Raw genomic sequence first — 56,111 nt, forward strand, 5'->3', positions numbered from 1 at the left:
TTGGCGTCGATGCGGAGCGGCCGGGCCGGGCCCGGGCCGGCGCCTGGCTAGGCTTGGCCGGCTTGGCGGCGGCGCGCCAGCGCGCCCACCAGGCCCAGGCCGGCCAGCAGCATGGCGTAGGTGTCGGCCTCCGGCACGGCGCTGACCGTGCCCTGCACGGCGAACGGCAGCTCCACGCTCAGGCCGGAGCCGGTGTCGACGAGCTGCGTGAACGGGTCGCCGTTGCCGGCCTGGGCGGCGTTGCCCTCGCGGCCGTCCGAGGTCGGCGGCTGCCATGGACCCGACACGCCCGAGCCGCTCAGGCTCCAGCGCAGCCAGTAGTGGCCGGCGTCGAGCGTGAAGTCGGCGACGTCGGCGTGGGCGTCGTAGATGCCGCGTTGCTTGTTGTTCAGCGTGGTCTCGGTGACGCGGTAGCCGACCCGTCCGCCGTTGCTCACCGCCGTCACGCCGGAGGCCACCACGCTGCCGCTGTTGACGTCGCCGGAGACGATGCTCCAGGTGGCGTTCTGGAAGGTGAAGCCGGTCGCGCCGGTTTGGTAGCCGTAGAAGTCGAGACTCGACACGTTCCATTTCACGCCGGCGGCGACGCTGAAGTCGTCGGCCACGGCGAGGCCGGCATTGGTGTTGTTGCCGAAGCCGAGGGTGTCGGCGTCCGGCGCCAGCACCGATTTTCCGTTGCCGTCGACGACGGGACCGTTGTTGTACAGTTCAGCTGCCTGGGACAGGCCGCTGGCGGTGAGGGCAGCAAGAAGGACGAGTCGTTTCATTGTTACTCCGGGTCGTGGTGGTTGGGGTGGAACTGTTTCGATACTATTTTAATAATAAAAAAATGTACACAATTTTTAACTAATTAACAATCTTGGTTGCGGCATAACGACACTTCGCGGCCATCTGCGGCCCGCCGCGGCGCGGCAGACGCTGGCCGGCCGGCGATCGGCGGTCTGCGGTGGCGCCATTTTTGCTATGCTAGAGCCTTTCCTCCACCCGGCGCAGCCGCCCGGGCCGGCGGACCCACTACGGAGCAGCACACATGGTTTCCCTACAAGAGCAGTTTTTAAAGGCCGGCCTGGTCGACAAGACCAAGGTCAAGCTGGCCAACCAGGACAAGAGCAAGCAGAAGAAGGTCGAGCGCCGCACCGGCACGCAGAGCGTCGACGAGGTGCGCCTGGCGGCGCAGGAGGTGCAGCGCAAGAACGCCGAGCGGGCGCGCGAGCTCAACGCCCAGCGCGACGCCGCCGCCACGCAAAAGGCCATCATTGCGCAGATCGCCCAGATGGTGCAGCAGAACCGCCAGGGCAAGGGCAACGGCGACATCGCCTACAACTTCACCCACGGCAGCAAGATCGAGCGGATCTACGTCTCGGCCGCCGTGCAAGCCCACCTGGTGGCCGGCCGGCTGGTGATCGTCTGCCTGGCCGGCGTGTTCGAGCTGGTGCCGCGCGTGATCGCCGACAAGATCGCCGAGCGCGACGCTGCGCTGGTGGTGCGCGTCAACAAGGCCAGCGCCGAGGTCGACGCCGACGACCCGTACGCCGCCTTCCAGATCCCCGACGATTTGATGTGGTGATGTGGTGATGTGGTGACGCGGTGGGGCCGCGCGCCGCCGCCGTCCCGCCGCGAGGCCGGCGGCAAGCTTAGTTGGCGCCGCAGGGCTGGATTACTCAAGCCCTTCGGCTGTCAGCGCCCGCTGGACGGCGGGCCGTTGGCGCACCCGCCGATACCAGGCTTGCAGATTGCCCAGCTCGTCGAAATGGATGTCGGCCTTGAAGGTCGACTTCAGCCAGGCGGCCTGGCCCCAGCCGGTCAGCGCGAACAGGTAGGCGTCGGCGACGCTGAAGCTGTCGCCGAGCAGGAATTGGCGGCCGGCCAGCTGCGCGTCGATCCAGGCGAAGCGTTGTTGCAGCTTCGGCTTGGCCGTCTCGACGTACTTGCCGGCCAGGCCGGCATAGAGCAGCGGAATGAAACCCTTATGTATCTCCGAGGTGAGAAAGCTGAGCCACTCCTGCAGGCGGTAGCTTTGCAGCGTGCCGTTGCGCGGCGCCAGGCCGAGTTCCGGCTTCAGGTCGGCCAGGTATTGCAGGATCGCCGGTCCCTCGTGGAAGCGGCTGCCGTCGTCCAGCTCGAGGACGGGGACGTAGCCGAGCGGATTGACGTCGAGGAAGTCGGCACCGTCTTCGGCGCGGTGCGTGCGGTGGTCGACCTTGAGCAGGGTGGCGTCGAGGCCGAGCTCCTTGAGCACGATATGCGGGGCGAGCGAGCAACTGCCCGGGATGTAATACAGTTTCATGCGGGATCTCCAATGGCTGAGGCGGATGCGCCACCGCCGTCGCGGAGGTGGCGACGGCTATTTTATATATCTGGGATAAAAATGTAAGAAGGCAGTAGTTTGTCATGTAGGTACAAAAAATATACCTGCATGCGCCATCTGCTATGCTGTGCGCACGATGAAAAACAATGTGACCGGATGTTCCGTGGAAGAAGCGATGCGCCTGCTGGGGGGGCGTTGGCGCCTGCTGTTGGTGTCCTACCTGGTCGACGGGCCGAAGCGCTTCAACGAGCTGCGCCGCGATGTGCCCGGCATCTCGCAGCGCATGCTGACGCTCGACCTGCGCGCGCTGGAGGACGCCGGCCTGGTCAAGCGCACCGTCTACCCGACCTCGCCCATCAAGGTGGAGTACCAACTCACCGAGGACGGCGCCCGCTTGCGCCCCGTCGTCGATGTGATGCAGGAGTTCGGCATGTGGCTCAAGCAGAGCGGCAAGGCCACCTGAGCAGACTCGTCGATCTCGTCGCTTGATGAGGCAGGGGCTTCACCCGCGCGAACGCGCATCTCCCCCTTTACCGCCTTGGACCGGCGGATAGACCGGAGCCGCAGCCGTGTCCGCCCGGCTCAGGCCCGTCTCGGGTACTGGCTTTGGCGCTCGCCCAGCGCGTCGCGCCGCGCCGCTCGTCGCCGCTGAACTCGCCCTGGTAGGACTGGTCTCGGCGTTGTCGGCTTGGCGGCGGCGGTCGCGATGATGGTTCGACCTGCGCGCGCCACCTGAGTTCCTCGCCGCGCGCGTTTGCGCGTCGCCGGCTTCCCGGTTCAGCATCGGCGCAAGCTGCGGGAGGCAAACGCTGTACGTCCGCAAGCCGACGGCACGAATGGTGACTCGCGACTGGATATGCGTCATACTTGGCGCAATATTGCATTAAGAGTAATGCGCGCTGAACGCTTGGGCCTGAATTCCATGACCGCAAAAGAAGCGGCATATCCCGTCTTTTGAGGATACGCCGTGGCGCCAGAAAAGGCGGCAAAGGGTCAAGCCACGGCGGCCCGGGATATCGATGCTGTTGCCGCATGCGTAGGCTGAGTCCAGTAATTTGTAGACCACACAGGAGCACCAGAATGCAAGTGGAAAGTCGCGTCACCATCGCTGTGCCGCCCGAGAAAATATTCGAGATTTACGCGGATGTCCGCAACTGGAAAACTTGGGACCCGGACACCAAGGAGTCGTCGATCGACGGACCTTTCCAGACTGGGAGCAAAGGCAAGATCACTCCGCCGAAAGGAATCACTGTCCCCATGAATTTCGTTTCGGTGGTTCCCAACAAGTCGTTCACTGTCGAGTCGCAGATTCCATTTTTCCGCATGGTGTTTGAGCACGAGCTTAACGCCACTGCTGCCGGAACCGAAGTCGTCCATAGAGTTACTTTTTCCGGCGCGCTGTCTTTTCTGCTGGGGCGTATCGTCGGCAATCCCTTGCGCACCGGGCTTCCCATCACCTTGGCATCGCTCAAACGGCTGGCGGAGAGTGGCCGGGTGGCCGCCTGAGCGGTCGCACGGGCCTACGTTCCTCGGCAAGCCACGATTCGCGCTTCACTCCAGAAACGACAACGCCAAGCGGCGAGGGTTGGCGTTGCACAAACGATGCTCTTTGCCGACGACAAGCGGAGTACCCCTGAAGGAATGACGATCAGCGCCAAGATAGGCGCACAGACAAGGACGACCGCGCTCGTTGGTGGTGGCGCCCTCGTCACCGGGCGACGCGTTAACTAGGATTGAGGCCGACGGTGTCCCAAGGCGTACAATGGCGGCACTATGAAAAAATGGATGCCGCTGCTCCTCGGGTGTGTCGTGTTTCTTCTGTGTCCGGTGTATGCCGGGGACTTGAACATCGTCTTCATACCGAAGTCGCGTGACCAGGATTTTTGGACCTTCATGCGGCAGGGCGTCGACCGCGCAGTGCGCGAAGTCGGGCAGATCCAGCTGACCTGGCGCGGACCGGCCCATAACGACGACGTCGATTCCCAGATCGAGATCCTGCGCATCTATTCCCGGCCCGGTGTCGACGCCATCATCATCGCCCCGACCGACCGCGGCCGCCTGGCCGGCCCCATCAAACACGCCACGGCGCTGGGCATCAAGGTGGTCGCGGTGGATTCAGCGTTGGACGGCAATGCACACGTCAACTTCATCACCACCAACAATTACGCCGCGGGCAGGCTGGCGGCGCAACACCTGTCCGGCCTGCTGGGCGGGCAGGGCACGGTGGCGCTGCTGCGCACCATTGCGGGCAGTGGATCGACGGACGACCGGGCCAACGGATTTATCGATTACCTGAAGAGGCATGCGCCACGCATCACCATCGTGGCCGACGAGTATGGCGGCGGCACGCGCGGCAAGGCGGCACGCAGCGCCGCGCTGTTGCTGGAAAAACACCCCAATGTCGACGGCATCTTCGCCGTCAATGAATCGACCTGCGACGGTGTGTTGCGGGCGCTGCGGCGAGCGGGGCTGGCCGGCACAAAGAAATTTGTCGGCTTCGACACCACCGATTTTCTGCTGGACGGCTTGAGAAAGCAGGAAATCAACGGCCTAGTGGTGCAGGATCCGCGCCAGATGGGCTATTTGTCCATGAAGGCGGCGGCGGCGGCCGCGCAGGGGACGCCCGTCAAGGAGTCGATCATCTTCACGGACGCGGTGGTGGTCACTCGGAACAACTATCAAAATCCGGAGATTTAAGCGTTGCTGGTCCCGTAGGGCGTATGGCGCGAGACTGGAAATAGACCGGAGGCGAGGACTTCCTATCTTGGAAACAACAACGCAGGTGACGGCGGTCCTTCGCCTGCTGTTCAAGACCAAGGGGAATGGAAATCTGACTGTTAGTGTGTCCTACCGTACCGATCACATTGCATTATCAGCGCATTTTGGAACCTCATTCACGTCATCCTGAGGCCCAAGTGGCGGTCGTCACAGACGGCACCTCAGCTAAAAGAAGGAAATATCATTATGTCGCAACGCGCAGAGTACATCAGCAAAATGGAAACTCAACTGGATAAGTTGAACGAGAAAATGAGCAGTCTGGAATCCGCAGCCCAGGAAGCGAAGGAGGAAGCGCGGCAAACCTACAAGGAGGAGATGGGCAAGTTGCGGGTGAAATCCAAAGGAGCGCTGGCCAAACTTGAGGAACTTAAAGCTTCCACCGAAGATTCATGGGAAACGATGGTCGGCGATATGGAGAAAATGCATGACGCATTTACCCATTCCTTCTTTTCATTCTTCCAGGTTCCGAGCAGCGGGAGCGGCGAAAAATCTGCCAAGGCTGGGCATTCCGATGCTCCCAAGAAGGCCTAAGATTGTCGCGAAAAATCGTGGCGTAATTAGCCCGCAGGTTGGTGATCGCATGGCACTTTGAAACAAAAACGCCAAGCTGTATGGCTTGGCGTTTTGTGTTGGCACTGTTCTTGGTGGCCCGGGGCGGAATCGAACCACCGACACAAGGATTTTCAATCCTCTGCTCTACCAACTGAGCTACCAGGCCAAGGCGCGCAATTATAGCAGAACATCGGGCCGCCGCCCGCCCGCCGCGCCAGCGGCGGCGCCGTTGTGGACGCGTAGCAACGTGGCGCCCCGGGCCGCTGCGCCGCCGCCCGGGGGCGCCGCAGCGGCAGCGAAAGGACTTGATGCCCACGCTTGTCGAGGTGTAATCTCAATTTTCAAGATACTCACCAATCCTCACCCCCATCCCCGCTGTCCTTGGACGCAGTGTCTTCCCCGTGAGCGCCGGACTCGTCCCGTCGCTCGGTGAACGCCAACGCGACTAGATGGGAGCTGAGATGACCATTGCCAAACGCTTATACATCCTGATCATCACCGTGGTGATCGGCCTGGCCGCGCTGGCCGGACTGGGCATGTACCAGATGACCGTGGTGTACGCCGGCGCCAACTACGCCAACGTCAACACCGTGCCCAGCCTGCTGTTGCTGGACGAGGCCTTCGCCGCCACCGCGCAGTTGCGCACGCAGGCCTGGCAATACATGGCGCTGAGCGATCCGGCCAAGCGGGCCGAGATGGCCAAGGCAATGGACGCGGCCCACGCCAAGACCATCGCGGCGTTCGACAAGTACCAGAAGGAGTATCTTTCCAATGCGGTCGACAAGGCCGACCTGGACGCCGACCGCAAGGCGCTGGCGGACTACGATGTCCTGCGCGGCAAGGTGGTGGCGCTGGCCGACGGGGGCAAGGGCGACGAGGCGCGCGACCTGCTGTTGTCGCAGCAGTCGGTGCTGGCCAAGCTGGGTGACGCCTTGGACGCGCACCGCCAGTTCAACGCCGACCTCGGCGCCCAAGGCGCCAGGGACGCCGAGGCGACGCTGGCGCGCGCCAAGCTGCTGTCGAGCGCCATCGCGCTGGCGATCATCGCCGCCGTCGCCGCCATGGGCCTGCTACTGGTCAAGCGCATCGTCGGCGCGCTGATGCAGGCGGTCGGCATCGCCGAGGCGGTGGCCGGCGGCGACCTGACCTGCCACATCGAGGCGCGCGGCAGCGACGAGACGGCCCAGTTGATGCGCGCCTTGAAGCGCATGACCGACAGCCTGGTGCAGATCGTCGGCCAGGTGCGCAGCGGCACCGACACCATCGCCACCGCCTCCGGCCAGATCGCCAGCGGCAACCTCGACCTGTCGTCGCGCACCGAGCAGCAGGCCAGCTCGCTCGAGGAGACCGCCTCGTCGATGGAGGAGCTGACCTCCACCGTCAAGCAGAACGCCGCCAACGCGCGCCAGGCCAGCCAGCTGGCCGTGTCGGCCTCCGACGTGGCGCTGCGCGGCGGCGCCGTGGTGAGCCAGGTGATCGACACGATGGGCTCGATCGACGCCTCGGCCAAGAAGATCGTCGACATCATCGGCGTCATCGACGGCATCGCCTTCCAGACCAACATCCTGGCCTTGAACGCGGCGGTGGAGGCGGCGCGCGCCGGCGAGCAGGGCAGAGGCTTCGCGGTGGTCGCCTCGGAGGTGCGCAACCTGGCGCAGCGCTCGGCGGCGGCGGCCAAGGAGATCAAGACCCTGATCAGCGACTCGGTCGAGCAGGTCGACGCCGGCAGCAAGCTGGTCAACCAGGCCGGCGCGACGATGGACGAGGTGGTCGCCAGCGTGCGCCGGGTGAGCGCCGTGATCGGCGAGATCAGCATGGCCAGCCAGGAGCAGACCTCGGGCATCGAGCAGATCAATCAGGCGGTGACGCAGATGGACACCGTGACCCAGCAGAACGCCGCGCTGGTGGAGGAGGCGGCGGCCGCCGCCGCCTCGCTGCAGGACCAGGCCGGCCTGCTGGCCCAGGTGGTGAGCACCTTCCGCCTGAACCTGGCGGCGGTGCGGCCGGCCTTGCCGGGCCAGCCGCGCGGCAGCGCCGCGCCGGCGCTGATCGGCCGCTGATCGGCCGCTGATCGGCCGCCGAGCGGCGGGCGGCCCGGCCGCGCCCGGCCCTGCGGCCGCGTCGGCCGCGCAGCATCCCAACCACGCCGCCCCCGGCCCGGGGCGGCGTTGTTGTTGGCCGGCGCAGAGTTTCCCTGCCCGGCGGCGCAATGCGCGCCAGCGAACATACCGTCCCTTGGGGCGCGTGGAATAGTGGCCGCACTGGCTTGCTGCTGAGTGGCGGGCCAGTGTCGTCGATCCGGTGGGTGAGTCCATCCGCCGGCAATCGACGCCACCAGCGCACATCAAGGAACCACGCCATGAACGTCCTCAAGGGATACCTACAACAACCCATCCTGTCGTTCGGCCTCGTGCTGGCCATGCTGGTCGCCGGCTGCGGCGGCTCGGACCAGGGACGTGAGCCGATCCTCGGCCTGCCCGCCGCCGAACTGGTGGCGCTGGCCGTCACGCCGGTCAGCGCATCGGTCGCGCAGGGCCTGAGCCAGCAGTTCGTCGCCACCGCCACCTACGCCGACCGTTCGACCCAGGATGTCAGCGCGACGGCGCAGTGGAGTTCGGCCGCGCCGGCCACCGCCAGCGTCAACGCCGCCAGCGGCCTGGCGCTAGGCCTGGCCGGCGGCAGCGCCGCGATCAGCGCCAACTTCGGCGGCAAGAGCGCGGCGGCGACGCTGACCGTGCTGCCGCCGGCCCTGCTGTCGCTGGCGCTGGCACCGGCCAACCCGGCCATCGCCATCGGCGCCGCGCAGCAGTTCACCGTGCTCGGCAAATACAGCGACGGCAGCAGCCGCGACCTCGGCGCCAACGCCAGCTTCGCCTCGGCCAGCCCGCTGGTCGCCAGCATCGGCGCGGCCAACGGCCTGGCCGTCGGCCTGACCGCCGGCGCTAGCGTCGTCAGCGTCAGCGCCGGCGGCCTTGCCGCCAGCACCACGCTGACCGTCAACTCGGCGGCGCTGCTGTCGATCGCCCTGACGCCGCAGAACCCCGTGCTGCAACTGGGCGCCACGCGCCAGCTCGCCGTCACCGCCAGCTACGCCGACGGCAGCTCGGCCGACGTCAGCAACGCCAGCGTCTTCAGTGCCGCCAACCCGGCCGTCGCCAGTAGCAGCGCCGGCGGCTTGGTGGCCGGCGTCGCCGTCGGCAGCGGCCAGGTCAGCGCCAGCTTCGGCGGCCAGAGCGCCAGCACCACCGTCACCGTCGCCAACGTCACGCTGAGCAGCATCGCCGTGACCCCGGCCACGGCCAGCGTGGTGGTCGGCGCCGGCCAGCAGTTCGTCGCCACCGCCACCTACTCGGACAACTCGACGGCGATCATCAGCAACACCGCCGTCTGGAGCTCGAACGCCCCGCTGGTCGGCAGCGTCAACGGCAGCGGCACGGCCAGCGGCGTCGCCGTCGGCAGCGCCACCATCAGCGCCAGCGCCGCCGGCAAGTCGGGCAGCGCGCTGCTGACCGTCGGCGCCACGCCGCCGCCGCCGGCGACCTCGCTGAACCTGGGCCGCGCCGCCAGCTTCGCCGTGTTGGCCGGCACTTCGATCACCAACAACTCGGGCGGCACCACGCTGGTCTCCGGCGACGTCGGCTCGCCGTCGCAAACGGTCGATCCGACCCAGGCCGCCGGCTACACCAACTACAAGTCCGGCGCTATCCTGAGCGGCGCGCTGGCCGACCTGCAGGTCGCCATCAGCGACGCCAACGGCCGCACTTGCGACGTCAGCTTCGCCGGCGGCATCGACCTGGGCGGCCTGACGCTGCCGCCGGGCGTCTACTGCTACGCCGGCGCGATCAACATCACCGGCACGCTGACGCTGAACGGCCCCGGCGTCTACATCTTCCGCAGCGCCTTGACGCTGGACGCCACCGCCAACGCCATCGTTGCGCTGAACAACGGCGCCACGGCGGCCGACGTGAACTGGCTGCCGGTCGGTCCGACCACGCTGGGCGCCAACGCCGTCTTCAAGGGCAACGTGCTGGGCCAGGCCGCCGCCATCACCGTCGGCGACAACACCACGCTGCTCAACGGCCGCGTGCTGAGCGCCGCCGCCGTCACGCTGCGCAACAACCAGATCGCCAAGTAACGCCCACCCAGACAGGACACCACATGAACTCCGTAAAAACCATCCTCACCCTGGGCGCCTTGGCGGCCGCCATGCTGGCCGCCGGCGCGGTCCGCGCCGAGGACACCTTCATCAACCCCGAGTGGGCCAACAGCGCCTGGTACATCGGCGCCGGCGTCGGCCAGTCGCGCGCCAGCATCGACCAGGAGCGCCTGGCGCGCAGCCTGGCCGCGCACGGCGCCACCGTCACCTCGTTCAGCACCGACGAGCGCGACACCGGCTACAAGCTGCTGCTCGGCCGCCAGTTGAACCGCTACCTGGCGGTGGAGGGCGGCTACTTCGACCACGGCAAGTTCAGCTTCCATTCGACCACCAGCGGCGGCGGCGTGCTCGACGGCGAGGCCAGCTTCCGTGGCATGAACCTCGACCTGCTCGGCCAGCTGCCGCTGTCCGAGCGCTGGTCGCTGCTGGGCCGGGCCGGCATGCAGTACGCCCGCAGCAGCACGCGCTTCGGCGGCAACCGCCTGCTGGCGGTGAGCGATCCCGAGTCGAGCGAGCGCAAGCTCGGCGCCAAGCTCGGCGTCGGCCTCGAGTACAGGTTCAGCGAGGCGCTGGCGCTGCGCGGCGAGGCCGAGCGCCACCGCGTCAACGACGCGGTCGGCAACCGCGGCGACGTCGACCTGTATTCGCTCAGCCTGGTCTACAAGCTGGGCCGGCCGAGCAGCGCGGCGCCGCGCGCCTATGTGGCGGAGGCGGCGCCGGCCGCTCCGGCGCCCGTGCCGGTGCCGCTGGTGGTGGCGCCGCAAGTGGCCGCCGCGCCGGCGCCGACCGCCGAGAAGGTCACCCTGGCCGCCGACGCGCTGTTCGACTTCGACCGCGCCGTCGTCAAACCGGACGGCAAGGCGGCGCTCGACGCGCTGCTGGCCAAGCAGCAGGGCGTCACCGTCGAGGTGATGGTCAGCGTCGGCCACACCGACTCGGTCGGCGCCGCCGAGTACAACCAGCGCCTGTCGCAGCGCCGCGCCGAGGCGGTCAAGGCCTACCTGGTGTCGACCGGGCTGGACCCGGCGCGCATCTACACCGAGGGCAAGGGCGAGACGCAGCCGGCGGCCGACAACCGCAGCGCCGCCGGCCGCGCGCAGAACCGCCGCGTCACCGTCGAAGTGGTCGGCACGCGCAGCGTCGCCAAGTAGTTCCCGCCGCCGCGTCGGTTCCGCCGCGGCGGCGGCCGGCTCAGGCGGCCTGAACCGCCGACGCCCGCGCCGGCCCGTCCGCCAGCCTGGCCAGCAGGTCCTCCAGCGGCATGGCGCGGCCGTACAAATATCCCTGTAAGCAAGCGCAGCCGTTGGCCGTCAAAAAATCGGCCTGCGCCTGCGTCTCCACGCCCTCGGCCACCACGCGCAGGCCGAGGTGGCGCGCCATCGCCAGGATCGCCTGGACGATGGCCTTGTCGCTGGCGTCGTCCGGCGTGTCGCGCACGAAGCTGCGGTCGATCTTCAGCTCGTACAGCGGCATCTTCTTCAGGTAGGCCAGGCTGGAATAGCCGGTGCCGAAATCGTCGATGGAAAAGCGCAGGCCCATCGCCGCCAGCTCGTGCATGCGGGCGATGGTCTCGTCGAGCTTCTCGATCAGCAGGCCCTCGGTCACCTCGAGGATCAGCAGCGCGGCCGGCGCGCCGCTGGCGGCCAGGGTGCGCCGCACCTGCGCCACGAAGTCGTCCTGGCGGAACTGGCTGGGGCTGACGTTGACCGACAGCGGCAGCGGCCGCCCGGCCGCCTGCAGCCGCAGCACGGCGGCGCAGGCCTGCTGCAGCGCCCACAGGCCGAGCTGGCGGATCAGGCCGCACTCCTCGGCCACCGGGATGAACACCGCCGGCGCCACCATGCTGCCGTCGGCGCGGCGCCAGCGCATCAACAGCTCGGCGCCGACCACCGCGCCGGCGCGCTCGACCTGCGGCTGCAGGTGCATGCTGAGCTCGCCGCCGGCCAGGGCGGCGGCCAGGTCGCGCTCCATGCCCAGCCTTTGCTCGACGTCGGCCTGCATGGCCTCCTCGAAGAAGGCGATGCCGTTGCGCCCGTCCGCCTTGGCGCGGTACATCGCCGTGTCGGCCTCGCGCAGCAGGTCCTGCGCCGTCTGGCCCCGTTGCGGCAGCAGCGTCACGCCGATGCTGGCGCTGGACTGGTAGGACTGGCCCTCGATCTCGACGCAGTCGGCGATGGCGCGGCGGATCTTTTCGGCCACCAGCAGCGCGGCGTGGCTGGCGCCGGCGACGTCCGGCGCCAGGTGGGCCAGCAGCACGACGAACTCGTCGCCGCCGATGCGCGCCACCGTGTCGGCCTTGCGCATCAGGCCGCCCAGGCGCGCGGCGGTGTTGCGCAGCAGGGCGTCGCCGGTGGCGTGGCCGCGCGCGTCGTTGATGTATTTGAAGTGGTCGAGGTCGATGAACATCACCGCGCTGACGCTGCCGCCGCGCTGCGAGCTGGCCAGCAGCTTGTCGAGCCGGTCCATCAGCAGGCGCCGGTTGGGCAGGCCGGTCAGCACGTCGTAGAAGGCGAGCCGGTGGATGTCGTCCTCGGAGCGCTTGCGCTCGGTGATGTCGCGCTCGACGGCGACCCAGTGGGTGTTGTTGCCGCCCTCGTCGGCGAAGGGCACCAGCTCGGTCTCGACCCAGTAGGCCTCGCCGGCCTTGGTGTAGTTGAGCAGCTCGGCGCGCACCGCCTCGTTGCGCGCCACCGCCGCGCCGATGCGCGCCAGCGTCTCGGCCTCGGTGCCGGGCCCGCGCAGCAGGCGCAGGCCGCGCCCCAGCACCTCGTCGCGGCGGTAACCGTTGCGCCGCTCGAAGGCCTGGTTGACGAAGATGATGCGCTGGCCGCTGTCGCTGTCGCTGTCGCTGTCGCTGTCGCTGCCGCTGCCGCTGCCGCTGCCGCCGGCGGCGTCGACCTCGGCGATCAGCACCATGTCGTTGAGGCGCGCCACGGCGGCCGAGGTCAGGCGCAATTCGGCGTTGAGGGTCTGCAGCCGCGCCTGGCCCAGCTCGAGCGACAGCGTGCTGGCGCGCAGCTGCTCGAGCGAGCGCGCCAGGTGCTGCAGCAGCACGGCGCAGGACAGCGTCAGCACGGCGCCGATGAAGAGGAAGTTGAGGGTGACGATGGCCGACTTGAGCAAGGCGTAGTCGGGCACGCCGTCGAAGTGCAGGCGGCCGTTGGCCTCGTAGCCGAGCAGCATCACCGCCAGCGCGGCGGCGGCCAGCGACCACAGCGCCGGACGCAGGCCCAGCAGCAGCGCCGCCAGCAGCGGGATGGCCATCAAGTAGATCTGGCTGACCGGGCCGATCTTGAGCAGCAGCACCACGCCGACCAGGTAGGCGACGGCGAGGAAGTTGAGCACCCGGCTGCGGTAGGACAGGCTGGTCCAGCGCCAGATGGTGGCGATCCAGCCCAGCGCGACGACGTCGCAGACGACGATCGCCCACATGCCCTCGTTGGCCGCCAGCAGGGCGCTGGGCACCGCCGTGGCCAGGCCCAGCACCAGGATGGCCAGCAGCAGGCGGGCGAAGATTTGTGCCCGCCAGTGGGCGATATCGTTCGGCGCAGCCACAGGGTCGACCTCCGTGAGCGGAATGCATGGTTGTACGAATGATATTGCCGGGCCGGGGGCGCCCGTCGCCGGGCTGGGCCGTTCGATTGGATGGTACCCGCAAACGCCGGCGCTGTCACCGGCCGGCGCCGCGCGGCGCGCCGTTGTGGCGCCGGCTGTGGTTTCGCCGTCGCCGGCGCCGTCGGCGGCCTACTGGAAGGCGGCCATCAGGTCGATGAAGTCGGTCAGGCTGCGGCCGAAGTGGCGCTTCCAGATCTGGTTGGGCGCCGAGTCGGGCCGGCGCCGGCCGTCGTCGAAGAACCGCTGGGCGGCCTTTTGCAGGTCCTTGTCGTCCTTGCGGAAGCCCCAGCCGATCAGGTCGGTGGGGCCGACCGGGAAGGCCACGCTGGCGTGCTTGAGCTGGTGGGCGCCGGCCCAGAGGGCGATGTCGGCGTCGATCAGGATGAAGTCGACGGCGCCGGCGTCGACGGCGGTGAACAGCGCCGGCGACAGCAGATACTCGATCCGCGCCGGGTTGGCGGCGAAGGCGCCGCGGTTCTGCTGCTCGACCCAGTTCAGCGCCGCCGTGTCGCGGTTGACGCCGGCCAGCTTGCCGGCCAGGTCGGCCACGCCCTTGACCTGCGCCGCCTTGCGGCGCGCCACGATGGCCATCAGCCGGCTGGGGAACAGGATGACGAAGTCGAGCTTCTTCAGGCGCCATTCGTTCTGCACCAGGTTGGCCGGGTAGAGGTCGCACTTGCCCGAGGCCAGCGCCTGCGGCGTGTAGCTGGCCTCGCGCACGGTGCGGCCGTCCTGGTTGAAGAACTGCTCGTCCCAGTAGAGCCGCTCGAACCTCGGCTTGACCTGGCGGCCGAGGGTGTTGGCGAAGGCGCCGGTCAGCTCGGCGACGGTGCCGCTGGCCTTGCAGTTGTGCCGGCAGCCGGCCGGCTCGAACACGGCCGAGGCGGGATGGTCCGAGGCGATGCAGACGCGCAGCTCGCCGCTGCGGCGGATCTCGGCCAGCGAGCGGGCCTGCGCCGTCGCCGCCAGCAGCAGCGCCAGCAGCAGCGCCAATCTCGGCGGCCATGCCCGGCCGGCGCCGGCGCCGGCCGGGCGGCGCGCGCTCACGCCGGCACCCGGCCGGCCGGCTGCGCCGGGCCGGCCGCGCCGGCCGGGGCTGCCGATGCGGCGGCCGCCACGGCCTTCTCGGCGGCCTTCTCGGCGCCGTCCGGGCCGCCCTCCAGCTCGACGCGGTCGCGTCCGCCCGCCTTGCTGCGGTACAGCGCGCGGTCGGCGCGGGCGATCATCTGCGCCAGCGTGTCGCCCGGCGCCACGCTGGTCACGCCGAAGCTGCAGGTCTTGCCGCCGCCGACGCGGAAGAGGTGGCCGGCGATCTGCTCGCGCAGCTTCCCGGCCAGCAGGGCGGCGCCGTCCAGTTCGGTGTCGCGGCACACCAGCAGGAACTCCTCGCCGCCCCAGCGGCCGACCACGTCGAGCGCCCGCGTGCCCGTGGCCAGCAGGTCGGCCATCTCGGCCAGCACGATGTCGCCGGCCTGGTGGCCGAAGGTGTCGTTGACGCGCTTGAAGTGGTCGACGTCGAGCAGCACCAGGGCGAACGGGGTGCCGCAGCGCTGGTAGCGCTTGATCTCGTCGTCGAGCACCTGGTCCAGCCGCAGGCGGTTGCACAGGCCGGTCAGGCGGTCGGTGATCGACAGGCGGTCGAGTTCGCGGTTCTTCTCCTGCAGCTGCTCGCCGAACGCCTGCTGCGCCAGCAACGCCTGCTGCAGCTGGCCGGTGCGCTCCTGCACCTTGCGCTCGAGCGACTGGTTCAGCTCCTGGGTCTGGGCGTCCTGGGTGGTGAGCAGCTGGTTCTGGTTCTCGATCAGGGCGATCTTGTCGTGGATCGCCGCCTGCAGGCGGGCGAAGCTGTGGGCCAGCCGGCCCAGCTCGTCGTGGCGGTCGAGGCCGTCGAGCTTGGGCATCCGGCCGCTCGGCGTGGCGGCGTCGACCTCGCCGGCGTGGTAGCGCGCCAGCTGCTCGGCCTTCAACGTCAGTGTCAGGATCGGCCCGGTCAGGCGGCCGGCGAAGTAGATCGCGCAGCAGACGCCGAACAGCAGGGCCAGCAGGCCGAGCGCGGCCGACAGCGCGACCAGCCGCAGCACGGAGGCGCGGATGTCGTCGCGCGAGGCGACGCCGACGATGGCGAAGGGCGTGCCGTCGAGGTGCTGGCGGCGGAACACGATCGAGCCGTAGCGCTCGGGGATGTCGCTCCAGCTGCGCCAGGCGGCGCTGGCCTGGCGGAAGTCGCCGCGCTCGCTGCCGCCCAGGTCGGGCTGGGCCGGCAGCACCACCTTGCCCGACAGGTCGCTGGCGGCGATCGAGATGAAGCCGCTGTGGCCGATGCGGATCTGGCCGAAGAGTTTTTGCTGGATCTGCGCGAAGTCGAGCAGCAGCACCACGCTGGCGCCGGGCAGCGGCCGGCCGTCCTTGAACACCGGGCGCTTGAGCAGCAGCACCTGCTGCGACGGGCCGGCGCGCAGGCGGCGCAGGTCGAGCACGCTGGCGCCGCGCGCCGGCAGGCGGGCGATCAGCGCCAGCCCGGCGGCCACGCCGTTGCCGTCGCGGCTGAACTCGAAGCGCTGGTCGTCGCTGTAGAGCACCTGCTGGTCCTGGATCAGGAACACCTGGCTCAGCCACGGCTCCTGGGCGCGGATCTTGCCGAAGAAGTTGTGCAGGTTGGGCACGAAGATGCCGGCCACCTCGGGGTCGCCGAACATGGCGTCGACCAGCGGATGGACGGCCCACTGGTCGAGCGCGCTCTCGCGCACCTCGATGAAGTTGCCCAGCAGGGCGGCGCTCTGGCCCAGGCTCTGCGCCAGTTGCGCGTCCGACTCCTGGCGCAGGCTGCTGGCGCCCAGCAGCGCCATCACGCACGTCAGCAGGCACACCACGGCGACGACGATGGCGCCGGTCATGGCGATCAGTCTGGCGCGGATGGAGTGCTTCAGGATGTGGCGGATGGCAACAATCATCGTGTGCGGAGTCGGTTGAAACGCCTGCGGGCTTGGGGCGGGCGGATGTTGTGTATTGGGTAATGATGGTACCGACATTGTCCGGCGCGGTCCAGCGCTGCGCCACCGCCCGGTCGGTCTGACGACCTTGGCAATTGATTTGCCAAAATTACAGGCTATTTTACCCCACGCAAGGATCGGTGCCGAGATGAAAGTAATGCATGCACTTCTGCGGCGCCCCGGGGGGAGACGGAAAAACGCGCCGGGCGGTGGGCCGGGCGCGTTGCGCCGGCATGGCCGGCGGGCTGGTTCGGGGGACGGGCGCGCCAGCGCGGCCGCGCGGCGCGTTGCCGGCCCGGGCCGCTGGCCCGGGCCGGCCGCTCAACCCAGCAGCTTGAGCAGGGCGGCGGCGGCCGCCTCCGACGAGGCCGGGTTCTGCCCGGTGACCAGCAGGCCGTCGGTCTGCACGTAGGACTGCCAGTCGGCCGCCTTCGAGTAGACCCCGCCCTTTTCCTTGAGCATGTCCTCGACCAGGAAGGGCACCACGGCGCTCAGGCCGACGGCGTCCTCCTCGCTGTTGGTGAAGCCGGTGACGCGCTTGCCGCGCACCAGCGGCGTGCCGTCGGCCGCCTTGGCGTGGCGCAGCACGCCGGGCGCGTGGCACACCGCCGCCACCGGCTTGCCGGCGGCCAGCATCGCCTCGATCAGGGCGATGCTGGCGCGGTCCTCGGCCAGGTCCCACAGCGGGCCGTGGCCGCCCGGGTAGAACACGGCGTCGAAGTCGGCCGCCGCGACGTCGGCCAGCTTGCCGGTGGAGGCCAGCGCGGCCTGCGCGGCCGGGTCGGCCTTGAAGCGGGCGGTGGCGGCGGTCTGCGACTCGGGCGCGTCGCTCTTCGGATCGAGCGGCGGCTGGCCGCCCAGCGGCGACACCAGCGTCAGCTTGGCGCCGGCGTCCTGCAGCGTGTAGTAGGGCGCGGCGAACTCCTCCAGCCAGAAGCCGGTTTTGTGGCCGGTGTCGCCCAGTTGGTCGTGCGAGGTGAGTACCATCAAGATGTTCATGTCGATTCCTGTCGTGTGCGTGCGGCGCGGGCGCCGCTGGAGTGGCGGCCGCCGTGGCGCCCGCCATTGAAGGTGCTGCGGCCTACAGCGCCGCCTCGAGGATGACGCGGCTGCGCGCCAGGTCGATGTCGCGGTGCTCGCCCAGGCTGGTCATGCCGTGCTCGGCCAGCTGGGCCAGCACCGCCTCGACCGCCTCCTGGCCCAGCTGGTAGCCGGACAGGCGGGTGGCGATGCCGACGCTCTCGAAGAAGCCGCGGGTGGCGGCGATGGCGGCGTCGACGCGCTCGTCCTCGCTGCCGCTGTCCTTGGCTATGCCCCAGACGCGCTCACCGTATTGCAACAGCTTGGCGCGTTTCGTGTCGCGCTGCACGTTGAGCAGCGCCGGCAGCACGATGGCCAGGGTGCGCGCGTGGTCGATGTCGTACAGCGCCGTCAGCTCGTGGCCGATCATGTGGGTGGCCCAGTCCTGCGGCACGCCGGCGCCGATCAGGCCGTTCAGGGCCAGCGTCGCCGTCCACATCAGGTTGGCGCGGGTGTCGTAGTCGTCCGGCGCGGCCAGCGCCTGCGGGGCGATCTCGACCAAGGTCTGCAGCAGGCCCTCGGCGAAGCGGTCCTGCGCCAGCGCCTGCACCGGATAGGTCAGGTACTGCTCGACGGTGTGGACGAAGGCGTCGACCAGGCCGTTGGCGATCTGCTTGGCCGGCAGGGTGAAGGTCTTGCTCGGGTCGAGCACGGAGAACTTGGGGAACAGCAGCGCGCTGCGGAAGGGCAGCTTGGCGTGCGTCGCCTTCAGCGTGACGACGGCGCCGTTGTTCATTTCCGAGCCGGTGGCCGGCAGCGTCAGCACGGCGCCGAAGGGCAGCGCCTGCTTGACCTTGGCGCCGCCGCTCTGGGCGATCTCCCACGGCTCGCCGTCGTACAGCGCGGCGGCGGCGACGAATTTGGTGCCGTCGATGACCGAGCCGCCGCCGACGGCCAGCAGGAAGTCGAGCTTCTCGGCGCGCACCTTGGCCACGGCGCCCATCAGCGTCTCGTAGCTGGGGTTCGGCTCGATGCCGCCGAACTCCTGCACCACACGGCCGCCCAGCGCGGCGCGCACCTCGGCCAGGGTGCCGGTCTTCTCGGCGCTGGCGCCGCCGAACAGGATCAGCACGCGGGCCGTTTCCGGCACCAGCTTGGCCAGCTTGGCCACGGTGTTGGCGCCGAAGACGATCTTGGTGGGGTTGTGGAATTCAAAATTCTGCATGTTGCGCTCCTAAATTAGACTGGTCGTCTAGTGTGCGGGTGGAAGAAACGCGCTGGCGACGGGCCGGCGCGGCAGTTCGGTGCTTCGGTTTGCTGCTGTCTTGCGTGTTTCGGTTGCCGCTGTTCGTTGCCGCTGTCAGTTGGCCGCCGTGGCCGGCAGCCGCAGGATCGCCAGCGTGGCCCGCAAGGCGCCGTCCAGCGCGCTCGGCTCGCGCCGCAGCTTGGTCAGCATGGCCGCGCCCAGCCAAAGTTGGTACAGGGTCAGCGCGGTGTGCGCCGGTTCGGCGATGTCGCGCAGCGAGCCGTCGGCCAGCGCCTGTTCGATGCACACGGCGAGCCGGGCGACGATCTGGTTGGTGCCGCGCAGCAGGGCCACGCGCATCGCCTCGGACATGTCGGCCACTTCGCTGCTCAGCTTGACCACCAGGCAGCGGCAGTCGTTGCAGCTTTCCTGCTCCGGCCCGGTCCAGCTGCGCCAGTAGGCCATCAAGCGCTCGGCCGAGTTCAGGCCGGGCTGGCCCAGCAGCACCTCCATGTGGGCCAGGTACTCGGCCATGTAGTTTTCCAGCAGCGCCTCGCCGAACAGCTCCTTCGACTTGAAGTAGTGGTAGAAGGAGCCCTTGGGCACGCCGGCCGTCGTCAGGATCTCGTTCAGGCCCACGCCGGCAAAGCCCTTGCCGGTGATGATGGACTTGCCCGTGTCGAGGATGTGCTGGCGGACGTCGTGGTGTTCAGTGTTCATGGATTGCATCATACAGCAAAAATAGACCAGTCGTCTAGTTGGCGATGCGATGGGATAACGGGACCGTAAGCAGGATCAAATTGTCCGGACTTAGGCCTTGGTAAGATGGGGATTGTGTATGTCGCTGGCCCAGAAAAAAGTAAAGGCGAGGAGACCTCGCCTTGTACCTTGCTTGTTGCTGACCCTGTGCAGCGCAGGGGGAGAGGTCTCACACGACATAAATTCCGTGGCATCGATGGTGTTCCGCCGCTAGCTATGGTCCCCCGGGACAGCTAGTTTTGCGCTCTTCATCGACAATGATAGCGTCTCTGATTGTGGTTGCCGAATTTGTTTGCATGCTTTTGACGAATCTGCTCGTATGGAAGTATGCCGGCCAGCGCCGCCGCCACGGCCAGTGTTGCGGCCGATATTCCATGCGACGTTGGGGGCCGGACAGTAAAACTGAGGATTGAGCCATGGCGCAAGGAATATTGACGGGGCACAGCATCAAGATGGCCCTATTGCCAGCCGATCACACTTACGTCACCAGTAGTGCGGGCCATGTTTGGCCTTGCTTTGGCCGCAGCGGCGGTGGCGCGCAGATTTGCAGCGGGGTTGGAAATGTAGATAGAGCGGATTGTTTATCCAACCCGGAGTGCCGCGCCGGGATCGTCTATGGCGTGACAGGAGTATGCCATCAGACCGCCAATAGGATACTTTACCCTTCTGGCCAAACGGTCTCTGCGGCGCGCGGGTATCGGTGGTCGATTTTCACCTACGGAACCTATGGGACGGATTCTGTAACCCTTGTAAATTACTCCCCGACGCACCATCCCTGGCCGGAGCTCGTCGCGTGCTTCGGGCACTCCCACCCATGAAGTTGGAGTATATTAAATGAGGACCTTGGAGATTTTCGATCTGCGGATTGCTGCCATACATGGGCTTGGCGGCGAAGGAGGCAATGCTATGGACGTGCGGCATGAAGAATTCATGGCGATGGCAGACGCCTATCTTGGACCGCGTTTTGACCGAGAAAAGTTGGCACAAGTGGAATCCTTGCAGCTCGCTTTGCGTGAGGCTCAGGCCAGCTTGTACCGGGAGTTGGATTCCCGCGAAATCGAACGCGATCGCTACGTGGACGAAGTAAACAAGGTCCACGTAGCGATCGCGCTGCAATGCGAGGCGATTCTCGGGCCGTCGGATTTCGTCAAGCTGTTCGGCATGACACCTTCGGAAATCGGCGGTCACCTCGACCGCGAACTATTCCTCGCCCAAGTCTAGGTTCACCGCGTCTTGAAAAACGCCGGCCCGCGCCGCCGTCACAGCGCCTTGCTGCACATGCGGAAGTCCGGGTCCTCCTCGTAGGACTCGATGTGGAAGCCCAGGCTGGCCATCAGCTTGAGCATGCCGCTGTTCTTGACCAGCACCAGGCCGTCGATCTGGCTCAGGCCCTTGTCGCGCGCCACGTCCATGATCGCCAGCATCAGCCGCGTGCCCAGGCCCTGGCCGCTGAAGCGGTCGTCCACCACCAGCGAGAACTCGCAGCTGCTGCGGTCCGGGTTGGCGATGTAGCGCGACACGCCGATGATGTGGGACGTCTCGACGAAGTCGCCGTCCGGCCCCGGCGCGCGCACCGTCTGCAGCGCCACCAGCGCCATCTCGCGGTCGTAGTCGATCAGCGTGTAGCGCGCCAGCATCGGCACCGACAGCTCGCGCAGCGAGGAGGCGAAGCGGTAGTAGCGCGACTTCTCCGACAGGCCGCGCACGAAGTCCTGCAGCATGCAGGCGTCGTCCGGCTGCACCGGGCGCAGCGTGTACTGGCCGCCGCCGCGCATCGGCCAGTCCTGCGTGTAGTTCGACGGGTAGGGCAGGATCGCCAGGTGGTCGTACACGTCGGCCGAGGGCGGCGCCGCGTCGATCACGATGCGGGCGTCGACCACCAGCGCGCCGTGCTCGTCGACGATCAAGGGGTTGATGTCCATCTCGCGCAGCTGCGGCAGGCCGCACACCATCTCCGACACGCGCAGCAGCATGTGCTCGACCGCCTCGCGGTGCGCCGGCGGCGCGCCGCGCCACTCGCCCAGCGTGTCGGCCGAGCGCACCCGGCCGATCAGGCGCTGCGCCAGGAACAGGTTGAGCGGCGGCAGCTCGATGGCGCGGTCGTTGATCAACTCGATCATGGTGCCGCCGGCGCCGAAGCTGATGGCCGGGCCGAACAGGTGGTCGGTGACGACGCCGATGTAGAGCTCGCGGCCGTTGCGCTTGCCGGCCATCCTCTGGATCGTCACGCCGTTGATGCGCGCCTCCGGCTCGAGCCGGCGCACGGTGGCCATCATGTCGGCGTAGACGTCGCGCACGGCGGCGGCGTTGAGCACGTTGAGCACCACGCCCTGCACGTCGGACTTGTGCGAGATGTCGGGCGAGTCGATCTTCAGCGCCACCGGGTAGCCCAGCTGGCTGGCGATCAGGATCGCCTCGTTGGCGCTGCGCGCCAGGATGGTCTGGGTGATCGGGATGTGGAAGGCCGCCAGCAGCGCCTTCGACTCCATCTCGGTGAGCACCTTGCGCCGCTCGGCCAGCACGCTCTCGATCAGCAGGCGGGCGCCGTCCAGGTCGGGCTGGGCCAGCTGCGACAGCGGCGGCGGGGTCTGGTGCAGCAGCTGCTGGTTCTGGTAGAACGAGGCGATGTTGCTGAAGCCGTCGACCGCCGCCTCCGGCGTGCGGAAGGTGGCCAGGCCGGCGCCGTTGATGATGCGGCGCGCCTCGCCGACCCTCTCGTCGCCCATCCAGCAGGTCAGCAGCGGCTTGCCCAGGCCGGCGTTGAGGGCGCTGACCGCCTCGGCCACGGCGGCCGGGTCGCCGCCCAGCTTGGGCGAGTAGATCACCAGGATGCCGTCGATCTGGGCGTCGCGGGCGCAGGCCTGGATGGCGGCGCAGAAGTGCTCCGGGCCGGCCTCCTCGGACAGGTCGAGCAGGTTGGCCAGGGTGGCCTGGGCCGGCAGCAGCGGCGCCAGCGCCTGCGCGCCGGCCTCGGACAGGTGGGCCAGTTGCAGGCCCAGCTCGCCGATCCAGTCGGCCGCCAGCACGCCGGGGCCGCCGCCGTTGGTGACGATGGCCAGCCGCGGGCCGACCGGGCGGTAGCGCGAGGCCAGGCATTTGGCGGCCGAGAACAGCTGCACGAAGGACTTCACGCGCACCGCGCCGGTGCGGCGCAGCGCGGCGTCGAACACCTCGTCGCTGGCGACGATGGCGCCGGAGTGGGTCAGCGCGGCCTGCGAGGAGGCCGCCGCGTTGCCGCCCTTGAGCACCACCACCGGCTTGGTGTTGGCGGCGCCGCGCAGCGCCGACATGAAGCGGCGCGCGTCGGTCAGCCCCTCCATGTAGATGACGATGCTCTGCGTGGCCGGGTCGGTGGCGAGGAAGTCCAGCGTCTGCGCCAGGTCGACCGCCGTGTTGGGACCGAGCGAGACGACGGTGGAGAAGCCCACCGCGTTCTTGCTGCCCCAGTCGAGGATGGCGCTGGTCAGGGCGCCCGACTGCGAGATCAGCGCCAGGCTGCCCGGTTGGGCCAGCGGGCCGGCCACGCTGGCGTTGATGTTCAGGCGCGGCCGCTGGTAGCCCAGGCAGTTCGGTCCGAGCAGGTGGATGTCGTGCTTGCGGGCGATGGCGTGCAGCTCCCTGGCCAGCGCCGCCGGCACGCCGGCCGAGATGACCAGCGCGGCGCGGCACTGGATGCGGCCGGCCACCTCCAGCGCGAAGGCCAGCTCCTCGTTGGGCAGGGCGATGATGGCCAGGTCGGCGCGCGACTGCGCCAGGTCGGCCAGGGTGCCGCTCATGCCGACGTCGAGGAAGGTCACCGGGCCGGCGAAGCCGCCCTGTTCCAGCTGGGCGCGGATGCTGCGGCCGTAGCCGGTCTGGCCGTCGGGCGCGTCGGCCTTGCCGGCGAAGACCACCATCGACTTGGGGGAGAACAGGGGGCTGAGGTAGTGGGTTTCCATCGTCGTATCGCTTAAAAAAATGTGGGCCGGGGAGGCGGCTGGATGCTAGTCGTCCAGTCCCAGCAAAACCTTGACGTGGGCGGCGGCGCTGCGCGCCAGCGAGGACAGCTCGTAGCCGCCCTCCAGGCAGGAGACGATGCGGCCCTGGCAGTGGCGCTGGGCGACGGCGACGATCTGCTTGGTGAGCCAGGCGTAGTCGGCCTCGACCAGGCCGAGGTTGCCCATGTCGTCGTCGCGGTGGCCGTCGAAGCCGGCCGAGACGACGATCAGCTGCGGCCGGAAGCGCTCCAGCGCCGGCAGCCACTGCGCGCTGACGGCGGCGCGCATCACGTCGCCGCCGGAGCGGGCCGGCAGCGCCACGTTGAGCATGTTCGGACCGCGCGGCTGGTTGCCGCAGAAGGGGTAGATCTTGTCCTCGAAGATGGAGCACATCAGCACGCGCTCGTCGCCGTGCAGGATGTCCTCGCTGCCGTTGCCGTGGTGGACGTCGAAGTCGACCAGCGCGACCCGCTCCAGGCCGTGCACGTTGAGGGCGTGGCGGATGCCGACGGCGACGTTGTTGAAGAAGCAGAAGCCGCCGGCGGCGTTGTGCTCGGCGTGGTGGCCGGGCGGGCGCACGTTGCAGAAGGCGCTGCCGGCGCCCTTGCCCAGCACCAGGTCGACCGCCAGCACGGCGGCGCCGGCGGCGCGCAGGGCCGCCCGGTAGGTGTGCGGGTTCATGCTGGTGTCGGGGTCGACCTGCACCGAGCCGTCGACCGGCGAGAGGGCGGCCATGGTGTGGATGTGCAGGAGGGAATGGGCCTGGGCCAGTTGCTTCTCGCTCGCCAGCGGGGCGTCGAAGGGCTGCATGAAGTCGAGCAGGCCCTTGATCAGCAACATGTCGTTGATCGCGCCGATGCGCTCGGGCGACTCGGGGTGTTGCTCGCCCATGGTGTGTTTCAGGCAGTCGGGGTGGGAGATATAGGCTGGCAGCATCGTGGGGCGGGACCGGTGGGGGTTGCGTTGCGGGCACACGCGGCGCCGGGCCGGCCGTGGTCGTGGGTGAAACCAATATAGCGTGTTTCAGTGTAGTGAGATAGATCAAATAATTCGTTGATCCAAATCAAAAAAGCCATCCTGCTTGCGCGGGATGGCTTTCGGGGCGGAGGCGCCGGCCTGCGGCCGGCGCCGGGGTGTTACGCCGCCTTGTTTTTGTTGGCGCGGCGACGCGCCAGGCCCAGCACGCCCATGCCCAGCAGCAGCATGCCGTAGGTTTCCGGTTCTGGCACCGGCGCGGCGGCGGTGTACTCGTAGACCACTTTGACGTCGCCGGCGGCGGCGGTGTTGAACTGGGTGATCAGGTTGCCCGAGCCGGAGCCGGTGGAGGCGCCGTCGGCCCGCAGGTTCAGGTCGATGTTGCCGCCGCCGGCCGCCGAGAACGCCGCGAAGTCGTTGGCGCTGAACGAGGTGAAGGCGTTCGAGCCGCTGTTCGACACTTGGCCGGTGGAGGCGCCGGAGGTGCCGGCGAAGTCGATGCCGCCGTCGAAGGCGCTGAAGTTGTAGCCGGTCGAGAACACCGGATTAGCCACCACCAGGGTCGAACCGTCCGGGCGTTGCAGCGTCAGCAGCGAACCCAGGGTCAGCGTGACGTTGCTGGCGGCGCTGTCCAGGCTCTCGGCGCGGCCGCTGCCGGCGACGGTGCCGTTCAGTTCGAACTTGATCGAGGTCAGCGTGCCGAGCTTGGTGTCGAACTTGCCGAACGACAGGGTGTCGCTCCAGTTGGTGGTGGTCAGCGCCTTGGCGGCGTTGAACTCGACGACGCTGGCTTGTGCCGACACGGCGCCGAACAAACCTGCCAGAAGCAAGGCTGCGGTGATTTTTTTCATAAAAACTCCAATTAAGCTGATAAATGCACGAACTAAATGCGCCGACCGGAAACGCGTCGGCAAGGTGAGACTTATTATATTGCATACATTCATTAAGAGCAACTTAATTGTCTTGGAAATAATTTTGTTACTTTCTCTTTGTTATTGATCAACGCAACCGCTGTTCGTTGTTGTCGCGCCGCCACGCGGCGCGGCGCCCTCCCGCTCGAAGCGCGACGGCGTCGGCAGCAGCGCCGCCAGTGTGGCGCCGATGCGCAGCAGCTCGGGCGCGTCGGCGGCGGCGTCGTCGCTGGTGTCGTTGATGCAGAAGAAGGGCAGCGCGCCGAAGCGCGCCGCCAGCGCGTCGAACTGCGCGGCGGCGTCGGCGTCGCCGCTGCACACATACAGCGAGTCGGCCCGGCGCAGCACGGCCAGGCCGGTCTGCAGCATCCAGCGCGGCACCAGGTCGGGCAGCAGCGGCGGCACCGCCCAGGAGCGGAACACCGTGCTGCGCACCTGGGCGAACAACTCCGCCGCCTCGCCCTCCAGGCGGCGCAGCGCGCTGGTCAGCATTGGTCGCGGCGAGTGGGCGAAGATGCGGGCAACGTGGCGGTAGCCCGGGTCGCGTTGTGTCAGCCAGCGGCGCGACAGCAGCGAGGCGTTGACCAGCGCGCTCTCGTGCGCCTGCGGGCCGTCGTAGTCGGGCAGCGTGGCCTCCTCCTTGTAGACGGCCACGCCGGCGTCGCCGAACCACAAGGCCGGGTCGAAGGGGGCGCCGAGGAAGACGTCGTCGTTCAGGTACAGGAAGCGCTCGGCCAGGCCGGGGATGTGGTGCAGATACGACTCGATGTGGCCGGAGTCGAACACCGGCAGCGCCGCAGGCGGCAGCAGCGTGCGGTGGTCGACCAGGCTCAGGCCGGGGCCGGGCCGCAGCCAGGCCGGGCACTGGCCGTCGGTGACGATGTAGACGTGGCCGTGGCCGGTGAAGAAGCGCTGCAGCGCGCGCAGGTTGTAGCGCAGCTCGCCGTTGTCGCGGTAGCGGCCCTGCACGTCGCCGTGGCGCGCCGGCAGCGCGCTGCCGTCGGCGCGCGCCAGGGCGGCGCGGCGCCGCTCCTGCCAGCGCGGATCGCTGCCGTCGACCCACAGGTAGACGATGTCGATGGCGTCGGCGGGCGGCGGCAGGGGGGCGCGCGCGGCGCGCGGCGGGGCGGGTGGGCGGATCGGCATGGTCTGGGCGGGCGCCGGCGGCGACAAGGGCTGGGACGCGCAGTCTAGTCCAGATGGCGCCGGATAGATAGCGGGCCGCCGCCCCGGCGGCCAAGCATGCCCTGGACGCGGATCTGCCGAGCGAGTTTGTTCGCCCGGGTACGCGCTGGTGCATGCCACTATTCCGCCAGGTGCCGTCCCGTTCCATTGTGCCCGGGGCGCAGGCGGTGCGCGCGGCCGGCCAGCAGGAGCATGTCGGGCGGCTTGGCGTTGCGGTGTGGTAAATTGGTTCAAATTAGAACCGTGTGCCGCGCCTGCGGCACCGCCCATCCAACTTCTTGAGCCGCCATGAAACAACCCTCCTCACCCCACGGCACCCAGGCCTGGCTGTCCGTGATCCGCTCCTACAACCTGTGCGAGATGGTGGTCGGCGCGCGCCTGGCCGAGATCGACCTGCGCATCGGCGACCTCGAGGTGCTGGCCACGCTGGCGACCAAGCCCGGCCTGAGCCAGCGCGAACTGGCGGCGCGCTGCTTCGTCACCAAGAGCGGCGTCAGCATGCTGTTGACGCAGATGGAGGCGCGCCACTGGGTGCGGCGCGAGGACGATCCGGCCGACGCCCGCGCCAAGCGGCTGTTTTTGACCGAGCAGGGCATGGCCCTGGCGGCGCGCGCCATGCGCGTCCAGTCGGAGGTGGTGACGGCGATGGTGGCGGGCAGCTCGCCGGCCGAGCTCGCCGTGGTGGGCGCGGTGATGGAGCGCGCCTCGGCGCAGCTGGAGGCGCTGCTGCAGGCGGACCGCCGGCGCGCCTGAGCCGTCCGGCCCGGGCGGCGGCCTATTTCGCCGGCGCCGCGGCCTGCGCCGCCAGCAGGGCGGCGATCACATCGGCCGGCGCGACCACGCCGTGCCGGCCCTTCAACACGCCCTTCGAGGTGCCCTCGGCGACGATCCGGTCCTTGATCGAGAAGCGGTGCGTCATGTAGAAGTGCCGCTCGTCCCAATGGCTCAGGTGCAAGGTGGCGGTGAAGCGCTGGAACACGCCGAGCGACTTGCGGTAGTTCATCGTGTGCTCGGTGATGATCGGCATCCAGCCGCGCTGCAGCATGATGCGCGCCAAGCCGGAGCGGATGAACAGGTCGACCCGGTTCAGGTCGCACAAGGTCAGGTAGCGGCCGTTGTTGACGTGCAGGTTGAGGTCCAGGTCGTTGGGAAAGGTCAGCAGCGACAGCTCGCTGGTGGCCGGGCCGACCGGCAGGCGGGGGCGGAAGAAGGAGCTGAGCAACACATACAACAGGCGGACGAACAGATTCATGGCGATACTCCGATGGGATGCGCGGGTTGGTTCAATATTGAACATTATAGTTCAATATTGAACCAAGTGCCGGACTGCCGCGAGCCGCGCCTGCCGAACACTGATCGGGCGACCGAGCGGATACCCGGCGCGATCTGCATGCGCTGTTGACAAGGCGGCTCTTGCGCGGCACTTGAATCCGGACTTGCCGGATACCCATGAGGAAGGTGCCGCGAAAGTGAAATACACGCGCTCCTTACAACAGCCGGCGTCCGCCGCGCCACATCCGCCACAGCCCCCTTGTTGATAGGCAAGATCATCCTGTATCGTGTTGTCTTTCCCTGCCGATGAATTGAATTGGCAACAATGACAACCCTAGCCCTATCGGAGACAGCAATGGCAGGTCAAGAAGTCACATTCGACGAGGTCGCGGCGGCGGCCACCAGCCTGCAGAACGACGGCGAGCGGGTGACCATCGAGGCCGTCTCCGACTTGCTTGGCGGCGCCGCCCCGGCCAGCGTGCACCAGCACCTGACGGCGTGGCGCGCCAGCGGCGCCAAGCCGGCGGAAGTGGCCACGCCGGAACTGCCGGAGGCGCTGCTGGACGCGTTGGGCGGCTGGGCGCGGCAATTCGCCGTCGACTCCGGCGCCGGCAGCCAGGACGCGCTGGCGCAATCGCAGCGCGACGTCGAGGAGCTGCTGGCGCAGGTGGCCAGCCTGATGGCGGCCCGCGACGAGGCCCTGGCCACCCTGGAGGAGCGCGGCGAGAGCATCGCCCGCCTGACCGCCGAGCTGCGCGACGCCCGCAACGTCGCCACCGACGCCCTGGTCGGCAAGGCCAAGGACCGCCTGGCCATCGACGGCAAGGACAACCAGTTGGCCGACCTGCGCGCGCAGATCGAGCGCAACGTGGCGGCCTCGGCGGCCGAGTCGGACGCCCGCCTGAGCGCCGAGATGGAGCTGGTCGGCGCCGTCACCGCGCGCGACAACTTCGCCGCCGAGATCAAGGAGCTGCGCGCCCAGCTCGACGCCGCCCAGGCCGAGCGGCGCGGCGCGCGCGCCTAGCTAGCGCCGCCGGCGCGCCTACTCGAAGCCGAGCCGCTTGGCGGCCGACAACACGCGCACCACGTCGATGGTGGCGCTGGAGAAGGGGCTGCCGTGGCCGAGCGCCTGCTCGGCCCGCACATACTCGCCCTTGTTGATCAGCTCGCCGACCTGGCCGGCGACGCGGTGGAAGCGCGCGTGCTGCTCGACCAGCGCGGTGAAGCTGGCGCGGCCGCGCAGGCGCTGGCCGTCGGCGTGGATCCATTTGCCCAGCGCGCAGCAGTCGTCGCGCGCCAGCGTCTTGACGTCGACCCTGCCGCCCTGCTCGATGGCGTCGCGCAGCTTGACCTTCCACTGGCGGTGGGCGTCGATGATGCCGTCGACGTCGATCCCCTCGACCAGCGCGGCGGCGCGCTGGCCGGGCAGGCGGAACTCGTCGACCTGGGCGGCCAGCCGCACGGCCACCTCGCGCTGGGTGCCGGCGGCGGCGGCGGTCTGCTCGACCAGCAGCGCGTTGGCCTGGGTGTCCCGGTCGAGCTCGGCGACGGCCGCGCCGATCTGGCCGATGCCCGCGCTCTGCTCGCGCGCGCCGTTGGCCACGTCGTCGAGCAGGCTCTTGATGTGCGCCGCGTTCTCGACGATCTCGCCGATCGCCTGGCCGGCCTGGCGCACCACCTCGGTGCCGGCGCGCACCTCCCGCGAGCTGCGGGTGATCAGCTCCTTGACCTGGCGCGCCGCGTCGGCGCTGCGCCCGGCCAGCGCGCGCACCTCGGTGGCGACGACGGCGAAGCCGCGGCCCTGCTCGCCGGCGCGCGCCGCCTCGACGGCCGCGTTCAGGGCCAGGATGTTGGTCTGGAAGGCGATCCCGTCGATCACCCCGATGATCTCGCCGATCTGCTTCGACGAGGCCTCGATGCCCTCCATGGTCGCCACCACGGTGTGCATCACCTGGCCGCCGCGGGTGGCGGTGGCGGCGTTGGCGATCGAGATGGCGGAGGCCTGGCGCACCGCGTCGGCGGTCATTTGCACCGTCGAGGTGGTCTGCTCCAGCGCCGCCGACGACTGCTCCAGCGCCGAGGCGGCCGATTCGGTGCGGGCCGACAGCTCGCGCGTGCCCTGGGCGATGCCGATGCTCGAGGCCACCACGTGGTCGCTGGCCTGCTGCACCTGCTGCACGGTGTCGCGCAGCGCCTTTTGCATGTTGCCCAGCTCGCGCAGCAGGCCGGCCAGCTCGTCGCGGCCGGCGTCGTCGATCTCGGCGCGCAGGTCGCCCATCGAGATGGCGATCAGCTCGTGGCGCACCCGCTTGAAGCCGCTCAGCATCGACTGGTAGAAGCCGACGCACAGGTAGGCCGCCAGCAGCACGCCGAGCAGGCACAGCGCCAGCGTGCTGTAGAGGGCGCGCAGCAGCGCCGACTCGCGCTCGGCCAGCATCCGGTCGAGTATCGCCAGGTTCTGGCCGACCTCGCCGAACTGCAGCGCGATGGCCGCGTTCAGCTGCGCGCCGAAGGCGGCGCGGTCGGCCGCGAGCTCGCTCTGGCCGGGCGGGAAGGTGCTGCGCAGCGTGGCGAACACCGCCGCCACCGCCGACTCGACCTCGCCGCGCCGCACCTGCGCGTGCTCCGGCGCGGCGCGCGCCACCAGGGCCAGGTCGGCCAGCGCCAGCGCCTGCTCGTGTTCGGCCACGGCCAGGCGGCGCTGCAGCAGCGCGCCCTGCTGTGCGTCGATACTGCCCGTCTTCAGGGCGGCGCGCCCCAGCGAGCGCAGTTCCGACATCTGCCGGATCACCTGCGGGCCGTGCAGCAGGGTCGCGCTCATCAGGCGGTAGGTGGCCAGGTTCGGGTCGAGCGCCAGGCCCGAGCTGTCGGTCACGTTGTCGGCCAGCCGGGCCAGCGCCAGGTCGAGCGCGCTCAGCTTCTGGTAGGCCTCGTCGGCCGAGGCGAAGCCGGCCTGCGCCGCCCGATAGGCCTCGCGCAGCGCCGCCATCTCGGCCGTGGCGCCGAGCGGATTGTCGGCCGCCGCGGCGTAACCGTCGACGCGCCGGTAGGCCGCCTCGAACGCCTGGCGCCGTTCGGCCAGCCCCTCGGCCGCCTCGCCCTGCGCCGCGTTGCGGGCCAGCAGGCGCCAGCCGATGGCCGCCTCGCGCGCCTGGTACAGCGGCTGCACGAAACGCAGGCCGGTGCGCTCCAGGCGCACGACGCGCAGATCCTGCATGGCGGCCGTGTGGTAGACGCAGAGCAGCCAGAGCAGGGGCACCATGAAGCCGAGGGAGATCAGGGAAAACTTGCCGGGGAAGCGCAGGCGGCGCATCAGCCGCGAGCCGGGGGTCCAGACGGACAGGGAGAGGATTCGATCCACCAATTGTTTCATGCTCACGCTCGCGAAAATGTAGTCGATATCGAGTTTGCTCCTTCCTCTCGATGATTGACACCCATCCAGGCGCCGTGGCGCGGTTTGACGGCAAAGATCGCCGCAAACCGCGTCTAGGTATTGTGTAAAAGCAACGGAATATTATTGCCTATGTAATGTTGCCGGTTGCGTCGCGGCGCGCTCCATGCCGCGCGCGTGCGCTCAGTCCAGGAAGTCCGAGTACTCCTTCTGCGCATAGCCCTTCAGCCGCTGCCACGGCAGCGCGCCGCTGGTGCCGGCCTGCACCGTCAGGTCGACCCGGTTGAAGAAGGTCGCCGCCTTGTCGCCGCTTTCGATGACCAGCGGGATCTGCCGCTTGTCGTCCCACAGCACGCGCTCGAACAAGCCCTTGTCCTCGCGCTCGCGCCAGCGCGCGCCGGCCACCGTCGAGACGCGCGCCGACAGCGGCATCGCCTTCAGACGCGTCGAGTCGAGCAGGTAGTAGGCGTGGTCCCAGGAACCGTCGAAACCGACGTTGCCGAACTCGGCCGGCGGAATCGCGATCAGCTCCTTGGCGCGGACGTCGACGAATTCCACCCGGGCTTGACCGTTTTCCAACGCCACGTGGCGCGGCAGCACCACATGGTTGAAATGCTTGTGCTCGGCGGCGACGCGGCCGGCGGCCTGGTTCGTCGGCTTGGCGGCGTGCTCGTGGTGCTTCTCGGCGCCGGCCGGCAGCACGCGCGCGGTCCAGACGTGGCCGGCGCGGCGCAGCATGGTTTCCTCGTAGCGCGCTTCACGGCTCACGCCCTCGGGCGTGACGACCTTGCTGTAGTAGCTGATGCGCAAGTCCAGATCCGCGCCGGTTGTGCCGGCGGCTGGCGCGGCCCGGGCGCTTGCCGCCAGGCACAGCGTTGTGATGAGTAAGGGGAGCAGGGGGAGGCGTTTCATGTGGCTCTTTAAATGAAAACGGGAGCGGACACCTGTCCGCTCCCTTGACGATCAGCGCGAAGCCGACGAATCAGTCGATCACAGGCCGAAGGCCGACTTGAGCAGGCTGAACACCTTGGTGTTGTCCAGCGTGCCCTTGAACGGCTTGGCGCCGGCGCCGGTGGCGAACAGCTTGACGTCGCCGCCGCCGTGGGTTTCGCTGGCCAGACGCACGCCGGTTTCCTGCAGATAGTTGTCGGCCAGGACGGTGGCGCTGTCCAGGCTGGCACGGGTGTTCGGACGGTTCGGGCCGTTGCCGAACACCAGGGTGGTGTAGCTGTTGCCGTCGGCGTCCTTGCTCGGCAGCTTGTCCTTGTAGCCCCGGTTGATGTCCAGGATAGGATTGCCGCGCTTGGCGTAGCCGTTGAAGGCCAGCGTGTGGTCGTGGTCGGCGGTGACCACGATCAGCGTGTTGGCCAGGGTCGGATCGCTCAGCTTGGCCTTGTCCAGCGCCGCCTTGATGGCGTCGTCGAAGGCGATGGTGTCGGTCAGCGCGCGCTTGGCGTTGGTGCCGTGCAGGGCGTGGTCGATGCGGCCGCCCTCGACCATCAGGAAGTAGCCGTCCTTGTTCTGCGCCAGCAAATCCATCGCCTTGACGGTCATCTCGGCCAGGCTGGGCTGGCTTGCGCCCTCGCCCAGCGGCGGCGTGGCGCTGCGGTCGAGCTCATATTCCAGGTGGCTCTTGCTGCTGTACAGGCCGATGAACTTCTTGCCGGCGGCGGCCGCGTTCATTTCCGTCTTGTTGGCGGCCACGACGTAGCCCTTGGCCGCCATCTCGGTCAGCAGGTTGCGGCCGTCGGCGCGGCCGGTCTTGTTGCTGGCGGCGTCGAACGGGGTGAAGTGGTTGCGGCCGCCACCCATCAACACGTCGACGCCGTCGAGCAGGGCGGCGTTGTAGCCGGCGCCGCCCGGAACCAGCTGGGCGGCGATGGCGTACTGGGCGTTGCGGTTGCAGATGTGCGAGAAGGTCGCCGCCGGCGTGGCATGGGTCAGCTCGGTGGTGGTGATCGAGCCGACCGCCTTGCCCTTGGCCTTGGCCAGCTCCAGGATGGTCACTGCGGTGCTGCCGTTGCCGGCGGCGCAGTTGTTGACGCCCAGGTTGCCGTTGGCGTCCTTGCCGGGATTGGTGGCGACGGTGTTGGCCGACATCGAGATGACCTCGTTGTTCATCTTCACGCCGGTCATATAGGCGGCCATCGACGGTGCGCTGTCGGTGGTCTGGGCGTCGTTCGAGTAGGTCTTGACGCGCGCCGTGCGCTCCAGCTTGTCCATCGCCAGGCTGCCGTCCTCGCCGTATTTGTAGATGCGCGAGGCGGTGATGGTCGACGGCCCCATGCCGTCGCCGAGGAAGAAGATGATGTTCTTGGCTTCGCCGGCGGCCTGGGCGGCGTTGGCGAAGGACAGCGCCAGCGCGGCGGCTAACAGTGTACGTTTCATGTGCAAAATTCCGTTCTTAAAGTATGCGTGACAGCGTGGCTTACAGGCCAGCGGCGTTTTTCACCAGACCGAACACCTTGGTGTTGTCGATGGTGCCGAGGAAGCTCTCCGAGCCCTTGCCGATGGCGCCGAGGAAGACGTCGGTGCCGCCGTGGGTCTCGTTGCCGGCGCTGACGCGGATCGCCGCCTCCTGGTGGTAGGTGGCGGCGCCGGTGACGCTGTCGTCCAGCGCGGACTGGCCGGCGCGGCTGGCCTGGACGCGGTTTTCGCCGTTGCCGAAGCCGATGATCGAGTAGGGCGCGCCGTCCAAGTCCTTCTCCACCGCGCCGGTGACGTAGTTCTTCACCACGCCGAGCACGCCGGCGTTGCCGCTGGCGGTCTTGCCGGTGCGCTTGGCGTAGCCGTTGAGCACCAGCGTGTGGTCGTGGTCGGCGGTGACCACGATGGTGGTGTTCTTCAGTTCCGGATCGGTCAGCTTGGCCTTGGCGATGGCGGCCTTGATGGCGTTGTCGAAGGCGACGGTGTCCTGCAGCGCCTTCTTGGCGGTGGTTTCATGCAGCGCGTGGTCGATGCGGCCGCCCTCGACCATCAGGAAGTAGCCCTTGCTGTTCTTCGACAGCACGTCCATCGCCTTGGTGGTCATCTCGGCCAGGCTCGGTTCCTTGGCCGGGTCGCGGTCCAGGTCGTAGCTCATGTGGCTGGAGGTGAACAGGCCCAGCAGCTTGTCGGTCTTGGCGCCGTCGATGGCGTTGAACTCGCTGCTGTTGCTGGCGAAGGCGTAGTTCTTCGCCTTCATCTCGGCGATCAGGTCGCGGCCGTCGGCGCGCTTGCCGCCGTCCTTGACCGGCTTGAAGAACTGGCTGCCGCCGCCCAGCAGGACGTCCAGGCCGGTGCTGCCCAGCGCGCTGTTGAAGCCGCTGCCGCCCGGCACGACGGCCGCGGCGATGTCGTTTTCCAGGTCGCGGTGGCAGATGTGCGAGTAGGTCGCCGCCGGCGTGGCGTGGGTGACGCGGGTGGTGGTGACCACGCCGGTGGACAGGCCGGCCGCCTTCGACACTTCCAGCAGGGTGGTGACCGGGCTGCCGTTCTTGCTGCCGCAGTTGTTGCCCAGCTTGTTGCCGGCGGCGTCGGCGATCGGGTCGACGGCGACGGTGTCGGCCGACATCGACAACACCTCGTTGTTCATCTTCACGCCGGTCATGTAGGCCGACATCGACGGCGCGCTGTCGGTGACCTGGGCGTCGTTCGAGAAGGTTTTGACGAAGGCGCTTTCCGGCAGGGTGTCGATGGTCAGTTCGCCGTCCTCGCCCACCGAGTAGATGCGCGCGGCGGTCAGGGTGGTCAGGCCCATGCCGTCGCCGAGGAAGAAGATGACGTTTTTCGGCGCGGCGGCCACTGGGGGCGTCGGGCTTGCCGCCGTCGGGGTGTCGCTGCTGCAACCAGCGATCAGGGCGGCGCTCAATCCAGCAATGAAAAGGGACTTGCGGTTCATGTTGTCAATCCGGCTGTGTTGGGGAAGCTATCAACATAGCAATTCCTTGTGACCGGGTGATGACTTGATAGCTGCGCTGAAAGTCTTAACTTGGGCGGGCTTTTTTTGGGGAGGGACGGAACCGAACCGCCGACAGAGCAAATCCGCCATGCCGCTTGCCCTCCTTTCTGCATGAAGCTTGCAAATATGCCAAGCGTGGTATTATTCGCGCGGCAATGTTGTTACGTCTATCATCCGACGGGCACGGCTACGTCCGTGTTTTCCTGTCATTTCCTTATATCACTGGAGTTCTACATGGCTAGCCTAGAGCAGACGTCCCTGCTTGCCTCGCATCGTTCCACAGGTTTCGATTACATCCGCATAGTGTTGTCTATAGCTATCATTGCTTGGCATTCCGTTCTGGTCACTATGGGCCCAGCGGCGGAAGTTCCGTTCTACTCTGGACCGCTCAGGCCCATGCTGCATTTCCTTGTGCCCAGTTTTTTTGCTTTGAGCGGTTACCTTGTGGCCGGCAGCCTGCTGCGCACCGATCATTTGCCGACTTTCCTGACGCTGCGCGTGCTGCGCATCTTTCCAGCCTTGTGCTGTGAGGTCGTCATTTCCGCCCTCATTATCGGTACGCTGTTGACCACTTTGCCATTGGCCGACTACTTTTCAGACCGGGTTTTCCATCGTTATTTCCTCAATGTTATTGGCGAAATACGCTACCACTTGCCCGGCGTATTCGCATCCAATACGACAACCACGGTCAATGTTCAACTTTGGACGATACCTTATGAACTAAAGTGCTACATCGGCATATCGCTGGTTTCCTGGTTGACACTGCACCGCCGCCCTAGGATTTTTGTCGCCTTGCTGATAGTGGCGACCTTACTGCTGACCGTGATGAATTATTCTCATTTCTGGGAAATGGATTATGCTGGCCGCCCTACAGGCCGCTCGGTAGTGTTGGCTTTCTTGTGGGGCGTGGCGTTTTACTTGCTTCGCACAAAGATTCCTCACAACATCTATTTGTTCTGCGCTGCGCTGGCGGCAAGCTGGATGTTTTTAAAGCAGCCTGAGACCGAGTTCTTAGCGTCGCCAGCGCTGGCCTACGTCACCGTTTACGTGGGTTTGCTGCAGGTCCGTCGAACGTTCCTCTTGCTTGCCGGTGACATTTCATATGGCATCTACTTGTATGGTTTTGTGATCCAGCAAGCCGTTTATCAGCTGCTGCCGAATTATCGGGCCTGGCACGAGAATTTCTTGATTTCGCTGGCGATTGCATGCGTTTTTGGCTATGTTTCATGGGTAGGCGTCGAATCGCCGGCACTTGGCAAGAAAAAGGTAGTGGTGCAATTTGTCAAATCGCTGTCCGACCGACTGGAGGCATTCGCCCGCAGAAGCGTGCGCTCCTCGTAATGGATGCCTGGCGTGCGCAGTCGCTTCATTTGGAGCCTGCCGTCAACGCAAGGTAGCGCTAAAAGCCACAAGCCGTTTCGCTTGCGGCTTTTAGTATTCTCTGCACGGGAAAGTCTGGTTTGCTCGCGCCTTCAGACTTCTGCGTGTCGCGGATATTAATGTTGAACGAAAAGGCAGGGCTTGTTTGCTTGAGGGGTGGGGCTGATATGGGTCGGCCACGGGCGGGAGGCTGCAGAAACAAAAACGCCACCCGAGGGTGGCTTTAGCGTTTTTATTCTTGGTGGCCCGGGGCGGAATCGAACCACCGACACAAGGATTTTCAATCCTCTGCTCTACCAACTGAGCTACCAGGCCAAGGAGCAGAATTATAGCAGGCCGCAACGAAATTGCAAGGGACTGCGGAAACTATTTACCGCACGGGGGCGGGGCGGTGGCGCCGGCCGTCCCGCCCCCCGCGCCGGCGCGCTCGATTCCGCTGGGCTACAGGGGCTATAATGCTCGGATGAACAGTCCATCCTCCCCCTCCGTGCGGCGCTTCATCCAGAGTGATATTTGCATCGTCGGCAACGGCGCCATCGCCAAGACGGCGGCACTCGGATTCGCCCAGGCCGGGCAGAGTGTCACCCTGCTGTGTCCGCCGGCGCCGCCGGCTTCGGCTTCGGCCGGCGCCGACCCCGGCTGGGACGTGCGCGTCTTCGCCCTCAACCACACCGCCTTCCACCTGCTGTCCGCCCTCAAGGTGTGGGGCGCGCTCGACGCCGCCCGCGTCGCCCCGGTCGACGCCATGCTGGTCAACGGCGACGGCGCCCAGGCCGGCGCGCTCGGCTTCGACGCCTACGGCGCCCACACCGGCACGCTGGCCTGGATCGTCGAGGACCGCAACCTGAACCAGGCGCTCGACGCCGCGCTGCGCTTCGCCCAGAACGTGAGCATGGTGCAGGGCCGCGCCACCGGCCTGCTGCGCGGCGCCGAGCATGCCACCGTGCACCTGGACGACGGCTCGTCCATCCAGGCCGCGCTGGTGGTCGGCGCCGACGGCGCCCAGTCCTGGGTGCGCGGCCAGTGCGACATCGGCATGGACTACCGCTCCTACGGCCAGTGCGCCGTGGTGTCGAACTTCCACTGCGAGCGGCCGCACCACGGCGCCGCGCAGCAGTGGTTCACCGGCGCCGAGGGCATCGTCGCCCTGCTGCCGCTGCCGGGCGACATGGTCTCGCTGGTCTGGTCGGCGCCCGAGGCGCTGGCCGCCACGCTGCGCGCCGAGTCGGCCGAACAGCTGGCCGCCCGCCTGGCGCCGTTCGCCGACGCCAAGCTGGGCAAGCTGACGCCGCTGCGGCCGGAGCTGGTGCGCGACTTCCCGCTGCGCCTGATGCGCCCGCACAGCATGGTCTCGGGCCGCGTCGCCCTGGTCGGCGACGCCGCCCACGTGGTCCACCCGCTGGCCGGCCACGGCATGAACCTGGGTTTCGCCGACGTCGAGCAGCTGGTGCGCTGCGTCGCCGAGCGCGAGGCGCAGCGCGGCATCGGCGACGAGCGCGTGCTGGCCCGCTACGCCCGTGCCCGCAAGGAGGACGTGCTGCTGATGCAGCTCGCCACCGACGGTTTGGCGCGCCTGTTCGGCGCCGATTTGGAGCCGCTGCGCGTGGTTCGCAATTTCGGATTAAACTTGCTGGATAAACTGCCCGGGCTCAAGCGCCGGCTGATCTCGCACGCCCTCGGCAAGCAGGGCTGAGCGGATCGCGCCGGGCCCGCCCCGGCGGCATTGGAACCAAGCGCGCGCCGGCCTTTGCCGGCGCGCGTCGTGTAGTCGTCATCGGAGATGGTATGAGAAAGAGCAAGATCGCCCTGTTGTTATTGTCCGCGCTGGTCGCGTCCTGCGTCGGCGCCGAAACGCCGGTCGAGGAAACCATCAAAAAACTCATCGAGCCGCGCCTGGGCGACGGCATCAAGGTCGACTCGGTCAAGGCCACGCCCTACGGCGGCCTGTACGAGATCCGCTTCAACGGCGAGATCCTCTACACCGACAAGAGCGCCACCTACCTGTTCTCCGGCCACGTCTACGACGCCGTCAACTCGGTCGACCTGACCAAGAAGCGCCTCGACGAGATCAACCAGATCAAGTTCTCCGACCTGCCGCTGCAGCACGCGCTGAAGACCGTCAAGGGCGACGGCAAGCGCGTCATCGCCGTCTTCGAGGACCCCAACTGCGGCTACTGCAAGCGCTTCCGCCAGACCACGATGAAGGACCTGGACAACGTCACCGTCTACACCTTCATGTACAACATCCTGTCCGACGACTCCTTCGTCAAGTCGAAGAACATCTGGTGCGCGCCGGACCGCAACAAGGCCTGGGACGACTGGATGTTGTCCGGCAAGGCCGCGCCGGCCGCGCCGGCCGGCTGCGCCAGCACGCCCAACGAGGCGGTGGTCGAACTGGGCCACAAGCTGCGCATCAACGGCACGCCGGCCATCTTCTTCGCCGACGGCAGCCGCATCCCCGGCGCCATCGACCTGAAGGCGCTGGAAGCCAAGCTCGCATCGATCAAGCAGTAAATCCGTTTTCGCGGGCCGCCGTTGGCGCGGCCCGCCGCATCCCTTAGCTTCCATTTTGCTGCACCCGGCATCACCGATGGTCCATGACAAAAGCGGGGTTCACCCGCTGCCTCACGGCGCGCCGCCGTACGCGCGTCGCCCGCTGTCCCGGCTTTCACTCCTCCAATCAGAACCCCGCCCCAAGGAGCACACTAGATGATCACCCTGAATATCAACGGCAAAGACATGCAGGTGGACGCCGATCCCTCGACCCCCATCCTGTGGGCGCTGCGCGACAACCTGAACCTGACCGGCACCAAATTCGGCTGCGGCGCGGCGCTGTGCGGCGCCTGCACCGTGCACCTGGCCGGCCAGCCGATCCGCTCCTGCATCACGCCGATCTCGGCCGCCGTCGGGCAGAAGATCACCACCATCGAGGCGATGGAGTCGGACAAGGTCGGCAAGGCGGTGCAGGAGGCCTGGGTCAAGCACGACGTGCCGCAATGCGGCTACTGTCAAAGCGGCCAGGTGATGAGCGCCACCGCGCTGCTGCGCTCCAACAAGGCGCCCAGCGACGCCGACATCGACAACGCCATGAGCGGCAACATCTGCCGCTGCGGCACCTATCAACGCATCCGCGCCGCCATCAAAGACGCCGCCAAAACCATCGCCTAAGGGGAATGACATGCGCACTGAATGGCTGAATCAAGAATCGATGCAAACGGAAGCGGCCGCCTCCACGCCGGCGGGCGGCCTGTCGCGGCGCGGCTTCATGAAGGCCGGCGCGGTGCTGGGCGGCGGCCTGGTGCTGGGCTTCTTCATCCCCGGCGCCAACAAGTTCGCCAACGCGCAGGCCGGCAAGACGGTGTTCCAGCCGAACGCCTTCCTGCACATCGCGGCGGACAACAGCATCACCGTGCAGGTCAACCGGCTCGAATTCGGCCAGGGCGTGCATACCGCCTTGCCGATGCTGATCGCCGAGGAGCTCGACGCCGACTGGGCGCAGATGCGCGGCGCGCTGGCGCCGGCCGGCGACCAGTACAAGGACCCGGCCTTCGGCATCCAGATGACCGGCGGCTCGGGCACCATCAACCACTCCTTCATGCAGTACCGCGAAATCGGCGCCAAGGCGCGCGCCATGCTGGTGGCCGCCGCCGCCGAGCAGTGGAAGGTGGCGCCGGAGCAGGTCAAGGTCGCCAAGGGCGTGCTGAGCGGACCGGCCGGGCAAAAGTCCAACTTCGGCGCGCTGGCCGACGCCGCCATGAAGCAGGCGGTCCCCGCCAGCGTCAAGCTGAAGGACGCCAAGGACTTCCGCATCATCGGCAAGCCGGTCAAGCGGCTCGACGCCCGCCTCAAATCGACCGGCAAGCAGGAGTTCGGCATCGACTTCAAGGCGCCCAACAGCAAGGTGGTGCTGGTGGCGCGGCCGCCGGTGTTCGGCGCCAAGGTCGCCAAGTTCAACGCCAGCAAGGCCAAGGCCATCAAGGGCGTGATCGAGGTGCTGGAAGTGGCCACCGACCGTGGCGGCCGTGGCCTGGCGGTGATCGCCGAGGGCTACTGGCCGGCCAAGCAGGGCCGCGACGCCCTGGTGGTGGAGTGGGACACCAGCGCGGTGGAGAAGGTCAGCAGCGACAAGCAGCTGGCCGAGTACAAGGAACTGGCGCAGAAGCCGGGCGTGTCGGCCAAGCAGGCTGACACCTCCAAGCTGGCGGCGGCACCGACCAAGATCACCGCCGTCTACGAGTTCCCCTATCTGGCGCACGCGCCGATGGAGCCGCTCAACTGCGTCATCGACCTGCGCGCCGACGGCTGCACCGTGTGGGCCGGCTCGCAGTTCCAGACCATCGACCAGGGCGCCATCGCCGCCACCGCCGGCCTCAAACCGGAGCAGGTGGTGCTCAACACGATGATGGCCGGCGGCGGCTTCGGCCGCCGCGCCGTGCCCACCTCGGACTACCTGGTCGAGGCGACCAATATCGCCAAGGCCTGGAACGCCAGCGGCAAATCCGGCCCGTTGAAGGTGGTGTGGAGCCGCGAGGACGACATCAAGGGCGGCTACTACCGTCCCTCGCACGTCCACCGCGCCGAACTGGGGCTGGACGACAAGGGCCACATCGTCGCCTGGAACCACACCATCGTCGGCCAGTCCATCATTTCCGGCACGCCGTTCGAGCCGATGATGGTCAAGAACGGCGTCGACCACACCATGGTCGAGGGCATGGGCGAACCGTATGAAGTGCCGATGAACCTGAGCGTCCACAACGTCAAGGCCAACGTGCCGGTGCTGTGGTGGCGTTCGGTCGGCTCGACCCACACCGCCTTCGTCATGGAGACGCTGATCGACGAGGCGGCCCACGCCGCCAAGATGGACCCGGTGGCCTACCGTCGCCAGCTGCTGGGCGAGAAGGCCAAGCGCCACCTGGCCGCGCTCGACCTGGCCGTGGCCAAGTCCGGCTACGGCAAGAAGGCGCTGCCGAAGGGCCAGGCCTGGGGCGTCGCGCTGCACGAGTCGTTCAACAGCGTGGTGGCCTACGTGGTCACCGCCTCGGTGAAGAACGGCGTGCCCAAGCTGCACAGCGTGACCGCCGGCGTGCACTGCAACCTGGCCGTCAACCCGCTGACCATCGAGGCGCAGGTGCAGGGCGCCGTGCTGATGGCGGTCGGCACCACCTTGCCGGGCGCCGCCATCACGCTCAAGGACGGCGTGGTCGAGCAGCAGAACTTCAGCGACTACCCGGTGGCGCGCATGCCGGACATGCCGCAGGTGGCGGTGCACATCGTGCCCTCGGCCGACGCGCCGACCGGCATGGGCGAACCGGGCTTGCCGCCGCTGGCGCCGGCCTACGCCAACGCCTTGTTCAAGTTGACCGGCAAGCGTTTGCGCAAGCTGCCGTTCGACCTGGCCTCGGCCTAAGCGGATGCCGCTGGTCGGCATTTTGCTGGCCGCCGGAAGGGGCAAGCGTTTCGACCCCTCCGGCGTGCAGAACAAACTGCTGCAGCCGCTGGCGAACGGCGACGCCGTCGTCCTCGCCAGCGCCAAGAATTTGCTCGCCGCGCTGCCGCGCGTGGTCGCCGTGGTGCGGCCGGGCGACGAGAGCGTCGCCGCGCTGCTCGGCGCGGCCGGCTGCGAGGTGCGCGTTTGCGCCGAAGCCGACACCGGCATGGCCGCCTCGCTCACCCATGCGCTAGACTACGCCCGTGGCGCGCCCGGTTGGCTGGTGGCGCTGGGCGACATGCCGTTTGTGCGGCCAGCGACCATGCGTCTGCTGGCCGAGCGCATCGAGGGCGGCGCCCGCATCGCCGCGCCGCTGTACCGGGGACGGCGCGGCAATCCGGTGGCCTTTTGCGGCGACTACCTGTCGCTGCTGCTGGCGCTGGACGGCGACCAGGGCGCCCGCGCCATCCTGCACAGCCACACCGTCAGCGAAGTCGAGGTCGACGACGCCGGCGTGCTGCGCGATATCGATTTGCCGAACGACTTGGAAAAAGGGTCAGACCCTAGGGTCTGACCCTGAGTAACGCGTGTGCCGCCCCAGTGGTAGCCATGCCAGAACACGAGGACAACAATGAAAAAGCCAAATAGCAGCAAGCCCGCCGTCGCCTACACCATCGTCCCCAAGGACCTGGCCGGGCATATCTTCCTAGTCACCCTGACGGTCGAGGCACCGGCCGCCGAAGGCCAGCAATTCATCCTGCCGGCCTGGATACCGGGCAGCTACATGATCCGCGAGTTCGCCCGCAACATCGTGCGAATCCGCGCCGAGAGCCGTGGCCAGCCGGTCGCGCTGACCAAGCTGGACAAGCACTCCTGGCGCGCCGCCCCGGTCAAGGGCGCGCTGACGCTCGAATACGAGGTGTACGCCTGGGACCTGTCGGTGCGCGCCGCCCACCTCGACCAGACCCACGCCTTCTTCAACGGCACCAGCGTGTTCCTGCGCGTGCCGGGGCAGGAACACGCGCCGCACCAGGTCGACATCCAACGCCCGGCCGACGCCGCCGCGCGCACCTGGCGCGTGGCCACCGCGCTGCCCGAGTTGAAGGCCAAGCGCTACGGCTTCGGCACCTACATCGCCGCCAACTACGACGAGCTGATTGACCATCCGGTCGAGCTGGGCGACTTCGCCCTGGCCACCTTCAAGGCGCACGGCATCGCGCACGACATTGTCATCAGCGGCCGCGTGCCCAATCTGGACATGGCGCGCCTGTGCGCCGACCTGAAGGCGATCTGCGAAACCCAGATCGCCTTCTTCGAGCCGCGCGGCAAACGCGCGCCGATGCAGCGCTACGTCTTCCTGACCCTGGCCGTCGGCGACGGCTACGGCGGCCTGGAGCACCGCGCCTCGACCGCGCTGATTTGCGCCCGCGCCGACCTGCCCAGCAGCGCCGCGCCGAAGAAGGCCGAGGTCAGCGACGGCTACCTGCAGTTCCTCGGCCTGTGCAGCCACGAGTACTTCCACACCTGGAACGTCAAGCGCATCAAGCCGGCCGCCTTCGCCCCCTACGACCTGCAGGTGGAAAGCCACTCGCCGCTGCTCTGGCTGTTCGAGGGTTTCACCAGCTACTACGACGATTTGATGCTGGTCCGCGCCGGCATCATCGGCGAGCCGGCCTACTTCAAGCTGCTGGCCAAGACCATAGTCGGCGTGCTGCGCGGCAGCGGCCGCAGCAAGCAAAGCGTGGCCGAGTCCAGCTTCGACGCCTGGACCAAGTACTACCGCCAGGACGAGAACGCGCCCAACGCCATCGTCAGCTACTACACCAAGGGCTCGCTGGTGGCGTTGGCGCTCGACCTGAGCATCCGCGCCAAGAGCGCCGGCAAGAAGTCGCTCGACGACGTCATGCTGGCGCTCTGGCAGCGCTACGGCCGCGACTTCTACCCCACCGTGGGACGCGGCGTCACGCCGGCCGAGGTGGAGGCGCTGTTCGACGAGATCAGCGGCATGCGCCTCAAGCCCTTCTTCGACAAGTACGTGCGCGGCACCGACGACCTGCCGCTGGCCAAGCTGTTGGCGCAGTTCGGCGTCAAGTACAGCGACGAGCGCAAGTCGACCAAACCCAGCCTGGACGTCAACGCCGGCCGCGACGGCAACGACTGCAAGCTGTCCAGCGTCCACGAGGGCGGCGCGGCGCACCAGGCCGGCCTGTCGGCGGGCGACCTGCTGGTCGCCATCGACGGCCTGCGCGTCACGGCGACCAATCTGGACACGCTGCTGTCGCGCTACGGCGTCGGCTCAGAGGTCGAGGTGCACGCCTTCCGCCGCGATGAACTGATGAGCTTCCGCCTGCGACTGCAGGGCGACCGCGTGCCCAACGTCGCCTTGGCGCTGGCGCCGGCCGGCAAGAAGGCCGCCGGCCCGTCGCGCCCCAGCGCACCGCGCTGAGCACAACCCTGCGGCGAAAATCTAGGGTCAGACCCTAAGGGTCTGACCCTGGCTCGGCGCATCTGGGTGGTTTTAGCAACCCAGGGGCAGACCCGCGCCTGCCGCCGTGTGGGGGCGTGGCTTCCCCCCCCACTTTCATCCCTGCGATGTTCAACGGCGCCGTTCTGGTCTAGAATCCCGCTACGCGCGTCAATACCACTCACCATACCGGATAGCCAGTGACCCTGCTCGACCCCTCAACGATCATTCTGATGTCGGCCTTGATGGGTGGCGCGATGAGCGTCGTGCTGTTCGCCGCCGACCGCAGCTTCCCGGCCGAGATCCGTGGCCTCGGCCATTGGGCGGTGGGGCTGTTGCTGCTGATCGCGGCGGCGGTGTTGTTCAACCTGCGCGGCGTGCTGCCGCCGGCGCTGGCGCTGTTGAGTGCCAATTCCATGTTGCTCTGGGGCCTGGGCCTGTCGATGGTCGGCACCGAGCGCTTCTACCACCGGCCGCCCAGCTGGCGCGCCTTCCATCTGGTGTGGGGGCTGGGCATGAGCGCCATCGCCTGCTGGTTGCTGGTCTGGCCGGACTTCCAGGCCCGCGTCGCGGTGTTCTCCTTTCTCGTCTTCGGCTTCTACGCGCGCCAGGTGCAGCTGATCTGGCGCTACGGCGAGCGCCATTTCTCCACCCGATTTTTCGGCGCGCTGATGCTGTTCCAGACCCTGGCAGTGCTGCTGCGCGGCTGCCTGGCGCTGTTCGGCAGCGCCACCAGCGTCGATCTGATGCGCGGCGGCCCCTTCGCCAGCTTCTATCTGGCCACCGCCAACTTCATGGTGTTGCTGCTGGCGGTCGGTTTCATGACGGTGGCCACGCGCCGCCTGCAGAGCATCCTCGAGCTGCGTTCCACCCTCGACCCGCTGACCTGCGTGCTGAACCGGCGCGGCTTCGCCGACATCTACGGCAAGGAGCGGGCGCAACTGCGCCGCGCCGCCCGCGGCATGACCTTGCTCAGCATCGACCTGGATTTCTTCAAGCAGATCAACGACCAGTATGGCCACGCCATGGGCGACCGCGTGCTGGTGCATGTCGCCGCCACCGTCGGCAAGACCTTGCGCGAGTCGGACCACATGGCCCGCTTCGGCGGCGAGGAGTTCGTCGTGCTGCTGCCGGACACCGGCGTGGAGCGCGCCATCGGCGCCGCCGAGCGGATACGCGTCGCCTTGCGCGGGCCGCACCCGGAAGGCATGCCGGCCTACACGGTCAGCATCGGCGTGGCCTGCCAGCAGAGCGCCGCCGAGGATCTGGACGGCCTGCTGATGCGTGCCGACGCCGCGCTGTACCGCGCCAAGGCCAACGGCCGCGACCGCATCGAGGTGGCCGAGCCGGCCAGCCCGCCGGCGTCGATGTTGCACGCTATCCGCGCCTAGGCGCCTGGCCTTGGTCTACGGCCTTGGTCCACGGCCTTGGCGCCAAGGCGGGGCGCCAAGGCGGGGCGCCAAGGCGGGGCCACCTACTGCGGCCCGGCCAGCGTGCGCAGCTGGAACCGGTAGTCTTTGTTGAACAGGAAGGTCTCGGAGAACACCAAGGTTTTGTGGCCGAAGCGCAGCAGGTGGCCCGGCTTGGGGTAGGGTGTGCCGGCCGCCAGCGCGGCCAGCGCCACCTTGGAGGCGGCGTTGTCGCGCGAGCGGTGCACGCGCGCCTCACTGACGCCGCCGTCGCGGTCGATGCCGATGTCGAGCACGACGATGGCCGGCAGCATCGGCGGCAGCCGGCCGCTAAAGGTCTGTTGCGGATTGCTGGCCAGGATGCGTTCGGCCACCTGCACCTTGTACTCGTCGAGATTGGCGGCGGCGCGCGGCGGCGCCGGCGTGGCGGCGGCGGGCGGCGCCGGCAGCGGGCCGACCTTGGGCAGCACCGGCGGCTCCTTGTGGCAGGAGGCCAGCAGCAGCGCGGCGCCGGCGGCAAGCGCGATCCTCAATGTATGCTGCGATCGGCTTGCCATGGTGGTGTACTCCGGGTCAGTTGAACAGGCGGGCCAGCTCGGCGCCCGGGTCCGGCGCGCGCATGAAGGCCTCGCCGACCAGGAAGGCGTGCACGCCGGCGGCGCGCATGCGTTGTACGTCGTCCGCCACCATGATGCCAGATTCGGTCACCACCAGGCGCTCGGCAGGAATGCGCTCGAGCAGGCCCAGCGTGGTGTCTAGCGAGGTCTCGAAGGTGCGCAGGTTGCGGTTGTTGATGCCGACCATGCGCGTCTTCAGGCGCAGCGCCGCGTCCAGCTCGTCGCCGTCGTGCACCTCGACCAACACGCCCATGCCCAGCTCGTGGGCGCAGGCCTCCAGCTCGGCCATCAGGCCGTGGTCCAGCGCCGAGACGATCAGCAGGATGCAGTCGGCGCCCATGGCGCGCGCCTCGTAGACCTGGTACATGTCGACCATGAAGTCCTTGCGCAGCACCGGAATGGCGCAGGCGGCGCGCGCCTGCTTCAGGTAGGCCACCGAGCCCTGGAAGAACTGCTCGTCGGTCAGCACCGACAGGCAGGCGGCGCCGTTGGCGGCGTAGCTGGCGGCGATCTCGGCCGGGCGGAAGTCGGCCCGCAGCACGCCCTTCGACGGCGAGGCCTTCTTCACCTCGGTGATGACGCCGGCGGCGCCGCCGGCGATGCGCTGGCGCAGGCTGGCCTCGAAGCCGCGCAGGCCCTGGCGCAGTTCGGCGTCGCCCTCGACTTCGCTGCGCAGGCTGGCCAGGCTGCGGTGTTTTTTGGCGGCGGCCACTTCGTCGGCCTTGACGGCGAGGATTTTGTTGAGGATGTCGGACATGATGGCAATCTGGTGAGGGTGTGGGCGGGGGCGCGCGCCCGGCTTAGTTGTTGGCGCCCAGGCTCTGCGTGACCTGGACGAACTGGTTGACCTTTTCCAGCGCCGCGCCGGAGCTGATGGCGATGCGCGCCAGGCGCAGGCCGTCCTCGATCGAGCTGGCGGTGCCGGCGGCGTACAGCGCGGTGCCGGCGTTGAGCGCGACGATGTCGTGGGCGGCGCCGGGTTCGCCGCGCAGCGCCTCCATCATCTTGGCCTGCGACTCGGAGGCGTTGGCCACCCGCAGGTTGCGGCTGGCGATCATCTGCATGCCGAAGTCCTCGGGATGGATCTCGTACTCGCGGATCTCGCCGTCGACCAGCTCGCCGACCAGGGTGGCGGCGCCGAGCGAGACCTCGTCCATGTTGTCGCGGCCGTAGACCACGATGGCGTGCTGCGCGCCCAGGCGCTGCAGCACGCGCACCTGGATGCCGACCAGATCCTCGTGGAACACGCCCATCAAAATGTTCGGCGCGCCGGCCGGGTTGGTCAGCGGGCCGAGGATGTTGAAGATGGTGCGCACGCCCAGCTCGCGGCGCACCGGCGCGGCGTGCTTCATGGCGGCGTGGTGGTTGGGCGCGAACATGAAGCCGATGCCGGTCTGGGCGATCGACTGGGCGATCTGCTCGGGCTTCAGGTTGATGTTGGCGCCCAGCGCCTCGATCACGTCGGCGCTGCCGGACGAGGACGACACGCTGCGTCCGCCGTGCTTGGCCACGCGCGCGCCGGCGGCGGCGGCGACGAACATCGCCGTGGTCGAGATGTTGAAGGTGTGGGCGCCGTCGCCGCCGGTGCCGACGATGTCGAGCAGGCCGCGGGTGTCGGCCATCGGCACCTTGGTGGAGAACTCGCGCATCACCTGGGCGGCGGCGGCGATCTCGCCGATGGTTTCCTTCTTCACGCGCAGGCCCATGGTGAGGGCGGCGATCATCACCGGCGACATCTCGCCGGACATGATCTGGCGGAACAGGTGGAGCATCTCGTCGTGGAAGATTTCGCGGTGTTCGATGCAGCGCAGCAGGGCTTCTTGATGGGTGATCGGCATGATGGTTCCTTCTTCAATGATGAGGACGCGGGTCGCGGCGACGGACAGCTCGATGAGGGGCGCGCCGCCGTGGCGGCGCGCGGCTGGCGTCAGCGGACCAGGAAGTTCTTCAGCAGGGCGTGGCCGTGCTCGGACAGGATGGACTCGGGGTGGAACTGCACGCCCTCGATGTCGAACTCCTTGTGGCGCACGCCCATGATCTCGCCGTCGTCGGTCCACGCCGTCACTTCCAGGCAGGCCGGCAGCGTGGCGCGGTCGATCGCCAGCGAGTGGTAGCGGATCACCGTGAACGGCGAGGGCAGGCCCTTGAACACGCCTACGCCGGTGTGGGCGATCAGCGAGGTCTTGCCGTGCATGACCTGCTTGGCGCGGATCACCTTGCCGCCGCAGGCCTCGCCGATGGCCTGGTGGCCCAGGCAGACGCCGAGCATCGGCTTCTTGCCGGCGAAGTGCTTGAGCACCTCGAGCGAAATGCCGGCCTGCGCCGGGTCCTTCGGGCCCGGCGAGATGCAGATGCGGTCCGGGTTCAGCGCCTCGATCTCGGCGATGCTGATCTCGTCGTTGCGGAAGGTGCGCACGTCCTCGCCCAGCTCGCCGAAGTACTGTACGATGTTGTAGGTGAAGGAGTCGTAGTTGTCGATCATGAGCAGCATGTTAGAACTCCCCATCCAGGCCGTCTTGCACTTGTTCGGCGGCGCGCAGCACGGCGCGCGCCTTGTTTTCGGTTTCCTGCCATTCCATCTCGGCCACCGAGTCGGCGACGATGCCGGCGGCGGCCTGCACGTACAGCATGCCGTCCTTGATGACGCCGGTGCGGATGGCGATCGCCACATCCATCTCGCCGCCGAACGACAGGTAGCCGCAGGCGCCGCCGTAGATGCCGCGCTTGGAGATCTCCAGCTCGTCGATGACCTCCATCGCCCGCACCTTCGGCGCGCCGGTCAGGGTGCCGGCCGGGAAGGTGGCGCGCAGCACGTCCAGGTTCGACAGGCCGCCCTTCAGCTTGCCCTCGACGTTGGAGACGATGTGCTGCACATGCGAGTATTTTTCGATCACCAGGCGGTCGGTGACCTGCACGCTGCCGATTTCGGAGATGCGGCCCAGGTCGTTGCGGGCCAGGTCGATCAGCATCACGTGCTCGGCGATCTCCTTCGGATCGGCCAGCAGCTCCCTGGCCAGCTCGGCGTCGCGCTCGGGCGTGGCGCCGCGCGGACGGGTGCCGGCGATCGGGCGCAGCGTGACCTTCTTCTCGCCGTCGGCGGCGGTCTCGTTGCGCACCAAAATCTCCGGCGAGGCGCCGACGATCTGCATGTCGCCGAAATTGTAGAAGTACATATACGGCGACGGGTTCAGCGAACGCAGCGCGCGGTACAGCGTCAGCGGCGAATCGACGTAGGGCTTGCGGATGCGCTGGCCGATCTGCACCTGCATCAGGTCGCCGGCCATCACGTACTCGTGCGCCTTGGCGACGGCCTTCAGGTAGTCTTCCTTGTTGAAGTCGCGGATGATCTCGGTGCGTACCGAGCTGGAGGTGACCGGCGCGTCGACGCCGCGGCGCAGCATCATGCGCAGGTCCTTCAGGCGCTGGCGCGCCTTCGAGAACGACTCGGGCTGGGCGGTGTCGGCGTAGACGATCAGGTACAGCTTGCCGGACAGGTTGTCGATCACCGCCAGCTCCTCGGTCACCATCAGCTGGATGTCGGGCAGGCCGAGGTCGTCCTTGGGCTGGGTGGCGGCCAGCTTCTTCTCGATGTGGCGCACGGTGTCGTAGCCGAAGTAGCCGGCCAGGCCGCCGCAGAAGCGCGGCATGCCGGGCCGCAGCGCCACCTTGAAGCGGGCCTGGAAGCTTTCGATGAAGTCGAGCGGGTTGCCCTCGTGGGTCTCGATGACGACGCCGTTCTTGACGATCTCGGTGCGGCTGCCGTAGCTGCGCAACACGGTCGTGGCCGGCAGGCCGATGAAGGAGTAGCGGCCGAAGCGCTCGCCGCCGACGACGGACTCGAGCAGGAAGGTGTTCTTGCCGCCCTGCTGGGTCTGCGCCAGTTTCAGGTACAGCGTCAGCGGGGTTTCCAGATCGGCGAAGGCTTCGGCGATCAGGGGGATGCGGTTGTAGCCTTCCGTGGCCAGCGATTTGAATTCGAGTTCGGTCATGTCATCTCTCCATGCCGCCCCGAATGCCAAGAGGGTGTGGGGGCGGTGGTTGTTCAAAAAACCTGTCGGGTGCGTGGGCACATGCGACAGCAATCAGGGTGGCTTACTTTTGCCAGGATTGCCAGCGTCGCCAAAGCCAGGCCTCAATCGAGCCGGGTTGGGTGACGTTGTGTTTTTTGTCGAGAAACATTATTGGTGTAGGGGCTGTGTGCAGTTCAGTTATGAAAACGAATCTGGTTCGCCGCGTCGAGCAGCGTGTCAACTATACCATCGGAATCGGTGGCGTGTATAGCCTGTCCGTGATTGTAACCATAAGGCACAGTCAGCACGGGACATCCGGCCGCCCGCGCCGCCATGGCGTCGTTCTGCGAATCGCCGATCGCCACCACCGTCGCCGGTGCCATGGCGAAGTCGCGGCACACCGTTTGCAGCGGCAGCGGGTCGGGCTTCTTGCGCGGCAAGGAATCGCCGCCGTAGACCAGCTCGAAGTAGGGCGCCAGGCCCTTCATCTCCAGCAGCGGCTTGGCGAAGGCGATCGGTTTGTTGGTCACGCAGGCCAGGCGCAGGCCCTGCGCGCGCAGCGCCTGCAGGCCGGCGATGACGTCGGGATACAGCGCGCTGTGCTGGCCGTTGATGTCCAGGTAGTGGCGCTGGTAGGACGCCAGCGCCGGCGCCAGCAGCGGCGCCAGTGCGGCTTCGTTGTAGTCGAGCGACAGTACGCTGTGGATCAGGTGTTCCGAACCCTTGCCGACCATCAGGCCGATCTGCTGTTGCGAGATCGGCGCCAGGTCGAAGTCGGCGCGCATGCGGTTGATGGCCACCTGGAAATCGGGCAGCGTGTCGAGCATGGTGCCGTCGAGGTCGATGATGGCGGCGCGCACGCCGGCCAGTACCGTCATGCCCGCCTTCACTTACACGCCCGCCAGTTGCGCGCGCATGGCGTCGATGACGGCCTTGTAGTCGGGCTGGCCGAAGATCGCCGAGCCGGCCACGAAGGTGTCGGCGCCGGCCGCCGCCGCCGCCGCGATGTTGTCGATCTTGATGCCGCCGTCGACCTCGAGCAGGATGTCGCGGCCCGACTCGTCGATCAGGCGGCGCGCCAGCGCGATCTTCTTCAGCGCCTCGGGGATGAAGGACTGGCCGCCGAAGCCGGGGTTGACCGACATGATCAGGATCATGTCGATCTTGTCCATCACGTGCTCGAGGAAGTGCAGCGGCGTGCCCGGGTTGAACACCAGGCCGGCCTTGCAGCCGTTGTCGCGGATCAGTTGCAGCGTGCGGTCGATGTGCTCGGATGCCTCGGGGTGGAAGGTGATGATGTTGGCGCCGGCCTTGGCGAAGTCGGGGATCAGGCGGTCGACCGGCTTGACCATCAGGTGGACGTCGATCGGCACCTGCACGTGGGGGCGGATGGCCTGGCACACCAGCGGGCCGATGGTCAGGTTGGGAACGTAATGGTTGTCCATGACGTCAAAGTGGATGATGTCGGCGCCGGCCGTGACGACGTTGCGCACTTCCTCGCCCAGGCGGGCGAAGTCGGCGGACAGGATGCTGGGAGCGATGCGGAAAGTGGTCATGGTGTGGGCTGGCGTTGAGCGTGCAGTAAAAAGGATGCGCTATTTTACGCTTTGCCGCGCCCGCCTGGCGATTTTGCCGCCGGCGCCGCACGCCGCCCGAGAATTGTCATGCCAATTGCGGGCTACACCTTGCGCCCGGCCCGGATTTGCGGTGCAATGTGGAATGGACGATGAAAATTCGCCAAGCTTGCAGATCCTCGTCGCTGCACCGCTGTTGCTTCATCTTTAAGGAATGTTAATGGCCTCATACGAATTCACCGTCTCGGTCAGAACCCAGTACCTGCCCGAGCAGTCCGACCCGGAACGCACCAACTTCGTGTTCACCTACTCGATCACGATCAAGAACACGGGCACTGTGGCCGCGCAACTCATTTCCCGCCACTGGATCATCACCGACGCCAACAACCACATCGACGAGGTGCGCGGCCTGGGCGTGGTCGGCCACCAGCCGCTGCTGGCGCCGGGCGAGCAGTTCGAGTACACCAGCGGCACCGCGCTGGCCACGCCGCAGGGCTCGATGACGGGCGAATACTTCTGCGTGGCCGAGGACGGCCACCGCTTCGAGGTGACCATTCCGGAGTTCGTGTTGTCGTTGCCGCGCACTTTGCACTAAAGTAGCGCAGCCCGAGCGAAAGGCACGCCGCGCCGCTGCGGGCGTGCCTTTTTGCTTCACTCGGCCTGATCGGGCTGCCGCTCCGGTTTCGGCTCGGGCAGCGCGCGGGTCGGCCGGGGCGGGGTCTTGCCCGAGTACATGGTCCACCAGACGATGAACGCCAGCAGGAAAAACGCGACCAGCGCTTCAATCATTAATAGCCACATAGCGATCCTCAATGTTATTTACACGCCGTAGTCTACTCGTTCCCCTGTCCCTCGTCGCGCTGGCCTTGGCCGCCTGCGGCACCGCGCCGCCGGCGCCCAAGCCGGCGCCGAGCGCGCCGCTGCCGCCGGGCGCCGTCGTCCCCACGCCCGCAACGCCCGCAACGCCAGCGACGCCGACCCCGGCGCCCAAGCCGAGCGTGCCGCAGTTCGTCCCGGCCAGCTTCGCCGACCTGCCCGGCTGGAACAAGGACGACCTGCGCGCCGCCTGGCCGGCCTTCATGTCGTCCTGCGGCGTACTGGGCAAAAAGCCGGACTGGAAGGAGTCGTGCAGCATCGCGCGCGGCGTCAACGGCAACGACGAGCGCGCCATCCGCACCTTTTTCGAGGCCTTCCTGCAGCCGCAGCGGGTGCTCGCGCCCGACGGCGCCGAGGACGGCCTGGTCACCGGCTACTACGAGCCGCTGCTGCACGGCGCGCGCAAGAAGGGCGGCCCGTTCCAGACGCCGCTGTACAAGGTGCCGGACGACCTGGTCACCGTCGAGCTGGCCAGCGTGTATCCTGAGTTGAAGGGCATGCGCCTGCGCGGTCGCCTGGTCGGCAAGAAGGTGTTGCCGTATGCTACCCGCGCCGAGATCGAGCGCGCCACCGAGGCCGGCGGCAAGGAGTTGCTGTGGGTCGACGATTCGGTCGAGGCCTTCTTCCTCCAGGTGCAGGGTTCCGGCCGCGTGCAAATGAGCGACACGCAGGAGACCGTGCGCGTCGCCTACGCCGACCAGAACGGCCATCCCTACAAGTCGATCGGCCGCTATCTGGTGGACAAGGGCGAGCTGACCTTCGAGCAGGCCTCGGCGCAGGGCATCAAGGCCTGGATCGCCGGCCATCCGACGCGCCAGCAGGAGCTGTTCAACGTCAATCCCAGCTATGTGTTCTTCAAGGAGGAACGCCTGCCCGATCCGCGCGTCGGGCCGAAGGGCGCGCTGGGCGTGCCGCTGACGCCGCAGCGCTCGGTGGCCATCGACGCCGCCCAGCTGCCGCTGGGCGTGCCGTTGTTCCTCGCCACCACCCAGGCCAACAGCGACATTCCGCTGCAGCGGCTGGTGATGGCGCAGGACACGGGCGGCGCCATCCGTGGCGCGATCCGCGTCGACTATTTCTTCGGCTTCGGCGCCGAGGCGGCGGAGAACGCCGGCCGCATGAAGCAGCGCGGCAATGTCTGGTTGTTGCTGCCGAGGCAGGCGCCGGCGCGCTGAGCGCCGCGCCATCTGCCTGGTTTTTCAGCACAGGGCGGCCGCGAGGCCGCCCTTTTTTGTTAGCGCAGCACCATCACCGGCAGAGTGGTGTGGGCCAGCACCTTTTGCGTCTCGCTGCCGAGGAACAGGCGGTTCAGGCCCTTGCGGCCGTGCGAGGCCATCATGATGATGTCGCAACCGTGCTGCTTGGCCGCCTCGACGATCTCCTCGTAGGGGCTGAACGACAGCGTGACCACGCCCTCGAAGGCGATGCCGGCGGCCTCGGCGGCGGCGGCCACCTTGGCGATGTTGCGGCGCGCCTCCTGCTCCATCTCCCGTTCGAAGGTCTTGGCGTCGAGCACGGCGCCGCCGTCGGCCATCGGCGAGAAGGGGAAGGGGTGGATCACGCTGATGGCGACCAACTGCGCTTGGTTGAGCTGGGCGAACTGGATCGCCGTGGCGGTGGCTTTGTCCGACAGCGCGGAGCCGTCGGTCGGCAGCAGGATTTTCTTGAACATGGCCTTCTCCGGTGAGTGTATGGCTGCAAGCTTATGGAATTGACCAGTGGAAATCCTTGATCCAGATCAAACCAGGCCGCATCCACCGCTCAGGCGTCCAGTGTGGCGCCAACAGGCCGTTCGGGGCGCACGTCACGGATGGGCTTGGACAGCGCCATGGCGATGGTCAGCAGGATGCCGCCGGCGCCGACGCAGGCCATGCCGGTGCGGATGCTCAGGTGCTCGGCGATGTAGCCGGCCGCCAGGGCGCCCAGCGGCGCCGTGGCCACGGTCAGGAAACGCATGGTCGAGATCATGCGGCCGAGGAAGGCGTCGGGCGTGACCTTTTGCCGCATCGCCATGTAGGGCATGAAGAACAGCATCACGCCGCAGTCGAAGAACAGCGACAGCGAGGCGAAGGCGACGGTGGTGGCCATGCTGCTGCCGAACAGCGCCGTCGGAATGGCCGGCATCAGCACGAAGCCCAGTGTGGTGGCGGCGGTGCCGATCAGCAGCGTGACGCCGGCGCCGAAGCGGCGGTTCAGCGGCTTGATCACCATCGAGCTGATGAACACGCCGACCCCGCCGACCATCTGCGCCGCGCCCAGCACGCCGGGCGACATGCCCAGTTCGCGCGTGGCGAACAGGATGGCCAGCGCGGCGTAGCCGTAGAACAGCAGATGCCAGACGCCGGCCGCCCAGGCCAGCGTGCGCAGCAGCGGATGGCCCCAGATGAAGATGAAGCCGTCGCGGATGTCGCGCAGCGGGTGCTTGTCGGACGGCGCCGGCTGCGGGTCGCGCACGCTGATGCGGCGCAGGTTGAGCACCGACACCACGAAGCCGGCGGCGTTGACCAGGATGGCGTAGGGTGCCGTCAGCCACTGGATCAGGATGCCGGCGACGCCGGGCGAGATCAGGCGCGAGGCCGAATCGCTGGCGGCGAACTTGGACTGGGCGTCGATCAGCCCGTCGCGACCGATCAGGAAGGTCAGGAAGATCTGCTCGGCGCCGCCACCGACCACGGTGCAGCTGCCCAGCACGAAGGCCACCGCATACATCCAGTGCATCGACAGCAGGCCCAGCCAGTAGGCCGCCGGGATGCTGGCCAAGGTCAGTGCCTGCACCACCTCGCTGCCGAGCAAGATCGGCAGCTTGCGGCTGCGGTCCAGCAGCACGCCGGCCGGCAGCGCGAACAAGGCGAACGGGATCGCCTGGCAGGCCATGAGCATGCCCATCTGCGAAGGGCTGGCGCGCAGCAGGATGGCCGAACACAGCGGCAGGGCCAGCGCGCTGATCTGCCCGCCGAAGCCGTTCAGAATGCTGCTGAACCAGTAGCGGCGGAAGTCGACGTTGCGCAGCAGGGCGTCGCGGGCCAGCAGTTCGGACAGGTAGTGGCGGATGGCGGTAAGGATATGAGGCCCGGTTCGGTCGGCGGATGGAGATTCAAATAATACCAGCGCGCAACCTCTCTATATAGACGATAAAAGATACAATCGCCGCATACCGATCTAGAAGCTTGATTATCCACCGGAGGAGTCCCCATGCAATACGAAGACCTGATTGTTGACGTGCAAGGCAAAGTGGCGCTGATTCGCCTGAACCGTCCCAAGGCGCTGAACGCACTGAA

At 67.7% G+C, this 56,111-nt stretch carries 49 protein-coding genes and 2 tRNA genes (1 of these 51 cut by a window edge); 22 read left to right on the plus strand and 29 right to left on the minus strand.

Annotated features, from left to right (window positions below; genetic code table 11):
• Positions 1-47: 47 nt before the first annotated feature.
• Positions 48-767, minus strand: coding sequence for a PEP-CTERM sorting domain-containing protein (locus BM252_RS19820; protein ID WP_093389405.1), 720 nt, complete (start codon positions 765-767; stop codon positions 48-50).
• 263 nt (positions 768-1,030) lie between these two features.
• On the opposite strand from BM252_RS19820, the gene BM252_RS19825 reads away from it, so the two are divergent.
• Positions 1,031-1,567 (plus strand): DUF2058 domain-containing protein, encoded by a 537-nt coding sequence (locus tag BM252_RS19825; protein WP_093389406.1) that lies wholly within the window; start codon positions 1,031-1,033, stop codon positions 1,565-1,567.
• Between the two features lie 90 nt (positions 1,568-1,657).
• On the opposite strand, the gene gstA is transcribed toward BM252_RS19825, so the two are convergent.
• Positions 1,658-2,287, minus strand: a complete 630-nt coding sequence (gstA, locus tag BM252_RS19830; protein ID WP_093389407.1) for a glutathione transferase GstA — start codon at positions 2,285-2,287, stop codon at positions 1,658-1,660.
• 157 nt (positions 2,288-2,444) lie between these two features.
• Here gstA and BM252_RS19835 point away from each other — a divergent pair, with 157 nt between their 5' ends.
• The 4 genes from BM252_RS19835 to BM252_RS19850 all read left to right on the plus strand — a co-directional run bounded on the left by BM252_RS19835 (position 2,445) and on the right by BM252_RS19850 (position 5,617).
• The gene (locus BM252_RS19835) at positions 2,445-2,771 is read left to right on the plus strand and encodes a winged helix-turn-helix transcriptional regulator (protein ID WP_093389408.1); all 327 of its coding nucleotides are present in this window, start codon (positions 2,445-2,447) and stop codon (positions 2,769-2,771) included.
• A 617-nt stretch (positions 2,772-3,388) separates the two neighbouring features.
• On the plus strand, positions 3,389-3,814 hold the full coding sequence (locus tag BM252_RS19840; protein WP_093389409.1) for an SRPBCC family protein: 426 nt from the start codon (positions 3,389-3,391) through the stop codon (positions 3,812-3,814).
• Between the two features lie 267 nt (positions 3,815-4,081).
• The gene (locus BM252_RS19845; protein ID WP_245774349.1) at positions 4,082-5,005 is read left to right on the plus strand and encodes an ABC transporter substrate-binding protein; all 924 of its coding nucleotides are present in this window, start codon (positions 4,082-4,084) and stop codon (positions 5,003-5,005) included.
• 267 nt (positions 5,006-5,272) lie between these two features.
• Entirely contained in the window at positions 5,273-5,617 is a 345-nt protein-coding gene (locus BM252_RS19850; protein WP_093389411.1) for a sll1863 family stress response protein, read from the plus strand.
• 111 nt (positions 5,618-5,728) lie between these two features.
• Here the strand turns inward: BM252_RS19850 and BM252_RS19855 are convergent.
• Positions 5,729-5,804 (minus strand) — tRNA-Phe (locus tag BM252_RS19855).
• 295 nt (positions 5,805-6,099) lie between these two features.
• Here BM252_RS19855 and BM252_RS32020 point away from each other — a divergent pair.
• From BM252_RS32020 to BM252_RS19870, 3 genes are all read left to right on the plus strand, one after another.
• Positions 6,100-7,698, plus strand: a complete 1,599-nt coding sequence (locus BM252_RS32020; protein ID WP_093389412.1) for a methyl-accepting chemotaxis protein — start codon at positions 6,100-6,102, stop codon at positions 7,696-7,698.
• A 299-nt stretch (positions 7,699-7,997) separates the two neighbouring features.
• Complete coding sequence (locus BM252_RS19865) at positions 7,998-9,773, plus strand: ice-binding family protein (protein WP_245774350.1); 1,776 nt, start codon at positions 7,998-8,000, stop codon at positions 9,771-9,773.
• Positions 9,774-9,796: 23 nt separating this feature from the next.
• The gene (locus BM252_RS19870; protein WP_245774351.1) at positions 9,797-10,945 is read left to right on the plus strand and encodes an OmpA family protein; all 1,149 of its coding nucleotides are present in this window, start codon (positions 9,797-9,799) and stop codon (positions 10,943-10,945) included.
• A 40-nt stretch (positions 10,946-10,985) separates the two neighbouring features.
• Here BM252_RS19870 and BM252_RS19875 read toward each other — a convergent pair whose 3' ends face one another.
• The 6 genes from BM252_RS19875 to BM252_RS19900 form a co-directional block, all read right to left on the minus strand.
• Positions 10,986-13,349, minus strand: a complete 2,364-nt coding sequence (locus BM252_RS19875) for a putative bifunctional diguanylate cyclase/phosphodiesterase (RefSeq protein ID WP_093389414.1) — start codon at positions 13,347-13,349, stop codon at positions 10,986-10,988.
• A 189-nt stretch (positions 13,350-13,538) separates the two neighbouring features.
• The gene (locus BM252_RS19880; RefSeq protein ID WP_174900592.1) at positions 13,539-14,456 is read right to left on the minus strand and encodes a transglycosylase SLT domain-containing protein; all 918 of its coding nucleotides are present in this window, start codon (positions 14,454-14,456) and stop codon (positions 13,539-13,541) included.
• Positions 14,453-16,360 carry a GGDEF domain-containing protein gene (locus BM252_RS19885; RefSeq protein ID WP_174900593.1) on the minus strand — a complete coding sequence of 636 codons (1,908 nt, stop codon included), beginning with the start codon at positions 16,358-16,360 and terminating at the stop codon, positions 14,453-14,455. Before BM252_RS19885 ends, BM252_RS19880 begins: the two co-directional genes overlap by 4 nt.
• A gap of 360 nt (positions 16,361-16,720) precedes the next feature.
• Positions 16,721-17,398 carry a type 1 glutamine amidotransferase domain-containing protein gene (locus BM252_RS19890; protein ID WP_093389417.1) on the minus strand — a complete coding sequence of 226 codons (678 nt, stop codon included), beginning with the start codon at positions 17,396-17,398 and terminating at the stop codon, positions 16,721-16,723.
• 82 nt (positions 17,399-17,480) lie between these two features.
• Positions 17,481-18,644 (minus strand): iron-containing alcohol dehydrogenase, encoded by a 1,164-nt coding sequence (locus tag BM252_RS19895; RefSeq protein ID WP_093389418.1) that lies wholly within the window; start codon positions 18,642-18,644, stop codon positions 17,481-17,483.
• A gap of 135 nt (positions 18,645-18,779) precedes the next feature.
• The gene (locus BM252_RS19900; RefSeq protein ID WP_093389419.1) at positions 18,780-19,385 is read right to left on the minus strand and encodes a TetR/AcrR family transcriptional regulator; all 606 of its coding nucleotides are present in this window, start codon (positions 19,383-19,385) and stop codon (positions 18,780-18,782) included.
• Between the two features lie 882 nt (positions 19,386-20,267).
• Here BM252_RS19900 and BM252_RS19905 point away from each other — a divergent pair.
• Positions 20,268-20,645: a hypothetical protein gene (locus BM252_RS19905; RefSeq protein WP_139236635.1), complete on the plus strand. Its 378-nt coding sequence runs from the start codon at positions 20,268-20,270 to the stop codon at positions 20,643-20,645.
• A 38-nt stretch (positions 20,646-20,683) separates the two neighbouring features.
• On the opposite strand, the gene BM252_RS19910 is transcribed toward BM252_RS19905, so the two are convergent.
• From BM252_RS19910 to BM252_RS19925, 4 genes are all read right to left on the minus strand, one after another.
• On the minus strand, positions 20,684-23,362 hold the full coding sequence (locus tag BM252_RS19910; protein WP_093389421.1) for a bifunctional acetate--CoA ligase family protein/GNAT family N-acetyltransferase: 2,679 nt from the start codon (positions 23,360-23,362) through the stop codon (positions 20,684-20,686).
• 45 nt (positions 23,363-23,407) lie between these two features.
• Positions 23,408-24,337, minus strand: coding sequence for a histone deacetylase family protein (locus BM252_RS19915; protein ID WP_093389422.1), 930 nt, complete (start codon positions 24,335-24,337; stop codon positions 23,408-23,410).
• 200 nt (positions 24,338-24,537) lie between these two features.
• On the minus strand, positions 24,538-25,227 hold the full coding sequence (locus BM252_RS30340) for a choice-of-anchor E domain-containing protein (RefSeq protein WP_174900594.1): 690 nt from the start codon (positions 25,225-25,227) through the stop codon (positions 24,538-24,540).
• Positions 25,228-25,368: 141 nt separating this feature from the next.
• Positions 25,369-26,433, minus strand: a complete 1,065-nt coding sequence (locus BM252_RS19925; protein ID WP_093389458.1) for a stealth family protein — start codon at positions 26,431-26,433, stop codon at positions 25,369-25,371.
• 327 nt (positions 26,434-26,760) lie between these two features.
• Between BM252_RS19925 and BM252_RS19930 the strand changes: the two genes are divergently transcribed.
• Positions 26,761-27,225, plus strand: a complete 465-nt coding sequence (locus BM252_RS19930) for a MarR family winged helix-turn-helix transcriptional regulator (protein ID WP_093389424.1) — start codon at positions 26,761-26,763, stop codon at positions 27,223-27,225.
• A gap of 22 nt (positions 27,226-27,247) precedes the next feature.
• On the opposite strand, the gene BM252_RS19935 is transcribed toward BM252_RS19930, so the two are convergent.
• Positions 27,248-27,724 (minus strand): thioesterase family protein, encoded by a 477-nt coding sequence (locus tag BM252_RS19935; RefSeq protein WP_093389425.1) that lies wholly within the window; start codon positions 27,722-27,724, stop codon positions 27,248-27,250.
• 375 nt (positions 27,725-28,099) lie between these two features.
• On the opposite strand from BM252_RS19935, the gene BM252_RS19940 reads away from it, so the two are divergent.
• A complete protein-coding gene (locus tag BM252_RS19940) occupies positions 28,100-28,768 on the plus strand; it encodes a DNA-binding protein (RefSeq protein WP_093389426.1) in 669 nt (222 codons plus the stop codon).
• An 18-nt stretch (positions 28,769-28,786) separates the two neighbouring features.
• On the opposite strand, the gene BM252_RS19945 is transcribed toward BM252_RS19940, so the two are convergent.
• The 4 genes from BM252_RS19945 to BM252_RS19960 form a co-directional block, all read right to left on the minus strand.
• Positions 28,787-31,117 carry a methyl-accepting chemotaxis protein gene (locus BM252_RS19945; RefSeq protein WP_093389427.1) on the minus strand — a complete coding sequence of 777 codons (2,331 nt, stop codon included), beginning with the start codon at positions 31,115-31,117 and terminating at the stop codon, positions 28,787-28,789.
• Between the two features lie 201 nt (positions 31,118-31,318).
• Complete coding sequence (locus BM252_RS19950) at positions 31,319-32,047, minus strand: hypothetical protein (RefSeq protein WP_093389428.1); 729 nt, start codon at positions 32,045-32,047, stop codon at positions 31,319-31,321.
• A 78-nt stretch (positions 32,048-32,125) separates the two neighbouring features.
• Positions 32,126-33,523 carry an alkaline phosphatase gene (locus BM252_RS19955; RefSeq protein ID WP_093389429.1) on the minus strand — a complete coding sequence of 466 codons (1,398 nt, stop codon included), beginning with the start codon at positions 33,521-33,523 and terminating at the stop codon, positions 32,126-32,128.
• Between the two features lie 40 nt (positions 33,524-33,563).
• On the minus strand, positions 33,564-35,015 hold the full coding sequence (locus BM252_RS19960) for an alkaline phosphatase (protein ID WP_093389430.1): 1,452 nt from the start codon (positions 35,013-35,015) through the stop codon (positions 33,564-33,566).
• Positions 35,016-35,309: 294 nt separating this feature from the next.
• Here BM252_RS19960 and BM252_RS19965 point away from each other — a divergent pair, with 294 nt between their 5' ends.
• The gene (locus tag BM252_RS19965; RefSeq protein WP_174900595.1) at positions 35,310-36,416 is read left to right on the plus strand and encodes an acyltransferase family protein; all 1,107 of its coding nucleotides are present in this window, start codon (positions 35,310-35,312) and stop codon (positions 36,414-36,416) included.
• A 278-nt stretch (positions 36,417-36,694) separates the two neighbouring features.
• On the opposite strand, the gene BM252_RS19970 is transcribed toward BM252_RS19965, so the two are convergent.
• Positions 36,695-36,770: transfer RNA gene (locus BM252_RS19970), tRNA-Phe, on the minus strand.
• A 148-nt stretch (positions 36,771-36,918) separates the two neighbouring features.
• Here BM252_RS19970 and BM252_RS19975 point away from each other — a divergent pair.
• From BM252_RS19975 to BM252_RS20005, 7 genes are all read left to right on the plus strand, one after another.
• Positions 36,919-38,148, plus strand: coding sequence for an FAD-dependent monooxygenase (locus BM252_RS19975; protein WP_093389432.1), 1,230 nt, complete (start codon positions 36,919-36,921; stop codon positions 38,146-38,148).
• Positions 38,149-38,240: 92 nt separating this feature from the next.
• Entirely contained in the window at positions 38,241-38,969 is a 729-nt protein-coding gene (locus BM252_RS19980; protein WP_093389433.1) for a DsbC family protein, read from the plus strand.
• Between the two features lie 195 nt (positions 38,970-39,164).
• A complete protein-coding gene (locus BM252_RS19985; protein WP_093389434.1) occupies positions 39,165-39,623 on the plus strand; it encodes a (2Fe-2S)-binding protein in 459 nt (152 codons plus the stop codon).
• Between the two features lie 10 nt (positions 39,624-39,633).
• Positions 39,634-41,862, plus strand: coding sequence for a xanthine dehydrogenase family protein molybdopterin-binding subunit (locus BM252_RS19990; RefSeq protein WP_093389435.1), 2,229 nt, complete (start codon positions 39,634-39,636; stop codon positions 41,860-41,862).
• Between the two features lie 4 nt (positions 41,863-41,866).
• Positions 41,867-42,457, plus strand: coding sequence for a nucleotidyltransferase family protein (locus BM252_RS19995; RefSeq protein ID WP_093389436.1), 591 nt, complete (start codon positions 41,867-41,869; stop codon positions 42,455-42,457).
• Positions 42,458-42,514: 57 nt separating this feature from the next.
• Entirely contained in the window at positions 42,515-44,329 is a 1,815-nt protein-coding gene (locus tag BM252_RS20000) for a M61 family metallopeptidase (RefSeq protein WP_093389437.1), read from the plus strand.
• Between the two features lie 218 nt (positions 44,330-44,547).
• Positions 44,548-45,738 carry a GGDEF domain-containing protein gene (locus tag BM252_RS20005; RefSeq protein ID WP_245774352.1) on the plus strand — a complete coding sequence of 397 codons (1,191 nt, stop codon included), beginning with the start codon at positions 44,548-44,550 and terminating at the stop codon, positions 45,736-45,738.
• A gap of 83 nt (positions 45,739-45,821) precedes the next feature.
• Here BM252_RS20005 and BM252_RS20010 read toward each other — a convergent pair whose 3' ends face one another.
• The 7 genes from BM252_RS20010 to rpe all read right to left on the minus strand — a co-directional run bounded on the left by BM252_RS20010 (position 45,822) and on the right by rpe (position 51,939).
• A complete protein-coding gene (locus tag BM252_RS20010; RefSeq protein WP_139236637.1) occupies positions 45,822-46,313 on the minus strand; it encodes a TonB C-terminal domain-containing protein in 492 nt (163 codons plus the stop codon).
• 16 nt (positions 46,314-46,329) lie between these two features.
• A complete protein-coding gene (gene trpC, locus BM252_RS20015; protein ID WP_093389440.1) occupies positions 46,330-47,130 on the minus strand; it encodes an indole-3-glycerol phosphate synthase TrpC in 801 nt (266 codons plus the stop codon).
• 43 nt (positions 47,131-47,173) lie between these two features.
• On the minus strand, positions 47,174-48,211 hold the full coding sequence (trpD, locus tag BM252_RS20020; RefSeq protein WP_093389441.1) for an anthranilate phosphoribosyltransferase: 1,038 nt from the start codon (positions 48,209-48,211) through the stop codon (positions 47,174-47,176).
• An 89-nt stretch (positions 48,212-48,300) separates the two neighbouring features.
• Positions 48,301-48,864, minus strand: a complete 564-nt coding sequence (locus BM252_RS20025; RefSeq protein ID WP_093389442.1) for an anthranilate synthase component II — start codon at positions 48,862-48,864, stop codon at positions 48,301-48,303.
• A 1-nt stretch (position 48,865) separates the two neighbouring features.
• Positions 48,866-50,362 carry an anthranilate synthase component I gene (gene trpE / locus BM252_RS20030; protein WP_093389443.1) on the minus strand — a complete coding sequence of 499 codons (1,497 nt, stop codon included), beginning with the start codon at positions 50,360-50,362 and terminating at the stop codon, positions 48,866-48,868.
• Positions 50,363-50,577: 215 nt separating this feature from the next.
• Complete coding sequence (locus BM252_RS20035; RefSeq protein ID WP_093389459.1) at positions 50,578-51,261, minus strand: phosphoglycolate phosphatase; 684 nt, start codon at positions 51,259-51,261, stop codon at positions 50,578-50,580.
• Positions 51,262-51,273: 12 nt separating this feature from the next.
• The gene (gene rpe / locus BM252_RS20040) at positions 51,274-51,939 is read right to left on the minus strand and encodes a ribulose-phosphate 3-epimerase (protein ID WP_093389444.1); all 666 of its coding nucleotides are present in this window, start codon (positions 51,937-51,939) and stop codon (positions 51,274-51,276) included.
• A gap of 238 nt (positions 51,940-52,177) precedes the next feature.
• Between rpe and apaG the strand changes: the two genes are divergently transcribed.
• Positions 52,178-52,552 carry a Co2+/Mg2+ efflux protein ApaG gene (gene apaG, locus BM252_RS20045; protein WP_093389445.1) on the plus strand — a complete coding sequence of 125 codons (375 nt, stop codon included), beginning with the start codon at positions 52,178-52,180 and terminating at the stop codon, positions 52,550-52,552.
• A gap of 56 nt (positions 52,553-52,608) precedes the next feature.
• Here the strand turns inward: apaG and BM252_RS31130 are convergent, their stop codons facing one another.
• Positions 52,609-52,746 (minus strand): hypothetical protein, encoded by a 138-nt coding sequence (locus BM252_RS31130; RefSeq protein WP_174900589.1) that lies wholly within the window; start codon positions 52,744-52,746, stop codon positions 52,609-52,611.
• Positions 52,747-52,769: 23 nt separating this feature from the next.
• Here BM252_RS31130 and mltA point away from each other — a divergent pair, with 23 nt between their 5' ends.
• On the plus strand, positions 52,770-54,008 hold the full coding sequence (gene mltA, locus BM252_RS20050) for a murein transglycosylase A (protein WP_093389446.1): 1,239 nt from the start codon (positions 52,770-52,772) through the stop codon (positions 54,006-54,008).
• 59 nt (positions 54,009-54,067) lie between these two features.
• Here mltA and BM252_RS20055 read toward each other — a convergent pair whose 3' ends face one another.
• Positions 54,068-54,505 carry a universal stress protein gene (locus BM252_RS20055; RefSeq protein ID WP_093389447.1) on the minus strand — a complete coding sequence of 146 codons (438 nt, stop codon included), beginning with the start codon at positions 54,503-54,505 and terminating at the stop codon, positions 54,068-54,070.
• 89 nt (positions 54,506-54,594) lie between these two features.
• Entirely contained in the window at positions 54,595-55,941 is a 1,347-nt protein-coding gene (locus tag BM252_RS20060; RefSeq protein ID WP_342742531.1) for an MFS transporter, read from the minus strand.
• An 84-nt stretch (positions 55,942-56,025) separates the two neighbouring features.
• On the opposite strand from BM252_RS20060, the gene BM252_RS20065 reads away from it, so the two are divergent.
• Positions 56,026-56,111 carry the beginning of an enoyl-CoA hydratase gene (locus BM252_RS20065; protein ID WP_093389449.1) on the plus strand. It continues 691 nt past the right edge of the window, so only the first 86 of its 777 coding nucleotides appear in the window; the start codon lies at positions 56,026-56,028; the stop codon falls past the right edge of the window.

The organism is Rugamonas rubra, from assembly GCF_900114705.1.
In the GTDB taxonomy this organism is placed as follows: domain Bacteria; phylum Pseudomonadota; class Gammaproteobacteria; order Burkholderiales; family Burkholderiaceae_D; genus Rugamonas; species Rugamonas rubra.

Excerpts from the sequence above, each read along its gene's own strand:
- BM252_RS20025 (WP_093389442.1), bottom strand. The coding sequence starts at position 48,864 with ATGCTGCTCATGATCGACAACTACGACTCCTTCACCTACAACATCGTA.
- BM252_RS19960 (WP_093389430.1), bottom strand. The coding sequence starts at position 35,015 with ATGAACCGCAAGTCCCTTTTCATTGCTGGATTGAGCGCCGCCCTGATC.
- BM252_RS19825 (WP_093389406.1), top strand. The coding sequence starts at position 1,031 with ATGGTTTCCCTACAAGAGCAGTTTTTAAAGGCCGGCCTGGTCGACAAG.
- trpD (WP_093389441.1), bottom strand. The coding sequence starts at position 48,211 with ATGCCGATCACCCATCAAGAAGCCCTGCTGCGCTGCATCGAACACCGC.
- BM252_RS19835 (WP_093389408.1), top strand. The coding sequence starts at position 2,445 with ATGAAAAACAATGTGACCGGATGTTCCGTGGAAGAAGCGATGCGCCTG.
- BM252_RS19890 (WP_093389417.1), bottom strand. The coding sequence starts at position 17,398 with ATGAACATCTTGATGGTACTCACCTCGCACGACCAACTGGGCGACACC.
- BM252_RS19995 (WP_093389436.1), top strand. The coding sequence starts at position 41,867 with ATGCCGCTGGTCGGCATTTTGCTGGCCGCCGGAAGGGGCAAGCGTTTC.
- BM252_RS19980 (WP_093389433.1), top strand. The coding sequence starts at position 38,241 with ATGAGAAAGAGCAAGATCGCCCTGTTGTTATTGTCCGCGCTGGTCGCG.
- BM252_RS19900 (WP_093389419.1), bottom strand. The coding sequence starts at position 19,385 with ATGAACACTGAACACCACGACGTCCGCCAGCACATCCTCGACACGGGC.
- BM252_RS19930 (WP_093389424.1), top strand. The coding sequence starts at position 26,761 with ATGAAACAACCCTCCTCACCCCACGGCACCCAGGCCTGGCTGTCCGTG.
- trpC (WP_093389440.1), bottom strand. The coding sequence starts at position 47,130 with ATGTCCGACATCCTCAACAAAATCCTCGCCGTCAAGGCCGACGAAGTG.
- BM252_RS19975 (WP_093389432.1), top strand. The coding sequence starts at position 36,919 with ATGAACAGTCCATCCTCCCCCTCCGTGCGGCGCTTCATCCAGAGTGAT.
- BM252_RS19945 (WP_093389427.1), bottom strand. The coding sequence starts at position 31,117 with ATGAAACAATTGGTGGATCGAATCCTCTCCCTGTCCGTCTGGACCCCC.
- BM252_RS31130 (WP_174900589.1), bottom strand. The coding sequence starts at position 52,746 with ATGATTGAAGCGCTGGTCGCGTTTTTCCTGCTGGCGTTCATCGTCTGG.
- BM252_RS19915 (WP_093389422.1), bottom strand. The coding sequence starts at position 24,337 with ATGCTGCCAGCCTATATCTCCCACCCCGACTGCCTGAAACACACCATG.
- BM252_RS19850 (WP_093389411.1), top strand. The coding sequence starts at position 5,273 with ATGTCGCAACGCGCAGAGTACATCAGCAAAATGGAAACTCAACTGGAT.
- BM252_RS19985 (WP_093389434.1), top strand. The coding sequence starts at position 39,165 with ATGATCACCCTGAATATCAACGGCAAAGACATGCAGGTGGACGCCGAT.
- BM252_RS32020 (WP_093389412.1), top strand. The coding sequence starts at position 6,100 with ATGACCATTGCCAAACGCTTATACATCCTGATCATCACCGTGGTGATC.
- apaG (WP_093389445.1), top strand. The coding sequence starts at position 52,178 with ATGGCCTCATACGAATTCACCGTCTCGGTCAGAACCCAGTACCTGCCC.
- BM252_RS20055 (WP_093389447.1), bottom strand. The coding sequence starts at position 54,505 with ATGTTCAAGAAAATCCTGCTGCCGACCGACGGCTCCGCGCTGTCGGAC.
- trpE (WP_093389443.1), bottom strand. The coding sequence starts at position 50,362 with ATGACCGAACTCGAATTCAAATCGCTGGCCACGGAAGGCTACAACCGC.
- BM252_RS30340 (WP_174900594.1), bottom strand. The coding sequence starts at position 25,227 with ATGAAAAAAATCACCGCAGCCTTGCTTCTGGCAGGTTTGTTCGGCGCC.
- BM252_RS19840 (WP_093389409.1), top strand. The coding sequence starts at position 3,389 with ATGCAAGTGGAAAGTCGCGTCACCATCGCTGTGCCGCCCGAGAAAATA.
- mltA (WP_093389446.1), top strand. The coding sequence starts at position 52,770 with ATGTTATTTACACGCCGTAGTCTACTCGTTCCCCTGTCCCTCGTCGCG.
- BM252_RS20010 (WP_139236637.1), bottom strand. The coding sequence starts at position 46,313 with ATGGCAAGCCGATCGCAGCATACATTGAGGATCGCGCTTGCCGCCGGC.
- rpe (WP_093389444.1), bottom strand. The coding sequence starts at position 51,939 with ATGACCACTTTCCGCATCGCTCCCAGCATCCTGTCCGCCGACTTCGCC.
- BM252_RS19885 (WP_174900593.1), bottom strand. The coding sequence starts at position 16,360 with ATGATTGTTGCCATCCGCCACATCCTGAAGCACTCCATCCGCGCCAGA.
- BM252_RS19925 (WP_093389458.1), bottom strand. The coding sequence starts at position 26,433 with ATGCCGATCCGCCCACCCGCCCCGCCGCGCGCCGCGCGCGCCCCCCTG.
- BM252_RS19865 (WP_245774350.1), top strand. The coding sequence starts at position 7,998 with ATGAACGTCCTCAAGGGATACCTACAACAACCCATCCTGTCGTTCGGC.
- BM252_RS20000 (WP_093389437.1), top strand. The coding sequence starts at position 42,515 with ATGAAAAAGCCAAATAGCAGCAAGCCCGCCGTCGCCTACACCATCGTC.
- BM252_RS19935 (WP_093389425.1), bottom strand. The coding sequence starts at position 27,724 with ATGAATCTGTTCGTCCGCCTGTTGTATGTGTTGCTCAGCTCCTTCTTC.
- BM252_RS19990 (WP_093389435.1), top strand. The coding sequence starts at position 39,634 with ATGCGCACTGAATGGCTGAATCAAGAATCGATGCAAACGGAAGCGGCC.
- gstA (WP_093389407.1), bottom strand. The coding sequence starts at position 2,287 with ATGAAACTGTATTACATCCCGGGCAGTTGCTCGCTCGCCCCGCATATC.
- BM252_RS20035 (WP_093389459.1), bottom strand. The coding sequence starts at position 51,261 with ATGACGGTACTGGCCGGCGTGCGCGCCGCCATCATCGACCTCGACGGC.
- BM252_RS19910 (WP_093389421.1), bottom strand. The coding sequence starts at position 23,362 with ATGGAAACCCACTACCTCAGCCCCCTGTTCTCCCCCAAGTCGATGGTG.
- BM252_RS19870 (WP_245774351.1), top strand. The coding sequence starts at position 9,797 with ATGAACTCCGTAAAAACCATCCTCACCCTGGGCGCCTTGGCGGCCGCC.
- BM252_RS19965 (WP_174900595.1), top strand. The coding sequence starts at position 35,310 with ATGGCTAGCCTAGAGCAGACGTCCCTGCTTGCCTCGCATCGTTCCACA.
- BM252_RS19820 (WP_093389405.1), bottom strand. The coding sequence starts at position 767 with ATGAAACGACTCGTCCTTCTTGCTGCCCTCACCGCCAGCGGCCTGTCC.
- BM252_RS19895 (WP_093389418.1), bottom strand. The coding sequence starts at position 18,644 with ATGCAGAATTTTGAATTCCACAACCCCACCAAGATCGTCTTCGGCGCC.
- BM252_RS19955 (WP_093389429.1), bottom strand. The coding sequence starts at position 33,523 with ATGAAACGTACACTGTTAGCCGCCGCGCTGGCGCTGTCCTTCGCCAAC.
- BM252_RS19950 (WP_093389428.1), bottom strand. The coding sequence starts at position 32,047 with ATGAAACGCCTCCCCCTGCTCCCCTTACTCATCACAACGCTGTGCCTG.
- BM252_RS19845 (WP_245774349.1), top strand. The coding sequence starts at position 4,082 with ATGAAAAAATGGATGCCGCTGCTCCTCGGGTGTGTCGTGTTTCTTCTG.
- BM252_RS19940 (WP_093389426.1), top strand. The coding sequence starts at position 28,100 with ATGGCAGGTCAAGAAGTCACATTCGACGAGGTCGCGGCGGCGGCCACC.